This is a genomic window from Pseudoalteromonas sp. SR44-2, assembly GCF_014163745.1.
In the GTDB taxonomy this organism is placed as follows: domain Bacteria; phylum Pseudomonadota; class Gammaproteobacteria; order Enterobacterales; family Alteromonadaceae; genus Pseudoalteromonas; species Pseudoalteromonas distincta.
On the sequence record NZ_JACJDW010000009.1, the window covers coordinates 57,672 to 99,983 of the forward strand.

General features: G+C 38.9%; 41 protein-coding genes and 1 pseudogene (1 of these 42 cut by a window edge). 28 read left to right on the top strand and 14 right to left on the bottom strand.

The window, feature by feature from the left end; genetic code table 11:
• Window positions 1-402, top strand: the 3' end of a protein-coding gene (lpdA, locus tag H5115_RS07655; RefSeq protein WP_002957761.1) for a dihydrolipoyl dehydrogenase. Its footprint begins 1,023 nt before the window's first position; only the last 402 of its 1,425 coding nucleotides appear in the window; its start codon lies beyond the left edge, outside the window; it ends in the stop codon at window positions 400-402.
• A gap of 137 nt (window positions 403-539) precedes the next feature.
• Window positions 540-1,220, top strand: a complete 681-nt coding sequence (locus tag H5115_RS07660; RefSeq protein ID WP_024594643.1) for a tRNA-uridine aminocarboxypropyltransferase — start codon at window positions 540-542, stop codon at window positions 1,218-1,220.
• Between the two features lie 10 nt (window positions 1,221-1,230).
• Here H5115_RS07660 and H5115_RS07665 read toward each other — a convergent pair whose 3' ends face one another.
• A complete protein-coding gene (locus H5115_RS07665; RefSeq protein WP_182754576.1) occupies window positions 1,231-1,746 on the bottom strand; it encodes a hypothetical protein in 516 nt (171 codons plus the stop codon).
• 939 nt (window positions 1,747-2,685) lie between these two features.
• On the opposite strand from H5115_RS07665, the gene H5115_RS07670 reads away from it, so the two are divergent.
• From H5115_RS07670 to H5115_RS07685, 4 genes are read left to right on the top strand one after another with little or no spacing between them, the layout of a single operon-like run.
• Window positions 2,686-3,690, top strand: coding sequence for a Fe(3+) ABC transporter substrate-binding protein (locus H5115_RS07670; RefSeq protein WP_182754577.1), 1,005 nt, complete (start codon window positions 2,686-2,688; stop codon window positions 3,688-3,690).
• Entirely contained in the window at window positions 3,690-5,321 is a 1,632-nt protein-coding gene (locus H5115_RS07675; protein WP_182754595.1) for an iron ABC transporter permease, read from the top strand. Before H5115_RS07670 ends, H5115_RS07675 begins: the two co-directional genes overlap by 1 nt.
• Window positions 5,322-6,371 carry an ABC transporter ATP-binding protein gene (locus H5115_RS07680; RefSeq protein WP_024597753.1) on the top strand — a complete coding sequence of 350 codons (1,050 nt, stop codon included), beginning with the start codon at window positions 5,322-5,324 and terminating at the stop codon, window positions 6,369-6,371.
• A 48-nt stretch (window positions 6,372-6,419) separates the two neighbouring features.
• Entirely contained in the window at window positions 6,420-7,319 is a 900-nt protein-coding gene (locus tag H5115_RS07685) for a Dyp-type peroxidase (RefSeq protein ID WP_182754597.1), read from the top strand.
• Between the two features lie 7 nt (window positions 7,320-7,326).
• On the opposite strand, the gene argR is transcribed toward H5115_RS07685, so the two are convergent.
• Complete coding sequence (gene argR, locus H5115_RS07690; RefSeq protein WP_002957753.1) at window positions 7,327-7,794, bottom strand: transcriptional regulator ArgR; 468 nt, start codon at window positions 7,792-7,794, stop codon at window positions 7,327-7,329.
• A gap of 225 nt (window positions 7,795-8,019) precedes the next feature.
• Between argR and mdh the strand changes: the two genes are divergently transcribed.
• Complete coding sequence (mdh, locus tag H5115_RS07695; RefSeq protein ID WP_002957751.1) at window positions 8,020-8,952, top strand: malate dehydrogenase; 933 nt, start codon at window positions 8,020-8,022, stop codon at window positions 8,950-8,952.
• Window positions 8,953-9,199: 247 nt separating this feature from the next.
• Here the strand turns inward: mdh and ispB are convergent, their stop codons facing one another.
• A complete protein-coding gene (gene ispB, locus H5115_RS07700; RefSeq protein ID WP_024596483.1) occupies window positions 9,200-10,171 on the bottom strand; it encodes an octaprenyl diphosphate synthase in 972 nt (323 codons plus the stop codon).
• Between the two features lie 422 nt (window positions 10,172-10,593).
• Here ispB and rplU point away from each other — a divergent pair, with 422 nt between their 5' ends.
• The 7 genes from rplU to H5115_RS07735 all read left to right on the top strand — a co-directional run bounded on the left by rplU (window position 10,594) and on the right by H5115_RS07735 (window position 15,433).
• Entirely contained in the window at window positions 10,594-10,905 is a 312-nt protein-coding gene (gene rplU, locus H5115_RS07705; RefSeq protein WP_002957748.1) for a 50S ribosomal protein L21, read from the top strand.
• Between the two features lie 16 nt (window positions 10,906-10,921).
• Window positions 10,922-11,179 carry a 50S ribosomal protein L27 gene (rpmA, locus tag H5115_RS07710; RefSeq protein ID WP_002957747.1) on the top strand — a complete coding sequence of 86 codons (258 nt, stop codon included), beginning with the start codon at window positions 10,922-10,924 and terminating at the stop codon, window positions 11,177-11,179.
• 138 nt (window positions 11,180-11,317) lie between these two features.
• The gene (gene cgtA / locus H5115_RS07715; RefSeq protein ID WP_002957746.1) at window positions 11,318-12,475 is read left to right on the top strand and encodes an Obg family GTPase CgtA; all 1,158 of its coding nucleotides are present in this window, start codon (window positions 11,318-11,320) and stop codon (window positions 12,473-12,475) included.
• A gap of 73 nt (window positions 12,476-12,548) precedes the next feature.
• Window positions 12,549-13,040 (top strand): type 3 dihydrofolate reductase, encoded by a 492-nt coding sequence (gene folA, locus H5115_RS07720; RefSeq protein ID WP_138489689.1) that lies wholly within the window; start codon window positions 12,549-12,551, stop codon window positions 13,038-13,040.
• A gap of 78 nt (window positions 13,041-13,118) precedes the next feature.
• The gene (locus H5115_RS07725; RefSeq protein ID WP_024594810.1) at window positions 13,119-13,496 is read left to right on the top strand and encodes a DUF3718 domain-containing protein; all 378 of its coding nucleotides are present in this window, start codon (window positions 13,119-13,121) and stop codon (window positions 13,494-13,496) included.
• A gap of 448 nt (window positions 13,497-13,944) precedes the next feature.
• Window positions 13,945-14,829 carry a UTP--glucose-1-phosphate uridylyltransferase GalU gene (galU, locus tag H5115_RS07730; RefSeq protein ID WP_024594811.1) on the top strand — a complete coding sequence of 295 codons (885 nt, stop codon included), beginning with the start codon at window positions 13,945-13,947 and terminating at the stop codon, window positions 14,827-14,829.
• Between the two features lie 130 nt (window positions 14,830-14,959).
• On the top strand, window positions 14,960-15,433 hold the full coding sequence (locus H5115_RS07735; protein ID WP_024594812.1) for a peroxiredoxin: 474 nt from the start codon (window positions 14,960-14,962) through the stop codon (window positions 15,431-15,433).
• Window positions 15,434-15,539: 106 nt separating this feature from the next.
• On the opposite strand, the gene H5115_RS07740 is transcribed toward H5115_RS07735, so the two are convergent.
• Window positions 15,540-17,666 carry a S8 family peptidase gene (locus H5115_RS07740; protein ID WP_182754599.1) on the bottom strand — a complete coding sequence of 709 codons (2,127 nt, stop codon included), beginning with the start codon at window positions 17,664-17,666 and terminating at the stop codon, window positions 15,540-15,542.
• A gap of 328 nt (window positions 17,667-17,994) precedes the next feature.
• Here H5115_RS07740 and H5115_RS07745 point away from each other — a divergent pair, with 328 nt between their 5' ends.
• Window positions 17,995-19,179, top strand: coding sequence for an NAD(P)/FAD-dependent oxidoreductase (locus H5115_RS07745; protein WP_024595536.1), 1,185 nt, complete (start codon window positions 17,995-17,997; stop codon window positions 19,177-19,179).
• Window positions 19,180-19,181: 2 nt separating this feature from the next.
• On the opposite strand, the gene H5115_RS07750 is transcribed toward H5115_RS07745, so the two are convergent.
• The 4 genes from H5115_RS07750 to coaBC all read right to left on the bottom strand — a co-directional run bounded on the left by H5115_RS07750 (window position 19,182) and on the right by coaBC (window position 25,338).
• Window positions 19,182-20,285, bottom strand: a complete 1,104-nt coding sequence (locus H5115_RS07750) for a GGDEF domain-containing protein (RefSeq protein ID WP_182675577.1) — start codon at window positions 20,283-20,285, stop codon at window positions 19,182-19,184.
• Window positions 20,286-20,536: 251 nt separating this feature from the next.
• Window positions 20,537-23,305: a prolyl oligopeptidase family serine peptidase gene (locus H5115_RS07755; RefSeq protein ID WP_182754601.1), complete on the bottom strand. Its 2,769-nt coding sequence runs from the start codon at window positions 23,303-23,305 to the stop codon at window positions 20,537-20,539.
• 140 nt (window positions 23,306-23,445) lie between these two features.
• On the bottom strand, window positions 23,446-24,033 hold the full coding sequence (gene slmA, locus H5115_RS07760) for a nucleoid occlusion factor SlmA (protein ID WP_004335558.1): 588 nt from the start codon (window positions 24,031-24,033) through the stop codon (window positions 23,446-23,448).
• A gap of 111 nt (window positions 24,034-24,144) precedes the next feature.
• Complete coding sequence (gene coaBC, locus H5115_RS07765) at window positions 24,145-25,338, bottom strand: bifunctional phosphopantothenoylcysteine decarboxylase/phosphopantothenate--cysteine ligase CoaBC (RefSeq protein WP_182754603.1); 1,194 nt, start codon at window positions 25,336-25,338, stop codon at window positions 24,145-24,147.
• A 144-nt stretch (window positions 25,339-25,482) separates the two neighbouring features.
• Between coaBC and radC the strand changes: the two genes are divergently transcribed.
• The 3 genes from radC (at window position 25,483) to rpmG (ending at window position 26,835) form a co-directional block, all read left to right on the top strand.
• Entirely contained in the window at window positions 25,483-26,157 is a 675-nt protein-coding gene (radC, locus tag H5115_RS07770) for a DNA repair protein RadC (RefSeq protein ID WP_024590645.1), read from the top strand.
• Between the two features lie 274 nt (window positions 26,158-26,431).
• A complete protein-coding gene (rpmB, locus tag H5115_RS07775; RefSeq protein WP_016708423.1) occupies window positions 26,432-26,668 on the top strand; it encodes a 50S ribosomal protein L28 in 237 nt (78 codons plus the stop codon).
• A gap of 11 nt (window positions 26,669-26,679) precedes the next feature.
• Entirely contained in the window at window positions 26,680-26,835 is a 156-nt protein-coding gene (gene rpmG / locus H5115_RS07780) for a 50S ribosomal protein L33 (protein ID WP_004335545.1), read from the top strand.
• A gap of 448 nt (window positions 26,836-27,283) precedes the next feature.
• Here rpmG and H5115_RS07785 read toward each other — a convergent pair.
• Window positions 27,284-27,610: pseudogene (locus tag H5115_RS07785) on the bottom strand (DHHA2 domain-containing protein); the annotation flags it as partial.
• 257 nt (window positions 27,611-27,867) lie between these two features.
• On the opposite strand from H5115_RS07785, the gene H5115_RS07790 reads away from it, so the two are divergent.
• Window positions 27,868-28,338, top strand: a complete 471-nt coding sequence (locus H5115_RS07790) for a hypothetical protein (RefSeq protein WP_182754605.1) — start codon at window positions 27,868-27,870, stop codon at window positions 28,336-28,338.
• A 72-nt stretch (window positions 28,339-28,410) separates the two neighbouring features.
• Here the strand turns inward: H5115_RS07790 and H5115_RS07795 are convergent, their stop codons facing one another.
• The gene (locus H5115_RS07795; protein ID WP_182754607.1) at window positions 28,411-29,337 is read right to left on the bottom strand and encodes a manganese-dependent inorganic pyrophosphatase; all 927 of its coding nucleotides are present in this window, start codon (window positions 29,335-29,337) and stop codon (window positions 28,411-28,413) included.
• Window positions 29,338-29,455: 118 nt separating this feature from the next.
• On the opposite strand from H5115_RS07795, the gene H5115_RS07800 reads away from it, so the two are divergent.
• Both H5115_RS07800 and mutM read left to right on the top strand, forming a co-directional pair.
• Window positions 29,456-29,971, top strand: a complete 516-nt coding sequence (locus tag H5115_RS07800; RefSeq protein ID WP_004335529.1) for a hypothetical protein — start codon at window positions 29,456-29,458, stop codon at window positions 29,969-29,971.
• A complete protein-coding gene (gene mutM / locus H5115_RS07805) occupies window positions 29,971-30,780 on the top strand; it encodes a bifunctional DNA-formamidopyrimidine glycosylase/DNA-(apurinic or apyrimidinic site) lyase (protein ID WP_182754609.1) in 810 nt (269 codons plus the stop codon). Before H5115_RS07800 ends, mutM begins: the two co-directional genes overlap by 1 nt.
• Window positions 30,781-30,865: 85 nt before the next feature.
• Here mutM and H5115_RS07810 read toward each other — a convergent pair whose 3' ends face one another.
• Genes H5115_RS07810 through H5115_RS07825 form a run of 4 tightly spaced genes read right to left on the bottom strand, consistent with a single transcriptional unit; the run spans window position 30,866 to window position 34,407 of the window.
• A complete protein-coding gene (locus H5115_RS07810) occupies window positions 30,866-31,366 on the bottom strand; it encodes a DUF3299 domain-containing protein (RefSeq protein ID WP_004335523.1) in 501 nt (166 codons plus the stop codon).
• 14 nt (window positions 31,367-31,380) lie between these two features.
• A complete protein-coding gene (locus tag H5115_RS07815) occupies window positions 31,381-32,634 on the bottom strand; it encodes an ABC transporter permease (protein ID WP_182754611.1) in 1,254 nt (417 codons plus the stop codon).
• Window positions 32,631-33,329: an ABC transporter ATP-binding protein gene (locus tag H5115_RS07820; protein WP_182754613.1), complete on the bottom strand. Its 699-nt coding sequence runs from the start codon at window positions 33,327-33,329 to the stop codon at window positions 32,631-32,633. The genes H5115_RS07815 and H5115_RS07820 overlap by 4 nt, the downstream gene beginning before the upstream one ends.
• A gap of 7 nt (window positions 33,330-33,336) precedes the next feature.
• A complete protein-coding gene (locus tag H5115_RS07825; RefSeq protein WP_182754614.1) occupies window positions 33,337-34,407 on the bottom strand; it encodes a CDP-glycerol glycerophosphotransferase family protein in 1,071 nt (356 codons plus the stop codon).
• Between the two features lie 178 nt (window positions 34,408-34,585).
• Between H5115_RS07825 and H5115_RS07830 the strand changes: the two genes are divergently transcribed.
• From H5115_RS07830 to H5115_RS07860, 7 genes are all read left to right on the top strand, one after another.
• On the top strand, window positions 34,586-35,689 hold the full coding sequence (locus tag H5115_RS07830) for a phosphoribosylaminoimidazolesuccinocarboxamide synthase (protein ID WP_182754616.1): 1,104 nt from the start codon (window positions 34,586-34,588) through the stop codon (window positions 35,687-35,689).
• A 122-nt stretch (window positions 35,690-35,811) separates the two neighbouring features.
• Window positions 35,812-36,474, top strand: coding sequence for a methylamine utilization protein (locus H5115_RS07835; RefSeq protein ID WP_182754618.1), 663 nt, complete (start codon window positions 35,812-35,814; stop codon window positions 36,472-36,474).
• Window positions 36,467-38,782 carry an EAL domain-containing protein gene (locus H5115_RS07840; RefSeq protein WP_182754620.1) on the top strand — a complete coding sequence of 772 codons (2,316 nt, stop codon included), beginning with the start codon at window positions 36,467-36,469 and terminating at the stop codon, window positions 38,780-38,782. Before H5115_RS07835 ends, H5115_RS07840 begins: the two co-directional genes overlap by 8 nt.
• Entirely contained in the window at window positions 38,769-39,602 is an 834-nt protein-coding gene (locus H5115_RS07845) for a DUF3034 family protein (RefSeq protein WP_004335508.1), read from the top strand. The genes H5115_RS07840 and H5115_RS07845 overlap by 14 nt, the downstream gene beginning before the upstream one ends.
• Entirely contained in the window at window positions 39,602-40,021 is a 420-nt protein-coding gene (locus tag H5115_RS07850) for a group 1 truncated hemoglobin (RefSeq protein WP_182754622.1), read from the top strand. The genes H5115_RS07845 and H5115_RS07850 overlap by 1 nt, the downstream gene beginning before the upstream one ends.
• A gap of 105 nt (window positions 40,022-40,126) precedes the next feature.
• Window positions 40,127-41,293, top strand: a complete 1,167-nt coding sequence (locus H5115_RS07855) for a capsular biosynthesis protein (RefSeq protein ID WP_182754624.1) — start codon at window positions 40,127-40,129, stop codon at window positions 41,291-41,293.
• Window positions 41,293-42,126 carry a sulfurtransferase gene (locus tag H5115_RS07860; protein ID WP_182754626.1) on the top strand — a complete coding sequence of 278 codons (834 nt, stop codon included), beginning with the start codon at window positions 41,293-41,295 and terminating at the stop codon, window positions 42,124-42,126. The genes H5115_RS07855 and H5115_RS07860 overlap by 1 nt, the downstream gene beginning before the upstream one ends.
• Window positions 42,127-42,312 lie beyond the last annotated feature (186 nt).

A 42,312-nucleotide genomic window follows, 5' to 3' on the forward strand; every position in this document is an offset into this window, starting at 1 on the left:
GACCCTAAATGTATTCCTTCAATAGCGTACACAGACCCAGAAATCGCTTGGGTAGGTGTTACTGAGAAAGAAGCAAAAGAGCAAGGCTTAAAAGTTGAAACTGCGGTATTCCCGTGGGCAGCATCTGGTCGTGCAATTGCATCTGCTCGTACTGAAGGTTCTACTAAACTTATCTTTGATAAAGAAAGTGGCCGTATAATCGGTGGTGCTATGATCGGTATTAACGCGGGCGAAATGCTTGGCGAAATCGGTTTAGGTATTGAAATGGGTGCTGATGGTGAAGACTTAGCGCTTACAATTCATGCTCACCCAACATTGAATGAATCAATCGGCCTTGCAGCTGAAATTTTTGAAGGTTCAATCACTGATTTACCAAACAAAAAAGCAGCTAAAAAGAAGTAATTTAACTTTTTAGTATTTGCTTGAAAAACCCAACTTCGGTTGGGTTTTTTTATGTCTATTTTTAACCTTAGATAAATATAAGATTAAATAACAAGAAGTCGTTACAATGCGCGCTTAATTAATTGAAGGTAAATACAGTGAAAAACTCAGTTTTAGCATTACGCGCTCAACAAATAAGTGAATCTCGTCGAGAGTTTAATGCTCGAGGCGGTAAATTAGATCGCTGTGAACAGTGCCTGATTGCTAAGCACTACTGTATTTGTAAAGGTGTTGAGCATGCAGATTGTAAGGCCGCTGTATGCTTACTGATGTATCATAATGAAAGCTTTAAACCTTCTAATACAGGGCGTTTAATTGCTGAAATAGTGCCAGATAACCACGCATTTAGATGGGATAGAACAGATCCTAACCCTGCTCTTTTAGCTTTAATAAATGATTCGCAGTATCAGCCTATGGTCGTCTTTCCCGCTGAAGATGTAGAAGAGGGCAGAGCCATTACAGAAGTGAGTATTGAATCAGGTAAAAAGCCGCTATTTATATTCTTAGATGGTACGTGGCGCGAAGCTAAGAAAATGATTCGTAAAAGCCCTTATTTAGATAACTTGCCTGTACTTTCTGTTACTGCTGATAAACTATCTGATTACCGATTACGTGTAGCCCCTCATGCACATCAACTAGGCACTGCTGAAGTGGCTATTATGGTATTAGCACTTGCGGGCGAAATGGATGCATCGACTAAATTAGAGCAGCATTTTATTAAGTTTCGTGATGCGTATTTATTGGGTAAGCGCAATAAAGGCCGACCGCTAGAAGGTTAATTTTACGAAGTTAAGCAAATGCTTGCTGATTTTTTAAGTGAGCAAGTGCTTTATTTTGAATTGCTCTGAAGCCTTCTTCAGATGTTAATTGTAAAACAGTATTATACAATTGACTTATACTATTATGCACTTGAATAAACGAGATACAGTCTTCACCAATCATTTCTTTTGCTTCTTCAACTCGTTTCAAAAAGTAGCAGCTAATGTCTATTTTGCCATTAAATTGAGTCGTTGCAATTGCGTCTGCTATTCTATTAAGTTGATAGCTAAACTCATCAGGTCGAGCACCTTCACCCCACTTGCTAATACGAATGTCGCGTTCTAACTGAATAATTTCGTTAAGTATATTTTTAAACTCACTCATTGGCATATTTAAAAAGTTATAACCTTTGGGGTTAAATAAAGCTTTATACGGATTTTCGTTGGGGGTTTGGGCACTAAATACACCAATTGGTTTTGCTGTACTTGCGTCTGATACTTTACATAAAAAGGTATTACTTTGAGATGTGTTAAAATTCATATCCATTGAGTATTTATGATCCTTGCGTTATTTAGTTATCGGCGCAATTAGTAAAAAACTTAGCGAAATTTAAAATATAAGTAAAGTATTTTAAGGTCTTAGTATTGATTGGCAGGGATGCGATATATTACTCAGTAAAAATTAGTGATAGTTGCTCAGAGCTTTACTCAACCCAAATTTTAGACAAAGAAAAGCGCGCTCTATCTCTAGGCGCGCTTGCGGAATCTTCTAATTTTCTGCATCCTGCAATTGAACTTAATCAACTCCAATTTTCACTAATCCATGTTTATTACTATATTACTTTTTAGTTCTATGTAATGTAGACCATCCGGGCCTGTATCCTTTAATTCCTAAACATCCTGTAGGGTAAATACTATTACCAAATCCTTAATTACACTTCCTAGTGTATCCTTGTTTTAACCAATCCCTTGTGTTGCCTTAAAGGCCTGTCCATTTATTCCTTCAACATCCTGTTGAACAACTTAGCCTTGTTGTTATCCTTTTCGCATCTTCCTGACGCTGTCCTTTTTACAACATTGCGTTGTGATACTCATCCTGAGCCTGTCCTAAAATCCGTGTTGTCCTGATAACCTAATCATTGGTTGGTTGAGTAAGCAGTCCGTTTCCTTTTACTCAATAAGCGTCATTGCTTGGTTGATGCGTAAATTATAGTGCAATAGAGCAACTAAAATAGAGATAAAACTACATTCAATTAGTGTTTTTGCAATAGTAATAAAAATAAATTTCATATAATTCATGTGCTTAACTGTTTTTAGGTTGTTTTTTATCTTGTTTTTTACTCATTAGCTGTCACATCCGTAAGACATCTCTTACACCGTATTTCCTTTTTAGGCGTTATTTACATATTTACATTTATTTAAAGTGTGCACTTTTAGAATGAGCACGGTAGAATTCGTTGATAATAACAGTTATTTAGGTGGAATAATGAAGAAAGTATTTGCACTTGTTTTAGGGGTAGTTGCATCGGCACCAGTCTTTGCAAACGATGTTGTTAACATCTACTCTTTTCGTCAACCGTTTTTAATTCAGCCAATTTTAGAAGACTTTACAAAGCAAACAGGCATAAAAACCAATGTTGTTTTTGCTAAAAAAGGGCTAATTGAGCGTGTTAAACGCGAAGGCAAGCACAGTAAAGCTGATTTAGTATTAACCTCTAACTTTAGTGCGCTTATTCAATTAGAAGATTTAAAATTAACACAAACTATAAAAAGTGACAGTGTAAATAATAATGTTCCAGCCGCCTTTCGTGACGGTGATGGCCAATGGGTTGCGCTTACTAAGCGAGTGCGTAATGTGTATTCATCAAAAGAGCGAGTTGGTGAGTTACCTAAGCTCACTTATGAAGATTTAGCAGACCCTAAATACAAAGGACAAATCTGTACGCGCTCTGGCAAACATCCATATAATTTAGGTTTAGTGGCTTCTATGATTGCACACCATGGTGAAGCGCAAACTAAAGAGTGGCTTGAAGGTGTTAAGGCTAATTTAGCACGCAAGCCTCAAGGTAACGATCGTGCTCAAGTTAAAGCTGTTAAAGAAGGTTTATGTAACTTGGCATTAGGTAATAGTTACTACCTTGGCAAAATGCTAGAAGATAAAGAACAAAAAGGTTGGGCAGAGGCCGTAAATATTAACTTTCCGAATCAAGTTAATCGTGGCTCACATATAAATGTATCGGGTGCGGTTATTACCAAATACGCTAAAAACCCTGAAAATGCATTAAAGCTCATAGAGTATATGACCGACAGCAAAGCACAAAACATGTATGCCTCATTAAATATGGAGTATCCAGTTAAGTCGGGTGTTGAATTATCAGCTTTGGTTGCCTCTTGGGGTAGCTTTAAAGAAGACAGCTTGCCACTTGATGAGATTAGTAAATATCGTCCGTTAGCACTTAAGCTAATTGATGAGGTGAAGTTCGATCTTTAATGACTAATAAATTTAAGCTGTCTAAATGGCAGCTCTTTGCGTGGTCGACTGGCTTAATACTATCGGCCCCGTTGTTTTTTCTTCTTTTTGAATCTCTACAAGGTAGCTCTGAGGTGTTCTCTCACCTGTGGGATACCGTGCTTTGGGATTACATAACCAATACCGTATTGTTAGTTTTAGGTGTTTGCGTCCTTAGCTGCGCCATAGCCTTGCCACTTGGGTGGCTAACGGCTTACTGTAGTTTCCCGGGTAAAAAACAGTTTGAATGGGCACTTATGCTACCCCTTGCTATGCCCACCTATATTATTGCCTATGTATACACTGATTTATTAGATTATGCGGGCCCGGTGCAAATAGCGCTGAGAGAATGGTTTGGCTGGCAATCGCCTAGCGACTATTGGTTTTTTGATATACGTACATTACCCGGCGCCATCGTTATGATTGCCTTGGTGCTTTACCCGTATTTATTTTTAATTTTTAAAACGGCCCTTCGCGAGCAGTCATTCAAATTAGTACAAGCTAGCCAGTTAATGGGGCTATCTCCTTGGCAAAGCTTTTTTAAAGTCAGTTTAGTGCTCTCTCGTGGGGCAATTGTGGCGGCTCTTGCACTTATTAGTATGGAAACCATGGCCGACTTTGCAACAGTGAGTTATTTTGCCGTAAGTACATTAACAACCGCCGTATACGATACGTGGTTTGGTTATTACTCACTTACAGCGGCCGCTAAAATATCGGGTGTGATGTTACTTCTGTTATTTTTAGCATTAATGGCAGAGCGTTTTAGTCGCCGAAACCAAGCGGTATTTGAGCGACAATCAAGTGTAAATAGCGAATCTCTCTATGTATTAAAAGGAAAGTCTGCTTGGCTCGCAACGGCATTTTGTAGCTTTATTTTACTTATCGCTTTTGTAATTCCTATTGCAGTACTTATAAATTACGCCATTGCCTACTTTGATAAAGCATGGAATGTTGAGTTTTTTAGTTACGCTTGGCAAAGTTTAAAAGTGGCAGGAGTTGTAAGTGTTATAACCATTACGTTGAGTGTTTTTGTGGTTTTTTATCAGCGTGTTGCAAAGCAAGCGTATCCGCTTATTCCTGGGCGTTTAGCAAGCACGGGTTATGCATTGCCAGGAACTGTACTCGCTATTGCGGTTTTATTACCTCTTACATTGTTAGAGAACACTATTAACACAGCACTCGAGAAGTATAACTTAGACATTGGCTTACTGCTTACAGGTAGCATTCTTACTATTATTATTGCTTATATTGTTAGGTTTTACGCCATTGCACACGGAGCAATTGAGTCGAGTTTTTTACGTATTAGTCCATCACTTGATATGGCAAGCCAATCAATGGGTAAAAGCCAAGGGCAAACGCTGCGTTTAGTGCACCTACCTTTACTGCGAAGAGGATTGCTCACTGCTGCCTTATTGGTATTTATTGAGTGTATGAAAGAGTTACCAGCTGCGCTATTGCTCAGACCGTTTAATTTTGAAAGCTTAGCTACTCATGTATTTCAGTATGTGAGTGATGAGCAATTAGAGCTTGCTTCAATATCTGCATTATTTATTGTTATTGTTGGGTTTATTCCTTTGTATTTTATTAATCGTTCTATGGAGCAGCGTAGTTAAATGAGTAGTTTAATTTTACAAGGCGTGAGCTACCACTATAACGGCACAAAGGTTATTCACGATTTAGATTTAACAGTGGGTAAAGACGAAATTGTTTGCCTACTCGGGGCGAGTGGATGCGGCAAAACAACCACATTAAAAGCGATTGCAGGTTTAATTGAAGCCAAGCAAGGGTCTATTTTTATAGACGGTAAATTAGTGAGTGATGAGCAATCGTTTGTCTCACCTGAGCATCGTAACATCGGCATGATGTTTCAAGATTATGCGTTGTTTCCGCATTTAACGGTGGCAAATAATATCGCATTTGGGCTTGGTAATATGAGCAAAGCTCAAAAGCAGCAACGCGTTGATGAAATGCTTAAGCTTGTGCATTTAATTGGCTGTGCTGACAGGTTTCCACATCAGTTATCGGGTGGCCAACAGCAACGCGTCGCTATCGCTCGTGCATTAGCTTATAAACCTAGTTTATTACTCCTTGATGAGCCTTTTTCAAACATCGACACACAAGTACGCTTTGAATTAATTGCCGATATACGTCGAATTATTAAGGCAACTCAAGTATCTGCTGTGTTTGTTACACACTCAAAAGAAGAGGCGTTTGCGTTTTCAGATACACTTGCCATTATGCATCGCGGTAAAATTGAGCAACAAGGCACGCCTGAGCAGCTTTTTGCATCTCCGTGTTCAAAGGAGGTTGCAGAGTTTCTGGGTCAGGGCATATACTTAAGCGCAGAAGTGTTAACCGCAACTGAATATAAAACACCATTTGGTTTAGTCGAATCTTATGTTGAGAGTAAGCATAATGTAAGTGCAGGGCTTATATATGTGCGCCCTCATCAAATAGAATTAGTGGCAGATAACCAAAGTGACAAATTCAGCAAGCGAGCTACAATCATAAGTCGTCGCTTTATTGGTTCGGCGTATGTTTATTCGCTTGTTATTGATGAACAAGAAATTGAAGTTGCTGCACAATATGGCCAGTCATTTGAAAATAATGATCAGGTTATAATAAAAATAAAACCTCACACGGTGAATTTTTTCGAATCGTAATTAATTTGTTATTCGCTGTGTTTTTATCTGTAAAACTAAGGAATAACAATGGCGCAAGCGCAATCAGGGATTTGTGCTGAAGCAAACTTACACGGTTTGCACTTATTTTTTAATGTGTTTGATGGTCAAGACGAATCACTTCGCGCAAAGTTAAAACAAGTAAGCGCTATAGAAGAAGAGTTTAGCGATCAATTTTCAGAATCAATGCTCTCTTGTATGGTTGCTATTGGTGCGCAATACTGGCCGCATATCCTCCCTGAATACATTCCAAGCGAATTACAGAGCTTTCCCAATATAACCCATAGCGATCACCAAATGAGCGTACAACCGTGCGATTTATTTGTGCAAATTCGCTCTGACCGTGAAGACGTTAACCATTTATTTGCGCTGCAAATTTTAAAATTATTTGCCCCCGATGTAGAGCTGGTGGAGCAAATTCGGAATTTTCGCTTTTTAGATGGTCGTGATTTTAACGGTTTTATTTATGGTGGCGACACCGCACATGGAAGAAAAAAGCGCGCTACGGCTTTAATCAGCAACCCTGATAGCTTTGAAGATCAGGGGAGTTATATTCATGTTCAGCGTTATAAACATGATTTAACTATGTGGCAGCATTTATCATTGAGTGAGCAAGAGCAAATAATGGGACGTACGCGTCTTGATAACACGCTAATTACCCCAGCGATCGAAACCAGCCATGCTTCGCGAAGTGAGCTAAAAGACGAAGACGGACAACCGCTACTATTAAATCAAAGCATGCCTTATGGCGACGTGTATGAGCAGGGAATGTTATCAATTACATGCGCTTGTACGGGCACCGCATTTGAAAAAGTACTTAATAGTCGTTTAGGGGAAGGGGATTGCTACGACCACTGGCTTGATTTTACTCAAGCCGATATGGGCTCTGCTTTCTTTGCACCTTCAATAGGGTTTTTAAAACAAATTTAATTTGCTATTAAACCGTATCAAATAAAATGCGAACGCGTTCAAGTGTTACATCTATTTCAGATATTTTAGCAGGAGCGATAAAAATAGTATCGTCGCCTGCAATTGTTCCTAGTACGCCATCTGCTTTACCTAATGAATCTAATAAACGTGCAATAAGCTGAGCAGCACCTGGGCTGGTACGAATGATGATCATCATTTCGTTGTGCATAATGTCGATTACTAATTGGCGTAATGGGCTTTTAGCCGTAGGTACACCCATTTCAGCAGGTAAGCAGTAAACCATTTCTTGTTTGGCATTACGTGTGCGTACAGCGCCAAACTTACTTAACATGCGTGATACTTTACTTTGGCTTATATTGTCAAAACCTTGATCTTTTAACGCATCAACTATTTCGCCTTGAGAGCCAAAATTTTCTTCTTTTAATAGTGATTTAAATGCTTTTACCAGTGCTTCTTGTTTATCTTGTGGTTGCATAGTCTTTATTCGTTTTTGTTATTTATGCCGCAAATTCTACACAAAAATGAATAATTATGCAGCAGTTGTTTAGTTAACTTGCCAGTTTGATGCGTTAAATCACATAAGTTTACGACTATGGTCGAAAATATACTTGAAATAGACAGGATAAATTTGTTTTTAGTCGCTAATTTCATTATCTTAAGAGCCACAAATGTTTCCTACCTCAAATTACGGAGAATTCCAATGAAAGTTGCTGTATTAGGTGCTGCAGGCGGTATCGGCCAAGCGTTGTCTTTATTATTAAAAACAGGCTTACCAGCTGGCTCTGAATTATCACTTTATGATGTTGCACCAGTAGTACCAGGTGTTGCGGTTGACCTTTCTCACATCCCAACAGATGTTAAAGTTGCAGGCTTTGGCGCAGACGATTTAAATAAAGCGCTTGAAGGCTCTGACATCGTTCTTATCCCAGCGGGTATGCCGCGTAAACCAGGTATGGATCGTGCTGATTTATTCAATGTAAATGCTGGCATCATCAAAACGTTAGCAGAAGGCATTGTTGCCAGCTGTCCTAAAGCGTTAGTAGGTATTATTACTAACCCAGTAAATGGCACAGTTCCAATTGTTGCTGAAGTATTCAAAAAAGCAGGTACTTACGACGCTAAACGCGTATTCGGTATTACTACGCTTGACGTTATTCGTTCAGAAGCATTTGTTGCTGAACTTAAAGGCGTAGACGTAGCAACTGTAAAAGTACCAGTAATTGGTGGTCACTCAGGCACAACTATTCTGCCTCTACTTTCTCAAGTTGAAGGTGTTTCTTTCACTGATGAAGAAGTTGCTGCACTTACTCCACGTATCCAAAATGCGGGTACTGAAGTTGTAAATGCTAAAGCAGGCGGTGGTTCAGCTACGCTATCTATGGGTGCTGCTGCAGCTCGTTTTTGTATGTCTTTAGTTAAAGGCCTACAAGGTGAAGAAGTTGTAGATTACGCTTACGTTGCTGTTGAAAATGGCGATGCAGAGTACTTTGCACATCCAGTACGTTTAGGTAAAAACGGAGTAGAAGAAATTCTTTCTTACGGCGAACTAAGCGCATTTGAAACAAAAGCAAAAAATGACATGCTTGAAACTCTGAAAAAAGACATCAAAGAAGGTGTTGATTTCATGGCGTAATAGCCGGTTTGAGCGATACCAATAGCATTAAATAAATGAGCAGTTATTACGATGGATAAATAGCTCGTTAGCAAGGCAAATACTACGATGTATAGTTGTTCTATATAAATAATATTTAACGCAGCTAATGAGTTATTTAGCCCGAAAGAATGCTTAATGTTTTGATAAAATTGGTATATAAAAAAGCCTGCATTTGCAGGCTTTTTTATTGCTCAGAATTAATGTCACACTGTGTAACTAGTTAAAACTAGTGGTCGCGGTCAACCGCAATACGGGCAAGGCTTATAAGTGCTTGCTTATAGTCAGACTCAGCTAAAAAGTCTAAACAGGCAATGGCTTTTTCGGCCTCAAGCTCTGCTTTTTGCATTGTAAACTCAAGCGCATTAGTTTGTTTTAGTGCAGTTAAAATTTCCTCTAAATGCTCCATACCATTACTGTGCTCTATTGCATCACGAATAAGCTGTGTTTGCTGCTCGCTACCATGTTGCATAGCATAAATAAGCGGAAGGGTTGGTTTGCCTTCAGCTAAATCATCGCCAATGTTTTTACCTAGCTGCTCAGCATCTGCATTGTAATCGAGTACGTCATCTACTAGTTGAAACGCAGTACCTAAATGCATACCGTATAGGTTTAGTGCATCAAGTGTCGCTTGGTCTTGCTCTGTGATAATGGCAGCAAGGCCTGTAGCTGCTTCAAATAATTTAGCCGTTTTAGAGTAAATAACCTGCATATAGCTGGCTTCAGTCGTATCTGGGTCATTGCAGTTCATCAGCTGCAATACTTCACCTTCAGCAATAATGTTTGTTGCATCGGCAAGTACTTGCATAATCTGCATTTTTCCAAGGCCAACCATAAGCTGAAATGAGCGAGTGTAAATAAAGTCACCAACCAATACGCTAGCAGCATTACCAAATTCAGCATTTGCTGTAGGCGTGCCACGTCGTAAGTTTGATTCATCTACAACATCATCATGCAATAGCGTTGCTGTATGGATAAACTCAACAATTGTTGCAAGTGTTATGTGATCTTTACCCTGATAACCGAGCGCTTTGGCTGCTAAAATAGCCAGCATTGGACGAACGCGTTTGCCGCCACTGCTAACTATATATAAACCAAGCTGATTAACTAACGCCACATCTGAGCGCATTTGCGCATGTATAAGTTGATTGACGTCATTCATATCGCTTTCGATTAACGCCTGGATAGCTTTTATATCCATTGATCTCCGAGCCAATTTTTATGTGTGAACGGCGCAGATTGTACAACAAAAAATGCACTAGCTCGATATTTTGTGACGATTGATTGAAAAAACACTATTAAAGTACTTAATTTAGACTGAATTAGCCAAGATAACTGATTAATTGATAATCAATATACAGTTTATGGTGTGCTTAGATATTGAGCTGTGAGGGTCATATTTGAGTACATTAATTTATTTCGGCTAAGAGTTAAAAAGCGCTTGGCAAAAGGGCCAATTAATATAAAATGGGGTAAATATTGAATTGCTCTCAAAGCAGCTACTTTTTATTCATTTTAATTACAAAATAGGCTTGCTAGTTATTTCGCGTTAGCGTAAACTTCGCGCCCTATCGAAGAATATTTTAGTTGCGCCGATTTGAGGGTGCACAGACGGAGTTAATTATGTACGCGGTTTTCCAAAGTGGTGGTAAACAGCATCGTGTGACTGAAGGTCAAACGATTCGTCTTGAAAAATTAGACGTTGAAACTGGTGCGGCAGTAGAATTTGATTCAGTACTTTTAGTTGCTGATGGTGAGAAAATCGAGATCGGTGTACCGTTCGTAAACGGTGGCAAGATAACAGCTGAGGTTGTTTCACATGGTCGCGGTGAGAAGATTAAGGTTGTTAAATTTAGACGCCGTAAGCATTCTCGTAAGCAAATGGGCCATCGTCAATGGTTCACTGAAGTTAAAATCACTAGCATTAGCGCTTAATTAGAGGTACTTAGAAATGGCACATAAAAAAGCAGCTGGTAGTACTCGTAACGGTCGCGATTCAGAAAGCAAACGCCTAGGTGTTAAGCGTTTTGGTGGCGAATCAGTTCTAGCGGGTAGCATCATTGTTCGTCAGCGTGGAACTCGTTTCCACCCTGGTACTAACGTAGGTATCGGTAAAGACCACACTATCTTCGCAAAAGCAGATGGTAAAGTTCAGTTTGAACAAAAAGGTCCTTTAAACCGTAAATACGTAACTATCGTAACTGAGTAATCAGTAAGGTAGTTAAAAACCCCGCCTTTGCGGGGTTTTTTGTTTTGTAGTCAGCCAATATATACCCAAGCCTGCATTTGTGCTGGCTTGGGTATATAATAGAGTTATTAAACAAGCCAATCCCTAAAGTGAGTAATCATGAAGTTTGTAGATGAAGTAGAAATTCGCGCAGAAGCTGGAGACGGTGGCAGCGGCATCGTGTCTTTCCGTCGTGAAAAATATGTTCCAGATGGTGGACCAGACGGCGGTGACGGTGGAGACGGTGGTAGTGTTTATCTACAAGCTGATGAAAACTTAAATACCTTAATTGATTATCAGTTTGAGCGCTTCCATAGAGCTGAACGTGGTACTAACGGTCGTAGCCGTAACTGTACAGGCCGAAAAGCTGATGACTTATTTGTTATGGTGCCTGTAGGCACGCGCATCATGGATGTTGATACCCAAGAGGGACTTGGCGATTTAACGCAACATGGTCAACGAATTTTGGTTGCAAAAGGTGGTTTCCACGGCTTGGGGAATGCGCGTTTTAAATCAAGTACTAACCGAGCACCTCGTCAAAAAACATTAGGCACACCAGGTGAAGTACGTAACTTAAAATTAGAGTTACTATTATTAGCTGATGTTGGTTTACTTGGATTACCAAATGCCGGTAAATCTACGTTTATCCGCAGTGTATCTGCAGCAAGACCAAAAGTAGCTGATTACCCATTCACGACGCTTATTCCTAATTTAGGTGTAGTACGTCCTGAAGCAAATAAATCATTTGTTATAGCCGATATTCCGGGTCTAATTGAAGGTGCATCTGATGGCGCAGGCCTAGGTATTCGCTTTTTGAAACATTTAGAGCGTTGTCGTGTGTTATTACACATTATTGATGTAATGCCGGTAGATGGTTCAAACCCTGTTGATAATGCGTTTTCGATTATTAACGAACTGCACCAATACAGCCCTAAATTAGCTGAGAAGCCACGCTGGTTAGTATTTAACAAAATAGATTTATTACCAGAGGATGAAGCAAAAGCGTTATGCGAATCGATTGCAGAAGAGCTGGGCGAAACTGAAAATATCTATCACATTTCAGCAATTAATAAACTTAACACTCAACCATTAATCCACAACATAATGACACTACTTGATAGCATGCCTAAAGAGAAGTTTGTACAAGTGGAAGATGAAGAAGTTGAATTTAAGTGGGATACCTATCATGAAAAAGCCACTAAAGGTAAGGGCAATGATGATGATTGGGATGACTGGGATGAAGATGATTACGACGTAGAAGTTGTCTACGAGCGTTAATTAAATAGAATTTACTAAAAAGGAGCTTATGCTCCTTTTTCTTTGTTTAAGAATAAAGTACTAGGTGTTTATTATGATAATTTCAATGATAGCAGCAATGGCAAATAACCGTGTAATTGGTCTAGATAATAAAATGCCATGGCATTTACCTGCAGATCTTCAGCATTTTAAAAAGGTCACTACGGGTAAGCCTGTGATCATGGGTCGTAAAACTTTTGAGTCTATAGGCCGTCCATTACCTGGGCGCCGTAATATTATTATTACTCGAAACAGCGAATATACTGCACAGGGTATTGAAGTAGTAACTACGCCAGATGCCGCATTAGAACTCGTTGCTACTGCTGAAGAAGTAATGATTATTGGTGGTGGTAATATCTATGAGCAATTTTTACCAAAAGCAGAGCGCCTGTATCTAACTTTTATTGATTTAGATGTTAAAGGCGATACACAGTTTCCTGATTACAATAAAGTTGCTAATTGGTACGTGAAAGAAGAGCAAGAAAACCATCCGGATGACAAGAATTTATCTAGTTATAAATTCGTAACTTTATATAAAGAACGTTAACATTATTGCGTAAATTTTGATAGATTGATATAATATTCGATAGTCTATATAAGAACAAAGTATTATAAAGGGTTTGTCATGTTTAAATTACCAAAGCTAGTTGCACTTACTGCCGTTGTAGCTGTTAGTTCGTTTTCGTATACAGCACCTGTAAATGCTGAAGATCAATTAGCAGTATCTATTTGTGAATATATTGCGGCAGACGATAAAAACCGATTACGCAGCAAGCTTAAAAGCTCTCGTGTAAAAATTCGTAATATTTATGATGCAGTACAATGTAATGGTAATAACTTATTACGTCATGCTGTTGCTAGTAATGCAGTAGATACTGGTGAGTATATAGTTAAAAACTTATCAAAAAGTGCGTTAACAGATGGTGCTGATATTGCTTGGGCTGAAGGGAATTTTGCCAGCTCACCGCTTATTGCAGTAATTAAAGAGCGTGCAGGTCTTTAATTATAAAAAGGTTTTGTAACGCGACCTTTAGTTAGAAATTTATTGGTCTGGGTTTGTTATTTATAGCAAACCCAGGCTTTTTTCGTTTAGCTAATGTAATCTCACCCCACAACAAAATCATTAATAAACTTCATAACTTACCTGCTCATTTTAAATAACCAAAAATGTAGAGTCTCTGTTTAATAAACAGCTTCAAATTTACTTCTTCAAAAGAGGTAACTTTATTCAGCTGGTATCTATTTTGTATCTGCTAGTTTGTACCAATACGCAATAATACTTAATTATTTTGCGGGGCTAAATGTGTCGCACCTGTGTTAAAAAATTCTCATTTAGAACAACTAAGTAGCGAATTTTTTGCCTAGCTATCAAGACGTTTTTCCATCCTAAAAATAGATCACTTAATTAAGTGAATTGATATTATTTACAAACTTAATCACTAAGGACAGATATGAAAGCTGTAATTCCAGTAGCTGGCTTAGGGACGAGAATGCTCCCTATGACAAAAGCTATCCCAAAAGAAATGCTCCCAATAGTCGATAAGCCTCTAATTCAATATATTGTCAGCGAATGTGTGTCCGCTGGTATTAAAGATATTGTGTTAGTTACGCATAGCTCTAAAAATGCAATCGAAAACCACTTTGATACAAGTTATGAACTAGAAGCGACTCTTGAGAAGCGTGTTAAACGAGCTTTATTAGATGAAATTCGCTCTATTTGTCCAAATGATGTAACTATTATGAGTGTACGCCAAGGTGAAGCTAAAGGGCTTGGACATGCTATTTTATGCGCTAAACCAATAGTTGGTGATAACAACTTTGTTGTGCTCCTGCCAGATGTGATACTTGATGCCTATACTGCGGATCAAGAAACTGAAAACTTAGCGGCCATGATTAAACGCTTTAAAGAAACTCAAGCAAGCCAAATAATGCTTGAGCCGGTAGCTAAAGAAGACGTTAGTAAATATGGTATTGCTGATATAAACGGTGTTGAGTTAATGCCAGGTAAAAGTGCTGCAATTAAAGCAATGGTTGAAAAACCTGATGCAGATTTAGCGCCTTCTAATCTAGCTGTTGTAGGGCGATATGTACTGAGTAAGAATATTTGGCCTCTACTTGCAAAAACGTCTGTAGGTGCTGGCGGTGAAATACAACTTACAGATTCTATTGACGCATTAATGGCACAAGAAACCGTTGAAGCATTTCATATGAGTGGTCGCTCTCACGATTGTGGAGATAAGTTAGGTTACTTAAAAGCAATTGTTGAGTACAGTCTGCGAGATGAAAAGCTAGGTAATGATTTTTCAAGTTTTATAAATGATTTGAATTTACCTTAATACAGCGCGTATTCTTCGTTCTATGGTAGGCTATTTTGAGCTACTAAGTTAGCCGTACTTTTTATACCTAGTAGTAGGCTACGTAGTACGATTGTTACTTATTCTGTATTAATCTTTTCAAGGAATTACCATGATTGAGCAAGGCCAAGAATTACCAGCAGTGACGTTAACGCAATTAACTGACGACGGTATGCAATCTCTTACAAATAAAGAATTGTTTGAAGGTAAAAAAGTCGTGTTATTTGCAGTACCTGGTGCGTTTACTCCAACGTGTTCAAATGCCCATTTACCTGAGTTTATTACCCTTGCTGATAAAATTAAAGCAAAAGGTGTTGATGCTATTTACTGTGTATCTGTTAATGATGCATTTGTTATGAAAGCATGGGGTGACTCACAAAACGCGCAAGAAATTACAATGCTTGGGGATGGCGATGGAAGTTTCACTAAATCGTTAGGGCTTGATAAAGATACTGCTAGTTTTGGTGGTATACGTTCAACGCGTTACGCTATGATTATTGAAAATGCGCTAGTAACAGGTTTATTTGTAGAACAAGACAAAGAGTTTGTTGTAAGCCGCGCAGAATCAGTACTAGAGAAGCTATAACAGTAATAAAGTGTAGATTTTAGCTTTAACTAATCAGCTAGTTATTATTGAAAAACCGATGTTGGCAACAACATCGGTTTTTTTTATTAAAGGCTCAAACTTTAAATTACGGTTGGTATTGCCCGCTAAGCGTTAAACCAGAGAAAGTGCTATAAGCGTTAACGCTTAAGTGCCAAGTACCTGCTTGTGGATTAGTAAATGTACATGTTTCTGCATTGCCATTTTTATAAGGGCGGCAATCGTATGAGCTTGCTGTTGGTTGGCTACCGTATTTTACAAATAAATCAGCATCGCCACTGCCACCCGATGTTGTTACTGTAAACGTACTCATTCCAGTTGGTACATCTAACGTGTAATGTTTCCACTGCCCAGTATTGGCTGACACATCGCTAATCGTGCCGCCGCCTGCTTGTGGAGTACCTGAACCGCCACCCGATGATGAACCACCAGTAATATTACCTACCAAGCTAACAGCTGAATACGCAGAGTAGCCGTTAAGCATTACGTGGTAAGTTCCCGCAGTAGGGTTATCAATAGAACACTCTTCACTATTACCGCCTTTATATGGACGACAATCATAGGTAGTAGTTGTAGGTTTACTGCCTGCACGTACGTATAAATCAGCATCGCCAGTGCCACCACTCATAGTGAATGTTACGTTAGTTGCACCGCTTGGAACTGTCATCGTGTAAAATGCTTGTGCATTTGCAGCCCCACTTAAACCTGTTTTAGCTTCACCATTAATAAGCTCGCTATCGCCACCTGTAGGTGGAGTAGTGCCGCCACTTGCTGCTGCAACAGCTGCGGCAGCATCAACAATACCCGTACCACAGCTAGTACATGTCGCAGGGAACGAACGGGTAGTTGATTTTAAAATACTTTCTATTTCGTCAGGCGTTGCATCTGGCTTTGCTTGCTTAATAAGTGCCGCAACACCTGCTACGTGGGGCGCAGCCATTGATGTACCTTGTGAAAAGCCATAGCTGTCGCTTGAAGGTGTAGACGAACCTGAATTGTAAGTTGATAGAACGCCTTCAGAGTCGTTTGCAAAGCTTTGTGCGCCACCTGGTGCTGCAACATCAATATTGCTACCGTAGTTTGAGTAATAAGCTCTGCCGCCATTACGGCCCACTGAGGCTACGTTTACAACACCGTTACAGTTACCTGGGTTGTAGTTTGCTGAGTTATCGTTATCGTTACCTGCAGCAATAACTACCACAGTGCCGTTACTACGTGCTGTGTTAATTGCATTTTGAGTTGTAGAGCTACATGAACCGCTGCCACCTAAACTCATATTAATTACATCAGCAGGGTTTGAGTTAGCAGGAATACCTGAAACACTTCCACCAGATGCCCAAATAATACCATCTGCAATATCTGAGGTTAAACCACCACACTTACCTAGTACACGAACAGGCACTACTTTTGCGTTATAAGCTACGCCTGCAACACCTTCACCGTTATTGGTTACCGCAGCAACTGTGCCGGCTACGTGCGTGCCATGCCAGCTAGAGTTTTGTGCACCGTTAGTGCCACATTCATTCGCAGCAACTGCATCACCTGGATCACGTGCATCGCTATCGCGACCACCACCGTCATTAGCTACCGAAAGGTTAGAGATCATATCGTAACCCGGTAAAATATTAGCGTTTAAATCAGCATGAGGGCGGTAGCCCGTATCTAGTACAGCTACAACTACACCGCTACCCGTTGCGGTATCCCATGCGGTCGGTAAGTTTAAACCACCGGCTTGCTCGTAGTAGTGCCATTGGTCATCAAAACGTGGATCGTTAGGAGTTGAAAACGGCTTTAGCATTTGATCCACTTCAATGTATTCCACATTGCCAGAATCAACCATTTCTTGCATAAACTCTTGAGCTTCTGCCGCACTTAATTTTTTATCAGCACGCATTACGTGATGATTATTAAGTGCCATTGCACGAACGTATTTTGCTTTTACTTTGCCTTTTTTAGAAGCGAAGTTTTTAACAAAGCTTTGTGCGTGCTTTTTCATGCTAGCTGGGCTTGCGTCTGCAGTTGAGAGGCTCGCCATTTCGTTATTATTTTTATATTTAATAATGAACTGAGTTTTGAAACCGCCTTGGCTTTGTAGTTTAGCCGATGTTTCAGCCATTGAACTTGAAACTGATTGAGCCATGCCAGATGTTGCAGCAAAAAGCGTACTAACTGTAATTGCAATTGCACATCTTTTAAAAGTTTTACTTGTTGTCATAATTATCCCTAGATTTTTATTTATTATTTCGTGATGTAGGATCACGATGCGGGAACAAAAGTAAACGATCTGTTAACTAGGTTAAAATATCAATTTATTATGTACCTCTTTCATTTAGTTATAACTCAGGTTTTTAGCGGTTTACTCGTTGTTTAGTATTTGTCATATAAATTAAAAATAAGTATAAAGGGTTGGTTTGTTGTGCGAGTAATTATTCCCGACTTATTACTGATGCGTTTTTGTTGTGTAATTGCTAATAATTTAAATGCTACGTTGTTAGCTATCAAACTTTGCTATAATCGGAAAAATTTTTTAGTAGGGTAAAATAATGAGTCAAGTAGATGTAATTGTAATAGGTGCGGGAGCAGCAGGATTAATGTGTGCAGCGCAAGCTGGATACCGTGGCCGAAGCGTTACAGTACTTGATATGGGAAAAAAACCAGGTCGTAAAATTTTAATAAGTGGTGGTGGGCGTTGTAATTTTACAAATGAAAACGCAACCCCTGATAACTACTTATGCGCAAATGCTCATTTTGTTAAATCATGTTTAAGTCGCTATACACAGCATGACTTTATTGAGCTGGTAGACAGACATGGCTTGGCGTATCACCATAAAACATTAGGTCAGCTTTTTTGCGATAACAATGCACAAGACATTGTTGATATTTTACTGACCGAATGTGAGTGGGCCGGGGTAAATATAAAACTACGCAGTGAAGTGATCAGCGTATCAAAAACCGAAACCGGCTATAGCGTTACCACAGAGCAAGAAACCTTAAGCTGTGAGTCGTTAGTTATAGCATCAGGTGGCTTAACTATGCCAAAACTAGGGGCTACACCAATAGGTTATAAAATTGCAGAGCAGTTTGGCTTAAGCGTGTTACCAACTATGGCTGCACTTGTGCCGTTTACTTTGCATCAGCATGATAAAGAGCGTTTTGAAGGGCTCTCGGGAATTAGCATTCCTTGTGAAGTTTCAAGCGAAGACGGCACCGTATTTAAAGAAAACATCCTCTTTACTCACCGAGGGTTATCGGGCCCAGCAATATTGCAAATAAGCTCATTTTGGCGAGCAGGGCAGGCTGTAACTATAAACCTATTACCTGAAATTGATTTAAGGCAGCAACTTGCTGATTGGCGAGAAACGCAAGCACAAAAGTCGTTAAAAAATAGCCTTGCGACTATTTTACCTAAACGCTTTATAGAAATACTGCACGAAAGCAAAGCGATACCAGATTGTAATATTAATCAGCTTACCCATGCTCAAATAAATGAGTTAGTAAATTATATTCATGCGTGGCAAATTAAACCCAATGGCACAGAAGGTTATAGAACAGCAGAAGTAACATTGGGCGGTGTAGATACTGACGAGTTGAGCTCAAAAACCTTTGAAGCTAAAAAAGCTAAAGGCCTATACTTTATAGGCGAAGTAACTGACGTAACAGGTTGGCTTGGAGGCTACAACTTCCAATATGCGTGGAGCTGTGGATTTGCTTGTGGGCAGCACGCTTAAGTTTAGGCTATAAACCTATTTAAGTAAGTTGATTGAGCGATAACGGTTGAATCGTTATCGCTAACACATACTTTATTGCGTCCATTATTTTTAGCCTTATATAGCGCTGTATCAGCCCGCTCCAGTAGTTTTAGCACTGTATCGTCTTTTTGTATCGTTGCTAATCCAATACTTATAGTAAATGCTACATTTGTAACTGTGTTTTCGGCAATATACTTTCTCAGGTCATCGGCTTTTTTAGCGCTATCATTTAAAGAGGTGTTGGATAAAATAATAGTGAATTCTTCTCCACCCCATCGCGCAATAAGTGCGTCATTTCCCATACGGCTTTTTAATATTTTTGCAAATTCAGTTAGCACGTTATCACCAACCAAATGCCCGTAGGTATCGTTTATATTTTTGAAGTGGTCTATATCGCAAATAAGTAAGCAATGTGGGGTTTTAAAAACGTCATTTTTAGCAATTAACTGTGATAATTCAAAATCAAATTTTTGCCTGTTATAAAGCCCCGTTAACTTATCGGTTTCTGCTAAGTGTTGAATTTCTAAGTTACGGATAGATAATCGAGTGTATGCCGAAAACCGTGTTTTTTCGTAAAACCTAAAAATTAAAATATGAGCAAGGCTTACTTCTATAAGATTAAATAAAGAGCCTAAGCCAATTGTTACAGTTTGCTGTTGTTGTAAATACACAAGATACGCACAAATAGCAAAAGCGACTGCACTAAATAGGCTTCCCCAGTTTCTTCCAACTAAAAAAAAGCTAAAAGGCGGGATTAACGTCGCCCAAAATAAAGAATGCGCATGCCCACCTACAGAAACCACAAACATCATTATTAAGCTAACGACCATAAGGGTAACAGCCCACGCTGCTGCATTTACGTTGGCTGTTTTATTAAACCAAGTATAAATACCTAACGATATCGTAAGTCCTAAGGCATCAATTAAAGCAATGTCATAGCTTTTAAAATAAAAAAGATTGAGGAGTGTTAAAACTAAAAAGTAACATGTAGTTATTAGTAAAGAGTGGGCTATTAAGCGAGTACGCCAAAAATCCTTATGGTCTTTTGGGTATTGTGGAAACTCTTTGTACCAAAAACCTAGCATAATGAACGACTCTTTAGCCTCTGAATTTAGTGATTATTACTTATATTAGGCTTTTATTATAGTTTTTTACTTTGATTAAAACGCTTATATACGGTGGTGTTTATAAAAGTTTAAAGATCATTACAGCATTTTTCAAAGGTATGAAGGACTAGGTAGTGACTGATTACTTAAATGTAATATGCCTCGCCTTGATTTAATTGACGCAGAGCTCGCCGTTATCGCTTACGTAGAGCTCTGAATAAATGCTATATCTATTTCTCTATAAATGCTTCGCCTTGTGTCATCCACTTTGCAGCTGGTTTGCCTTTTAAGTAATGATCAAAGTACTGCATCATACGTACTGAAAAATCGACCTGATTAGGAAACTTTTTCAAGTGGTGTGGTTCACCTTCGTATTGTAAAAAGGTTGCATCTTTACCAGCGCGGCGAAGTGCTAAGTAGTACTGCACGCCTTCGTGCCAAGGCACTGCATCGTCTTTATCGCCAAACATAATTAAAATAGGGGTATTTACTTTATCTGCAAAAAACACCGGTGAGTTTTCTATGTACAGTTCTGGTGCTTCAAATAAGTTTTTACCTATACGGCTTTGCCCTGTTTCGTATTGAAACTGACGAGCAAGACCTGATTTTAAACGTATGCCACTATAAGCACTGGTCATGTTTGATACTGGCGCGCCAGATACAACCGCTTTAAACATATCTGTTTGGGTTATCATAAACGCACTTTGATAGCCCGCCCAAGAGTGGCCTTGTAAACCTATTTTATCAGGGTCGGCTATGCCTAAATCTATTAATTTTTGGGTGGCGTTTATCATGGTTTGCGTTGACGATTTACCCGGGTGACCTATTTCAAAACGAATATCAGGTAAAAATACCGCATAACCGTTTGAGGTAAACATAGGGAAATTAGGGCGATGGTTTAATTCCATTTTTGGAAAATCAAACATACGCTGGCTCATGTAACGGTAAAAATACACAACCACAGGCACTTTATCGCCTTTTTTATATCCCGCAGGTTTTATTAGTACGCCTTGTAAGTCTTCGCCATCAAAACCTTTATAGCTTATCAGCTCTGGCTTTTCGCCCCAGGCAAAATTACTAATTTGTGGGTTTAGCGTGGTCACTTGTTTTGGTGAACTAAAGCTAAAATCTGTTTGGTAGTAATCAGGAAATTGGCTATAAGTTTGCGAGGTAAATAAGTACTTGTCAGCCTTTTTGGCTTTTTTAACCATATCAAAGCGTTTATCACCGCTAAGCACCTTAGTTAGTGTGTTAGTGGTTAAGTCGAGCTTTGCAACTTCGCTTTGTTTAGTTTGTAAGTTAATAGCAGAGACAAGTAATGTATCGCCTTTTTTAAAGCCCACTCTGGTTTTATCAAGCTTAATAACACGGTACTGCGTATTGCTTTGCTTACCATTAGTTAGGCGTTTAGCTTGCTTAGTTTTTACATCAAACGCCCAAATATCGTATTTACTATAAGCAAGCACTTGGCTGCTATCGGTCATCCAACCTGCAAAACCATAACCAGGTTGAGTAGATGGGTAGTCGTGTTTATCATCAGCAAAGGTTGCCTGAATCGCTTTTGTAAGCGGTGTTACTTTATTATTTTTTAAATCTTTTAACTGTATTTGGCTATCGCTAAAATAAGCTGCAAACTCACCATTAGGGGCAAGGCTCGGTCTAAACGGGTAGTTACTTATAATTGGAGTTTGTTTACCGGTATTTATATTTACTGCAAAGTAATCAGCAAAAAAACCGCCGTACATTATTTTTTCTAGGTAGGGGATGTTAGATGAGCCAAGTAAAGACACATCTCGCTGAGGGTTTAGTGCAACCTCGGGCATGTTTGGTGTACTAAGTTGCGCAACTTTTTGCGAGTTAACGTGATACACCGCACTGTAATGGCGATTTTTATTAACTTCGTTCCATTGCTGCTCTTCACGTGGTTTTATTTGCGCATCGTTGTTGTGCCATACATTAAGACCTTTATGCTCACGTATGGTATCAAAGTCGTATAGTGAGGCTTCGTCGGTATACTCTTTAGCTTTTACTTTAGCTGCTAATTTTGGATGGTTTTCAAAATATAAGCGCTCGCCATTTTCTGACCATTCAAGGGTGGCTGTTTTACCTAGAGTCCATGTTTTATTAGGTGAATCTATAGTTGAGAGCTTCTCGTTTTTATATAGCTGTAAAGTGTAGCTTCGGCGGCGCGTGTCATCATTTACATAGTTACCCAATGCAAACGCTGCAATATTGTCAGTGGGGTGCCACGCTATTTTATTTGCGATTACGCCCGGTTCTTCAATTAATACGCTGCTATTAAAGTCACTGAGCTCAATTAACGCTATTTGGTTGTTATTACCATCGCTGTAACTTTGACTCACTAATAGCTGGCTGTTAGCTGAGTTAATAGCGTAGCTAAATACGTTTTCTATTGTATGAGTGCGTTTATCAGATAAATTTACGATAACAAGCGCATAGCTCTTATCTTTTTTATCGGGCGTGATAGCGTTGTCTTCTTCGTTTTTAGTGCTATCGGTTTTATCTTCTACTTTTGCGTCATCGTCTTTTTTATTTAAACGATAAGCAAGCCACATACCGTCATCAGATAACGTGTAATCTTTTACATCAGCAAAGCTTTGTTGGGCATCTGATTGTGTGTTTACGAGTACCAGATTGTTTTTAAGTGTGTCTTTTTTTTTGGTTGTTTCTATTTCAAGTAATGTAGGTACTTGTGTAAAAGCGACCCAGTTAGCGGCTTTATTAATATGAGGCTTAGTGCCGCGTTCTACTTCTGCGATGAGTGTATTGCTTTGTAGTGAGTAAACTTGACCAGTTGCATTTCCACGATACGGCGTTGCACTAAAAGTGAGTACTTGACCATTGTCAGATAGTTGTGTGCTTTTAGCTGATTTAAAACTGAATACGTCTTTAAATTGTAGCGATTCTTTGGCGTGTATGCCGGTGCTAGTTAAGCTGGCAAAGAGTGCCGTGCTTAATAAGGTGAGTTTTGTTTTCATTATTGATTCTCGTATTATGACATTGTTTCATTGTAACGAGTTTGGTTCATAATTCGAGCGGATCAGATAAATGGCAGCTACATACGACAAAACGACCCGCAGGTCGTTTTTTAGTATTTAATTTATTAATTTAGCAAACATTACAGCCAAATTTTTTGTAGCTCAAGCCATTGTTTTTCAAATTGAACACTTGGTTTTGCTTTAAAGTCGCTACGTACAAACTGATTCATTTTTCCTTCAACGTAGGCAAGTAAAAAGTTTGCAAGAGTAAGCTCATCACTTTGAAAGTTTTTACCTTCACGTAATTTACGCTCACGAAGTACTTGTTTAAACTGAGTTTCTAGTTTTTCAAACAAGGTTTGTACACGTTCGCGTAAACGTTCCTGCTCACCTTGCAATGCGTCGCCGGTTAAAATACGGGTAATGCCTGGGTTTTTTTCAGCAAAGGTTAGAAGTAATAATAAAATGTTGTAAATGCGCGTTTGGCTTTCTTTTTCGTTTTCAATAATAATATTTATACGAGATAAAAGGGTATCTTCAATAAATTCAATTAAGCCCTCAAACATACGTGCTTTGCTCGGAAAATGACGATATAGCGCAGCTTCAGACACACCCACCTCAGCAGCTAGTTTTGCTGTGGTGATGCGTTGTCCTAAATTAGTTTCTAACATTTGTGCGAGTGCTTGCAGTATTTGCTCTTTGCGATTACTTCTTTTTGTCGCAGGCATGAACATTCCTTTTTATTAGTTATTCTTAGTGGCGCAGTTAAGAACCCTAGTCATTTTTTGTTCAAATGAATGGCGTATGTTAATGTTTTATTCAGTTTGTTTCCAGCCTTTTTATAGATGTTTAGCCAGCTGTTCGATCACCTTGCGAGCTATTTCTATTTTACTTGTTGTTGGTAATTCTAGTTGTTCATTGTGCCAGTACAGTGTTAAAGCATTATGATCGGAATTAAACCCTAAGCCACTTTTTGATACGTCATTAGCGCAAATCATATCTAGATTTTTATTTTGTAGTTTACCTTTAGCATAGCTTTCTACATTTTGAGTTTCGGCGGCAAATCCAACCGTATAGGGGCGGTTTTGTGTAAGGTTTGCAATAGCTGCAATTACGTCAGGGTTTTTAGTTAAAGTAAGGGTGAGTTCGTCGCCTTGCTTTTTCATTTTTTGAGTCGCAATGTTTGCAGCTCGATAATCCGCAACAGCAGCGCAACCTATAAAAGCATCTGATTGTGGTGCATAGGTAAGTGACTCAGTTAATAGCTCCTCAGCGCTTTCTATATTGATAAGGTTTACACCAGTAGGGACTTTTATAGTGACAGGACCCGAAATTAAATTAACCTTAGCACCGAATTGCAAAGCGGCTTCTGCTAGTGCATAACCCATTTTTCCAGAACTGTGATTTGATATAAAACGTACCGGATCGAGAGGCTCACGCGTTGGGCCTGCCGTTATTGTAATTGTTTTTCCTGCAAGTAATTGCGGTTGCTCTTTTGCTGTACATAGTGCAACTAGCTCATGTGGCTCTAACATGCGCCCAGCGCCGATATCGCCACAGGCTTGTTCACCTTTACCTGGGCCCCAAATAAGTACGTTACGTGCTTTTAATGTGGTCAAATTTGCTTGCGTAGCTGCGTGTGCATACATTTGCTGGTTCATGGCTGGTGCTATGGCTACTTTTGCAGGCGTTGCTAGCAATAGCGTTGTTAGTAGGTCGTCAGCAATGCCTGCTGCCATTTTAGCAATAATATTGCAGGTAGCTGGAGCAACTAAAATTAAGTCAGCCCATTTTGCAAATTCAATATGCCCCATTGAAGCTTCAGCAGAAGGGTCAAGTAACGAGTCAGAGACTGTTTCTCCACTAACAGCTTGCATGGTCAGTGGTGTAATAAAGTGTTTAGCTGATTCAGTCATAACTACTTTTACTTCACAACCAGCGTCTTTTAATCGCCTAACGAGTTCTGCGCATTTATAAGCTGCAATACCGCCGGTAATACCTAGTACAATTTTTTTGTTTGTTAAGTTAGTCATGAATGTTCATCAGTTTTTATTAAATATTGGGCTTAAAATAACAAATCTTTACCCGTACAGCGAAGTTTTTTAATTCGAAATAACAGGCTAAATTTTAAATTTGCATTACATTTATAAGACACTTTCGCCTCTCAAGGATGAACAATGCAACTTACTTCACTTCCAAACTCACTTCGACCTCGTGAAAAACTCATCTCCAAAGGAGCTAAAGCGCTTACTGATGCTGAGCTCCTTGCCATATTTTTACGAACAGGGTTACCAGGAATGAATGTAATTGAGTTGGCTCAGCATTTATTAAACGAGAATAAAACACTTCATAATTTGTTTAATGCCAGTATTGAGGAGTTTTGCTCTCAAAAGGGGTTAGGGACCGCTAAGTATGTGCAGCTACAAGCTGTATTAGAGCTAAGCCAACGTTATATGCAGGAGCGTTGCCAACGAGATGCAGTGTTTAATTCGCCAAATTCAGTTTATGACTATCTAACAATTCAAATGCGAGGCTTGCAACAAGAAGTATTTATGGTGTTATACCTAGATAGCCAAAATAGATTAGTAAAAGATGAAATACTTTTTTACGGCACAATTAATTCTGCCAGTGTGTATCCGCGTGAAGTGGTAAAGGCTGCTCTTAAAAATAATGCAGCCGCTGTTATTTTTGCACATAATCACCCAAGTGGTATTGCAGAACCGAGCCAAGCAGACAAACTTATTACGAATAAATTGCAGCAAGCACTGCAATTGGTTGACATAAGTGTGCTTGATCACATCATTGTTGGTGGGGAAACGTGTGTTTCGTTTGCAGAGAGAGGCCTTATTTAGCTTTGTTAGATACAGAAGTGTGTTAAAAATGAGCTGTTTAACGTATTTTGGCAAATTAGTTTAATTTAAATGCAGTTTTTACTTTCCCTAAGGGCATTCGATCTTTATAATTAGCCGCTATCAAATTTACATATATGAGCTGATTGGATAGATCAGTGTTTGATCTTTGCCTGTAAAAGCTGTATAAAGAGCGCCCTTCGATTTATCTCTAGGGCGGAAATACACGGCCTTAGATTAAATTAAGCTCGAGCGAAGTTATTGGAGATATATAGACATGTCTAAAGTATGTCAAGTTACAGGTAAGCGTCCTGCGGTTGGTAATCACCGTTCACACGCGAGAAACGCGACTAGACGTCGTTTCCTACCTAACCTACAAACACACCGTTTCTGGGTTGAAAGTGAAAAACGTTTTGTAACATTACGCACTACTACTAAAGGTATGCGTATTATCGATAAAAAAGGCATCGACACGGTTCTTACAGAAATCCGTGCTCGCGGCGAAAAAGTTTAAGGATCTGAATCATGCGCGATAAAATCCGTTTAGTTTCAACTGCCGGTACTGGTTTTTTCTACACTACTGACAAAAACAAACGTAACATGCCTGAGAAGATGGAAATCAAAAAGTTTGATCCAAAGATTCGTAAACATGTTCTTTTTAAAGAAGCTAAAATTAAGTAATTTTATCTCTTTTAGAATTTAAAAACCCAGCTTAGGCTGGGTTTTTTGTTTTTTAAAATATGATTAGGGCGTGTTAATCGTTGTGGATTGAAATTTGTTCAACCTAGGGGCACAATTAAATCGCGGCGCGAGGTTTGTAACCTAGTGGGCTAAGTAAAAATCGAGCAAAGCTTCCGCGTCCTGCTTACGCCCCTTACCTACGTTCATGTAGGCAACAAGGAGTTAATCGTCCCTAGGAAGAACCCTCCGGGCAGCGCATGTTTGACATTTATGCTCCGTTATCGCCTATTTATGGGGAACAACCACACACGATAGGCTCTGCCTTGCCTCAATACCAAACATGCTGCTGTAAATTCAGCCACCAAAGAACAACACGCTCTAATAAATTAACATAAAAAACCTCGTTGGCATAACCAACAAGGCTTTTAAATTAATTAGCGAAAACACATTAGATTTTTGTGTATGCATCTTGTAGTGGTGGTACTACTTGCTTTTTACGGCTCAGTACACCATTTAACCATACTTTATCTACACCGTAAGCCTGCTCAACTAGGTTTGCATCGTCAGATACAATTAGCATTTCTGAGCCTTCTTTCATTATATCGTTAAGCAGTAAAAATACAGAGTGGCGGTTACCCTCAACTTTTAGCTTAGCAATATCGGCTGCAAGGTCTGCTTTAATATCGTCAAAAACAGCAAGATCGATTACTTCTAGTTAGCCAATGCCAACTAGGTTACCGCTCATGTTGAAATCTTTAAAGTCACGCATTACTAAAAATATATTGGTTTGACTCTAATATTTGAATGAAAAATAGTATTCTCGGAATGAAAGGAAACAATTGATGGGTAAAATGCTTATAAAATGTATATAAGTTGTTTGTAAAATGATTATAAATTGTTTTTAAAGCTTGTTTTTTAGCATTACATTGTACGAATATTGAGTTTTTCTGTGCCCATTATGTTGACAGGGGTTGTTTTATTTATAATAATTAATTTGAAAATTAATTTGAAAATATTCATTAAGGGAAAATAATGAAATTATTACTACAAACTGTTTTGGCAACCACATTACTATCAACTTCTGTTTCATCTATGGCCGCATATGACATAAAAGTCGGTTCAAATTATGACTCTAATTATGCATTTAATAGTGATTTTAGTCGTTATGTAACAGGTATTCATGATGGTATATGTATTGGTGGCGAATTATGTGGTGCAGCTAGCTATATACGTCTACTACAATCAGATGCATGGTCTGGGAATGTAGAAAGGGGATATTTTGGCACACTTGAGATAACAGCACACGACCAAGTCGGGGATAAAACAAGAGCTAAATTATTGGTTTTAAGAAGTGATGGTACTAAAATAGCGGAAAGAGATGTTAAAAGGGCCGGCTCTGTTATTAAAATTGATATTGACGAGTTCGATTATTACATACAGCTAAAGTCTATCGGTAAAGATGGAACTGACGAGACTGTAATACAAAAAATTCGCCTTTATTAAGCTTGTCTATTAATAGCAATTAACACAAAACCAACAGAGCATTCACTTTGTTGGTTTTGTATTGATGGGTGGTTATTTTTTAGCGAGCGCATCTTGTAGTGGTGGTACTACTTGCTTTTTACGGCTCAGTACACCATCTAGCCATACTTTATCATTCTCAGGTTTTACACCGTAAGCCTGCTCAACTAAGTTTGCATCGTCAGACACAATTAGCATTTCTGACCCTTCTTTCATTATATCGGTAAGCAGTAAAAATACAGAGTGGCGGTTGCCCTCAACTTTTAGCTTAGCAATATCGGCTGCAAGGTCTGCTTTAATATCGTCAAAAACAGCAAGGTCGATTACTTCTAGTTGGCCAATGCCTACTAGGTTTCCGTTCATGTTGAAATCTTTAAAGTCACGCATTACTAAATCACGTGCTGGTGTGTCTTCTACCGCAGATTTAACGCGGAACATATCCATACCAAGCTCTTTAAAGTCTTCGATGCCTGCAATTTCAGCTAGCGCTTCAACACATTTAATATCGGCTGTGGTACATGTTGGCGATTTAAATATAACTGTGTCGCTTAAAATTGCACACATCATGATACCAGCGATGTCTTTAGGGATTTCTACGTTGTAGAAGTCATACATCATTTTAATAATGGTGTTTGAACAACCAACAGGACGAATCCAACATTCAAGCGGAGTCGATGATGTTAAGTCACCTAATTTATGGTGATCTACCACACCAACAACGCGAGCTTGGTCGATATCATCAGGTGCTTGTGTTTTTTCTGTGTGATCTACAATATACACATCTTCACCAGCGTAGCTTAGCTTAAGCTCTGGTGCTTCAAAACCAAATCTATCAAGAATAAATTGAGTTTCAGGTGAAACTTCACCAAGACGAGTTGGAATTGCTGGCTCATCAATTTGGTTTTTTAAATAAGCCAGTGCAATTGCACCACAAATAGAATCTGAATCTGGGATTTTATGGCCCACTACATACATAGACATTGACGGAACTCCTTTAAATTTGCCGATATTCTAACAAAGTCTGCGGCCTTTAACATATAGACAGCGCAATTAAGTTTTAGTTACACTTTAAAATCTTGAATTTACTAGGTGTATTTATATGCGACTGGGCCGTAAAGGTTGGAACAACGTTATAATATTTTCGATGTTGATTATGATCTTCTTTTTAAATGGCTGGCATAAGCAATTTTTAGGAGGTGAGGATAAACCAGCGTTACAAGCTGTACTCCCTCAGCAAAGTTTTGTACTGACACTGCAATTTGTTGATCAAAAAATTGAGCGCATAGGAACAAGTTGGCGTACAACACCACTACAAAAAGATATACCGCTCGTTTGGAAAGCGTCTGAGCAGCAGCTTAGTGATTTAGTTAACCAATGGCAAAGCGCAGCGCTAATGGGGGTTAATGAGTCTGTTGTTTTTAATCCTAATGCGCCTTTATACGTTGCTACATTTGAGTTAGCTGGCGAAAGTATGCCGTGGGTTTATTTGCTCTACAAAGGCGATGGACAATATTATTTACTCGAAAAGAGAAGCCAGCGAATACTCGCACTCGATTTAAAAACTGCTCAGCAGTTATTTCCTAGTTTTGATTTTTCACAAAGTGAGTCTAATTAATGCCTGAATTACCAGAGGTAGAAGTGAGCCGAATGGGCATCACTCCCCACGTACAAAACCAAGTTGTTAAAAAGGTAAATATTTACAATGCCAGTATGCGCTGGCCAGTGCCCGATGATGTGTATCAACTTGAAGGGTTAACTGTTACTAGTATTGAGCGACGAGCTAAATATTTACTTTTACACTGTGAGCTTGGGAGTACTATTTTACATTTAGGTATGTCGGGCAATTTGCGGGTTGTAGATAAAAGTGAGCCTTTAAAAAAGCACGACCATGTAGAATTTGTATTTGGAAATAATAAGGTGCTGCGCTTGAACGATCCTCGTCGTTTTGGTTGTTGCTTATGGCAAGAGCCCGGTGAGGTGCATAAGCTACTCTCTAAGCTTGGTCCTGAGCCGCTTACCGATGATTTTTTTGCTAAACGCGTGTACGAACAATCGCGCAATAAAAAAGTACCGGTAAAGCAGTTTATTATGGATAACGCAGTGGTTGTTGGTGTTGGTAATATTTACGCGAATGAATCATTATTTAAAGCGGGTATACATCCAAAGCGAGAAGCGGGAAAAGTATCGCTCAAACGTTATCAAGCACTTATCCCTATTATAAAAGACACGCTTGCAGCGGCTATTACACAAGGTGGTACAACGCTTAAAGACTTTGCACAAAGTGATGGTAAGCCTGGGTATTTTGCTCAAGAGTTATTAGTATATGGGCGCAAAGGCAAGCCATGTATGACGTGCGAAAACGAATTAGAAGAAATTAGATTAGGGCAACGCAGTACTATTTTTTGCTCAAATTGCCAAAAGTAGTTATTTAAATATTTAGTTATTTAAATTTTATCGATTCTAAATTTAATGAGATTTAAGGGCCAGCTTTAAAAGCGGGCCCTTCATTTTAAAGCTCAAACGGTGCTACACCGACTGCTTTCATTTTATATCCTACCTGTGCGATTTCGCCTGACCATGTTTCTGTGCTTATTATTCCGGTTACAACGATTGCGTCGTACAGACTATCTATAGGCACACCACCTTTAATCGTTACATGGACTATTTGATTTGGCGGTGGTGGTGGTACGTGTATACAGGCGCCAAAATAAGGCACGAGTAAAAACTCAGTAATGACTTCGCTATCGCCCTCAAGTGGCACAACAAAACCTGGCAAACTTACCGATTGACCATCAAGCGCTTTTACCACTGGAGCATCTAAATCGGGTTGCACCCAGTTTTGATCGCTGCCTTCGTGATTAGCTTGTGCTTGAGTGTCTATTTGCATATGACCTTTGGGAATTAAGTCTTCCCAAAAAATTTCTTTTGGTGGATTGGCATAGCTCGCTACGCTTATAAATAATAAGCTAATAGCAGCAATGTATTGAAAAGCTGTTTTAAAAAATGTCATAAAATACCTAAAAATTATGCTTTTATACTCATGCCATCGCTGAGTGAATAAAAATAAGCGCGAGTAGCGGGTATTAAGCCAATAACAAAACCTGCGGCCATAATAACCCCGATTAAGCCCAGTTCATAGTAAGAGAGCATTGTGATATTTACGCTTATACCGGCATGGCTTTGTAAGTAACCGCCGGCTGAAAAAATAACTAAATAGTAAAGCGCACTACCCACTAGGCAACCAAGTAAAGTTGTCAGTAATGATTCAATACTTATAAGTGTAAATAAATGCCAAGGGCGAGCGCCTACTGAGCGCAATATAGCAAGTTCGCGACGTCGCTGACTCAGGTTCGCAAGCAATGTTGTTAACATGCCAAGTAAGCTAACTAACACGACAACAGCTGAGAATAGTAATAGTATTTTTTCTACTATGGCGAGCATTTCCCATAACTCTTTAAGTGTTACGGTTGGCATAATGCCAAGCAGGGCTTCTGGCTTATATTGATTTATATTGCGCCTAATTTGTAATGTGTACAAAGGCGAATTAAATCCCATTAAAAATGCTGTAATTTGCTTAGGGTGACCAACTAGGTTGTTATGTTCGTCATGTTCATGTTCATGTTCATGCTCAAGGCTCGCTTTACCGCCGTGAATTAAATCGATTGCAGCCAAAGGAATATGCAGCGTTTTATCAACTGGCGTGCCTGTTGGGTTTAAAATGCCGACGACTTTAAATGGGTTATCGTCATGATGATGAAAACTGGTGTTCCCCATGCCGTGCGATATAACAATAGAGTCGTTAAGTTTGTAGCCTAGTTTATTTGCAACTTCGCTACCGAGCACCACTTCGTTAATTGCGGCAAAAGGGTGGCCTTTGTTAAAGGTTAAGTTTTGTTTTTTTGCAAAGCGATAATGGCTAAAGTAATCAAGTGTTGTGCCTAGTACCGCTTGGCCTTTATGGCTGTCGCCTAGGCTTATAGGTATGCTCCATTTTACGCCTCGCTGATTTGTTATGTATTCATAACTTTTCCAACTTACGCCGTTATTAGTATGGCCAATTCTAAATACTGACGAAAGCAGCAACTGTATGTCGCCGGTACGCGCACCAACAATTAAATCAGTGCCCGAAATAGTATTACTAAAACTACTTTTAGCATCAATTCGTACGCGTTCAATACTCAAAAGTAGCATTACACTAATTGCGATAGTAAATAATGTAAGCAGTACACTTGCGCGGCGATTTAATAAGCTTTTGTAAGCAAGTTTAGCGATGATCATACCTGCTCCTGCAAATTTATAAGGTCAATGGAGCGGTTAAATAAAGGCTTTAGTGCTTCATCGTGGCTCACAAATACCAACGTACTATTAGATAACTTTGCTTGTTCAAACAGTAGCTTTATAAAGCTTTCACGGTTATTTGTATCGAGTGCTGATGTGGGCTCATCAGCAATTATTAATTCAGGGCTGCCTATAAATGCGCGAGCGGCAGCAACGCGCTGTTGCTGTCCAATACTCAATGTCGCTACATCTTTATGGTGATACTGGGCAGTAAGGCCTAAAGCATTTAATAACCGTATCGCTTCTTTTTGTAAGGCAGAGTTTTTATTTGATGATTGCTTTAATATTTTTTGTTTTCGGCTTTTTGAAAACTCACACCCAAGCGTTATATTTTCAATAGGAGTTAAATAAGGAAGCAGGTTAAAATTTTGAAAAATGTAACCAATGTGATCCGCTCTAAAAACATCACGGGTGGTATTGCTTAATTTAGTTAGGTTTTGGTTTAAAATTGATACCTCACCGCTAGTGGCTGTATTAATGCCAGCAAGAATCGCTAATAAGGTCGATTTACCTGAGCCACTAGGACCGTGTAAAAAAATATGCTCACCTTTTTCTATAACTAACTCTTTTATGTTGAGCGTGGGTGAGCTATCGCTTTTATGCCACTTAAAAGTTACGTTTTTCAGGTTTATCATTATCCGATTACCAACCCCAGTAGTTTAGATCTTTACGCATTTTTAGCTGTCTTATTATATTTAATGGCTTGGGTTTTAGTTTTTCGTTACTTTGTAAAAATTCATTAGCTGCATTTAATACGCGTTGGCTAGATTGGCCATCAGTATACGGATGAAGTTCCTGGCAATAGCTTTCAATATTTTGCATTAAATCACTAGGTTTAGTAAGCGCGTGTTCAATAGCTGCTTCTACTTCATCTGCGTCGCTAATATCAAGTAAATGAGGAAGTGGTTTTTGATTACAAAACGTGACTACCGGTTTACGTAGTAGTAAAAACATTAAAAGAACTGACGATGTATCGCACAGCATAACATCAGCAGCTTGCAGTAACGGCAAAACGTTATCGGTTTCAATAAATGTTAGATTTTCGTTACTCAGCGCTTTATATTTATTAATCCATTCGGTAGGCATTTTAGGATGAAACTGCATCAAAATACGCCACTTACCTTGTTCACTAAAATGTTTTATTTGCTCATATAATTTAGGAGCAAGTGATAGCTTTCGTGAGAAAGTAGAGCATATAAGTAAAGTAGGGCGAGGGTCGTCGCTTACATAAGGATTATTTGAAGTATTACTAAAAAGTGGATCGAGTGTTGGCCAGCCAGTTTCAGTTACTTTAAAGAAACCATGCTGCTTAGCTAGCTCTTTAAATCGGGTTGTTGTATTTGGGCCTTGCGTACAATATAAATCGTAACAACCACGAACGTTAAAGTGATCCTCTTTCCCTTTTCGATTTAATTTTCCTGAATTGAACCCGTGAAATACAGCCACTTTTTTACCAGGAATAAAATTAGGAATTATATTACCCGGTATAAATGTAATGTTTGGAGCCCAGCTTTTTACATCTTTTATGGTATGTAAACGTGGCTCGTCTGTGGTTAAAAAATCAGGGTTTACTTCGCTACCCGCTAAAAACCAGCGTACTTCACCACCATGTGCCAATATTTGCGCCTGCAAAGGTCTCAAGATAGCGTATGAATAATTCTGAGAAATATACATTAAGTATTTTTTATTTTTAGTGGCAGTTAAGTAGTTCAAGCTATCTCCTCAGGCTGGTTAGCACATTAAGTTTACCCCATTGCGACTCGCTTATAAATATATGCCTTTATTTGTTTTAAGCATCCGATTGAGCTTTGAGGTTGGCTAGATTATTATACAGCCCATATAACCCCATACCATACTTTGCTCAAAGAGCATCCCTAACCCCGGAGATAGCATGACTAGCTATAAAGTTTTAGACGTAAACGATGATTTACCCATTCGTACCAAAGGTGAAGTACACAGCGGTAAAGTTCGTTCAGTTTATTGGTTAACTGATGAAGACAGCGCTCGATTAATTAAAGATAAAGGCTATCAAGTACCGACTGGTACTGAGCTTGCTATTATGGTTATTTCAGACCGAATTTCTGCATTTGATTGCATTTGGCAAGGCGAAAACGGTTTAAATGGCGTACCAGGTAAAGGTATAGCGCTAAACTCAGTGGCAGCCCATTGGTTTAAGTTATTTGATAAAGCGGGTCTTGCGGGCAATCATATTGTAGATATTCCGCATCCGTATGTGTGGATTGTACGTAAAGCCAGTACAGTAAAGGTAGAGGCAATTGCTCGCCAATATATTACGGGTAGCATGTGGCGCGATTACGCTAAAGGCATACGTAACTTTTGTGGTATTGAATTACCAGAGGGTTTAAAAGCGAACCAAAAGCTTGATAACGTTTTAATTACGCCATCAACAAAAGGTATTATTGAAGGCGTTGCTGATATTCCGCCAGTTGATGATGTAAATATTACTCGCGCTAACATTACTAATAACTTAGATGTATTTAACTTTAAATCGGCAGATGATGTAACCAAATACGAAAAACTGTTAGTTGAAGGTTTTAAATTAATTAGTGATGAACTAGCGAAGCTTGACCAAATTTTTGTAGATACTAAATTTGAGTTTGGTTATGTAGAGGATTTAAATGGCGCGCAACAGCTTATATATATTGATGAAGTAGGCACGCCTGATTCGTCACGTATTTGGGGTGAAGCTGCTTACAAAGACGGTAAAATTGTTGAAAATTCTAAAGAAGGCTTTCGTCAATTACTGATTAATAACGTGCCAGAGAGCGACGTATTATTAAATAAAGATCGCATGAGTGAGCGTGAGCAGTTAGCTAAAGATTATATTTTACCAGAATCAGTAATGCTTGAAGTGTCAAATACCTATGTTGGCATAGCGAGTAAAATTGTTGGCAGAGATATAGTGATCCCTGAAGATCCTCGCCAAGAAGTTATTACTATTTTAGATAACGATTACGGATTAATTGTAAAATAACAGCACTTAAGTGCTAATAAAGCCAGTAACTAAATCTTTATTTTTAGTTACTGGGCTATAATTCTTGCAATTAGTGCTCGTCTCTAATTAACTTAACCTAACATTAATGTTTAGGTATTGTTATGTTTGATCGGGCATTGCAAAAGTTTGCTAAAAGTCATTACTTTTTAGCTATAGGTTTGTTTTTTAGTCAGTTTGCTTTAAGTGCAAATATTGAATTAGTAATAGAAGATCAACACGGCCAAAAGTTATCAGGTGCTGTGGTTGAGCTAAATATTGCTGGTAAACAAGCCACACCATCAAATTTGCCCATTGCTATAATGGATCAAGTCCATAAGCAGTTTTTACCCGAATTATTAGTTGTACAACAGGGTCAAAAAGTTAACTTTCCGAACAGCGATAATATTCGCCATCATGTTTATTCTTTTTCACAAGCTAAGCCTTTTCAACTAAGATTATATTCAGGCCAACCAAAAGAGCCCATTACGTTTGAGCAACAAGGGGTTGTTGTTTTGGGGTGTAATATACATGACTCTATGGTTGGCTATATTTATGTTGCTAACAGCGAATTCGTATATAAAACAGATAAAAAAGGCTATGTAAATTTGCCTATTAATACAATGCCTGCACAAGTGAGTGTATGGCATCCATTACAAACAGCACCATTGGAGAATAAAAAAATGATAACAATTAATTCTCAAAAACAGTTACAGATAACAGTAAACACATCGACCCCAGCACCTAGAAATACCTTTGGTAGTAAGTTTAAGGCTGGTAATGACTAATAGTTTACGAAATCGCATAACCATTTTATGTGTTGGCTTAGTGTTATTAACCACTATGGTCAGTTTGTTTAGTTTTTGGTGGTCTACGAGTAAGTTTCAGGAAGAAAAAGTAAATCAAGATATTACCGTAGCGCAAAATGTTTATAAGCAATATTTAAAGTCAAAAGAAAGCCTACTGTTAACCGCTGCAAAAGTACTCACCTCCGATTTTGGTTTTAAGCAAGCTGTAGCAACGCGAGATGCAGGTACAATCAGCAGCGTGTTGTTTAATCACAGTCAGCGTATTGATGCCGAATTAATGTTGTTACTTGATTTATCGGGTAAGCTAATTTCCGCTAATACTGATGAAGACGTTTTTGCACACAACTTAAAGCCCTTGATGGAAGAGCTTTTAAGTGCGCCAGAAGAGTCTAGCTTTGTGGTGCTTAATAACGAACTGTATCAAATTATTTTATTACCTGTAAAAGCGCCACGTACAGTAGCCTATAGTTTGGTGGGCTTTAAAATTGACGACAATGTAGCCCATGAACTAAAAAGCTTAACAGGCATGGATGTAAGTTTTATAGGCAGTGCTGACGATATTGTTATTAGCTCATTAGCTAATCGCCCTGAGCAATTTGAACCTGTTAGCTATTTTAGTACCGTAACCACATCGCGGTTTTTTGGTGAGTATTTAGTGTATCGTAACCGAGAAATAGATTTACCATCGTTGTTGACCCATCCCATAATTATTTTACTGAGCGCCGATTTAACACAAAGTTATAGTGACTTCGAAAAACTGCTTTTTACACTTATTATTTTAGCTATTTTAACTATGCTAGTGGGTGTTATTACAAGCAGCATATTTGCAAATAATTTAACTACGCCACTTACCCAACTAGCTGTAATAGCAAGGCAATTTGCACAAGGTAATTATACCTTTGAATTTAAAGGCCAAAGGCAAAGTACCGAAATAGACACGCTAGTCGCAGCGTTTGATAGCATGGGTAATGATATTAATCAGCGCGAGCAACAAATTAGCTTTCAAGCTAGACACGACTCCCTAACAGGCTTTTATAACCGCTCAGCCATGCTTGAGGTGCTTGATGATGAGTTAGATTCATCAGCCGAGTACACGCTCGTTGCAATAGACATAAAAGGTCTTCGCCACATAAACGATAAGCTCGGTCCGCGCATTGGTGATGACTGCCTAAAGGCCGTTGCTTGCAGAATAAGTGAGTTTTCGGATGAGTTAGGGGGCTTTCATGCTCGTATTGGCGGCGATGAGTTTTTAACTGTGTTTCCAACTGCGGCAGCACGTGAACACAAAAGCGGTATTGTTGGCTTGATGGCACAATTACAAGCGTGCTACACCATTCAAAAACTAAAAATTAATTTACGCTTTAGTGCAGGCATTGTGCAGTATCCTACACAAGGTATTGCAAGTGATGACTTAATGCGCCGTGTGCTAATTGCAGTTGAAAGTGCTGCAAACAAACAAGAGAGCATACATTACTATCAAAATGGCGAAGACGAAGCGCACTTAGATCGCTTAATAATGCTTGATGAATTAAAGCAGGCTATTAGTGATGACGATGGTCAATTGTTTATGACTTATCAGCCAAAATTACATTTGAAATCGCAAAAAATAGATAAAGTTGAGTCGCTTATTCGCTGGCAGCGAAAAGATGGTAGCTGGGTCAATCCTGAACTGTTTATTGACTTAGCTGAGCAGTCGGGGCTTATTGTTGAGCTTACTGGGTGGGTTGTTAATACGGTTGTAGCACAAGTAGCTGATTGGCAGTCTAAAAATATAAACTTACAGGCTGCAATAAATGTATCTGCGCAAGATATAGCATTTCCAGGCTTTCATGCTGCATTAGTTCGCACGCTTAAAAAGTACAAAGTAGATTCTAAGCTGATCACTATTGAGCTTACTGAGCGCGATATGATCGAAAACGAAGAAAAAGGTATTAAAGCGCTCGAAAACCTAAAGGCAATTGGCGTTAAAATATCATTAGATGATTATGGTGTAGGGCAAACATCACTTGGTAGATTAAAAATGCTGCCTATTGATGAGCTTAAGCTAGATAAGTGCTTTATCCTAAAACTTGATGAATCGCAAAAAGATCAATTTATAGTGCAATCATCAATTACGTTGGGACATCAGCTAGGTTTCTCGGTTGTAGCTGAAGGGGTTGAAACGCTTGGCTCATTAAATTTACTTAGAGGCATGCAGTGCGACCATGCACAAGGCTATTACTTAAGTAGGCCTTTAAAAGCAGAGCGATTAGAAGAATGGCTGGAGGAATACTATGCAAAAAATTAAATACTTATTAGCAAGTTTGTTTTTAATAGTTAGTGTGCCGAGCATTGCAAGCAATGGAAAACTGCTAGCTACGCCGGGAGTTTCTCAAATTGAAGGCAGTGGCGGCGGGGGGATTGTACCGTGGGCACAACTTGCTGGGTACGCAAGTGATGATGAATTCTCGGTAAATGGCTTTTGTAGCCGCGCAGATGTAACCGACTACACACTTGACGTATGTGGTGCACAACTTAATTTATTTAATCGTGTTGAGCTTAGTTATGCCCAACAGCGCTTTGATGTACCAGCACTTGATGCTGAAATAGAGCAATCAATTACAGGTGCTAAAATACGTTTGTATGGCGATATTGTTTACAGTGATTGGCCACAACTTAGCTTAGGGATTCAGCATAAATCATTGGATGATGGCAGTATTGCAACACTTGTAGGCGCAGAAGAGACTAGCGGTACTGACTACTACCTCGCTGCTAGTAAATTACATTTAGGGGCTATTGCTGGCTATAACTGGTTTTGGAACGTAACTACACGATACAGTGAAGCTAATCAACTTGGTTTACTTGGTTACGGTGGAGAAAATACTAGCGGAAAAGTATTATTTGAAGGCAGCACAGCACTATTTTTTAGTCGCGAAATAGCCGTAGGTGTTGAGTATCGTCAAAAATCAAATAACTTAAACTTAGGCGAACAAGATTGGAAAGACTTATTTGTAGCGTGGATGCCTAACAAGCATGTGAGTGTGACAGCGGCTTACCTTGATTTAGGAAGCATTGCAGGGGCTGACGATCAAACAGGTTGGTATTTATCGGTTACAGGGTATTGGTAATGAAAAGCGTTGGTATTTTTTTGATTTGTTTAGGGTTGCTTAGTGGGTGTGCAAATTCTACTAAGCTCTCACTTTATCAAAAGCTGGATGGTAAAGCGGGGATAGGCAGAATTGTTGATAGCTTTATCTATCAAATAGGCAATGACGAGCAGATAATTCATTACTTTGAACACAGTAATATAGCGCATTTCCGCCAAGGATTTATTAATCATGTGTGCATGTTAGTAGAGGGCCCGTGTACATACGATGGCGACTCTATGGTGGCAATTCATACTGGTATGCATATTACAGAGAAAGATTTTAATCATGTTGTTGATTTGCTTATAAATGCAATGAACGAGCAAGATGTTAGCCATAGCTTACAAAACGATATTCTTTCTAGAATGGCGCCACTTCGTGATGAAATCATAAAAATGTAACTATAAAGCTTTCAAAGTAATTATTAAGTAAAGGGAACCTTGCTTTGATTGCATTGTCCACATAGAATTATTTCATAAAAACAACAATTGGCAAATATAGCTTGTATGGCTTATCTATTTATTTCTCGCAAAAATGTACACGCAAAATACTATCAAAAAATAATCAAAAAATTGTCGATGAATTGCCAATTACACATCATGGGAGCGCCTAAGCTTTCTGCTGTGAAATATTTAAAAGATGCGTTTCAAGTTAATTTTACTGATGTAGTTAACTCTCAGCTAAAACGCAAAAGAGCACGTAATGCTATCTGGAATAGTCCTATTATTACTGCTGTTTACAGTGCTGGGTTAGTTTTATTTGAACGATTACGATACGCTAAGTATTTAGCCTTATTAACCGAGACTAATCCTGACTGCATTGTTATTTGGAACGGCAATAAACTTCCAAATACGACCGTTGCTATGGCTGCAAAAGCATTAGGTGTTAAGCAGTTTTATTATGAAAATGGTTTACTACCCGGTACAAGCAGTTTAGACCCTAATGGTATTAACTATAATGCGTCGTTAAGCCGTGACCCTTCTTTTTACCTAAATTTTGACCCACAAAATAAGCTAAACTTTTCTGCGCCGGATTTAATTCCAAGAGCTGATCATAAAAAGCGCTGTGAATTTGAATGCGCCGATGTGCCAGAACGCTATATATTTGCGCCTTTTCAAGTACCTCACGATACTCAATTAGCTAGCTTTTCTCCGTGGATAAACTCTATGGACATGTTTTACGACGAGGTGATTAAAGCGGTCAAAAGCTTAAACGATCCAAGTTTAAAAGTGGTTTTTAAAGAGCATCCGTCGTGGCATAAACATTACGCTCATCTTTATGAAAAAGATCCGATTGCAATTTTTGCTAATGGAAATCAAACAAGTGATTTGATTAAGTGCGCTGAAGCCGTATTAACGATTAATTCAACGGTCGGCTTAGAAGCATTGCTGCTCAATAAACGAGTTTTAACTCTTGGACAAGCCTGTTACAACATTGAGGGTTTGGTAAAGCATGCAAGCACTGCGGAGCAGCTAGCAGAGAATATGAACGAAGTAGTGCAGGGCTGGCAACCAAATACATTATTAAAGGATAAGTTTTTTAGCTTTATTGAACATGTATATTGTATTCCTGGCGTTTGGAAACACACTGAAGATAAACACATTAAAGCGATTGAAGCGCGTTTTACGGGTAATGACGAGTTTGCTAAGTATCATGGTGATAAGGAATCGTAGTGAAAAACCTAATTAGCTGTCAGCAATTACACGAGCAACTCCACAACCCTGCATTAGTGATATTTGATGCAGGTATGCTGCGCCCAGGTGTTTTGGGTACTTATTCGCCGCAAGCAATGCTGCCTAACGCTAAACGTTTTGACATAAAAAACGAATTGGCCGATAGATCTAACCCCTTACCAAGTACGGTATGCAGCGAGCAGCAGTTTACCCACGTGATGCAAAATGTAGGTGTAAATAACGATTCGTTTATAGTTGTATACGAAGATGGCGGTTTATTTAGCGCAGCAAGGGCGTGGTGGATGTTTAAAGCTATGGGGCATCACAACGTAAAAGTACTCAGTGGTGGCCTTAAAAAGTGGTTAGAGAGCGGTTACGCCACACAGCAAGGTTATAGCAAATCGTTAGGTAAAGGTGATTTTACGGCAAGCTATAATTCTGCGTGTTTTATCAATAGCCAACAAGTGATTGACGCAATTGATGAGCCCAGCACTGTATTGCTAGATGCACGTGCTTATAAACGTTTTACAGGCGAAGAAAGTGAACCCCGAAAAGGCATGCGAAGTGGGCATATCCCAAATAGTCGCTCGTTACCTTTTATGGATTTACTTAATAAAGGTGAAGCTAAACCACTTGCCGAAATTAAAGCGATATTTAGTGACGTGGTTGATGATGCGCGGCAGTTACAGTTTAGCTGTGGGTCAGGTATTACAGCCTGTGTTTTAGCGTTATTTGCTACTGAATGTGGTTACAGTAATTTAAGCGTTTATGATGGTTCGTGGAGTGAGTGGGGTGCAAGTGATTCATTACCCATCGCCACAGGAGAAAAGTAGATGTGTTGTGGGTTTAGAGCTTGCTCACGTTAAAGCCGCAGCGCCTCTAAACCTCTTTGTAAATAACAGTACTTAAAAATATTATTCACAAGGAGAAGTGAAAGAGAAGAAAATGAGAAGGTAAAAACCAGTGCTTACTCGTATTTGAATACTATTTTTATACAATCGCTTACTCTAAAAGCGCAG

What these genes read in the sequence shown, in the direction of transcription:
- H5115_RS07815 (WP_182754611.1), bottom strand. Translation starts at nt 32,634, where the DNA reads ATGATCATCGCTAAACTTGCTTACAAAAGCTTATTAAATCGCCGCGCA.
- H5115_RS07810 (WP_004335523.1), bottom strand. Translation starts at nt 31,366, where the DNA reads ATGACATTTTTTAAAACAGCTTTTCAATACATTGCTGCTATTAGCTTA.
- argR (WP_002957753.1), bottom strand. Translation starts at nt 7,794, where the DNA reads ATGCAACCACAAGATAAACAAGAAGCACTGGTAAAAGCATTTAAATCA.
- H5115_RS07840 (WP_182754620.1), top strand. Translation starts at nt 36,467, where the DNA reads ATGACTAATAGTTTACGAAATCGCATAACCATTTTATGTGTTGGCTTA.
- H5115_RS07745 (WP_024595536.1), top strand. Translation starts at nt 17,995, where the DNA reads ATGAGTCAAGTAGATGTAATTGTAATAGGTGCGGGAGCAGCAGGATTA.
- cgtA (WP_002957746.1), top strand. Translation starts at nt 11,318, where the DNA reads ATGAAGTTTGTAGATGAAGTAGAAATTCGCGCAGAAGCTGGAGACGGT.
- rpmA (WP_002957747.1), top strand. Translation starts at nt 10,922, where the DNA reads ATGGCACATAAAAAAGCAGCTGGTAGTACTCGTAACGGTCGCGATTCA.
- H5115_RS07850 (WP_182754622.1), top strand. Translation starts at nt 39,602, where the DNA reads ATGAAAAGCGTTGGTATTTTTTTGATTTGTTTAGGGTTGCTTAGTGGG.
- H5115_RS07795 (WP_182754607.1), bottom strand. Translation starts at nt 29,337, where the DNA reads ATGTCTATGTATGTAGTGGGCCATAAAATCCCAGATTCAGATTCTATT.
- rpmG (WP_004335545.1), top strand. Translation starts at nt 26,680, where the DNA reads ATGCGCGATAAAATCCGTTTAGTTTCAACTGCCGGTACTGGTTTTTTC.
- H5115_RS07845 (WP_004335508.1), top strand. Translation starts at nt 38,769, where the DNA reads ATGCAAAAAATTAAATACTTATTAGCAAGTTTGTTTTTAATAGTTAGT.
- coaBC (WP_182754603.1), bottom strand. Translation starts at nt 25,338, where the DNA reads ATGACTAACTTAACAAACAAAAAAATTGTACTAGGTATTACCGGCGGT.
- H5115_RS07835 (WP_182754618.1), top strand. Translation starts at nt 35,812, where the DNA reads ATGTTTGATCGGGCATTGCAAAAGTTTGCTAAAAGTCATTACTTTTTA.
- H5115_RS07800 (WP_004335529.1), top strand. Translation starts at nt 29,456, where the DNA reads ATGCGACTGGGCCGTAAAGGTTGGAACAACGTTATAATATTTTCGATG.
- H5115_RS07755 (WP_182754601.1), bottom strand. Translation starts at nt 23,305, where the DNA reads ATGAAAACAAAACTCACCTTATTAAGCACGGCACTCTTTGCCAGCTTA.
- radC (WP_024590645.1), top strand. Translation starts at nt 25,483, where the DNA reads ATGCAACTTACTTCACTTCCAAACTCACTTCGACCTCGTGAAAAACTC.
- mdh (WP_002957751.1), top strand. Translation starts at nt 8,020, where the DNA reads ATGAAAGTTGCTGTATTAGGTGCTGCAGGCGGTATCGGCCAAGCGTTG.
- folA (WP_138489689.1), top strand. Translation starts at nt 12,549, where the DNA reads ATGATAATTTCAATGATAGCAGCAATGGCAAATAACCGTGTAATTGGT.
- H5115_RS07820 (WP_182754613.1), bottom strand. Translation starts at nt 33,329, where the DNA reads ATGATAAACCTGAAAAACGTAACTTTTAAGTGGCATAAAAGCGATAGC.
- H5115_RS07665 (WP_182754576.1), bottom strand. Translation starts at nt 1,746, where the DNA reads ATGGATATGAATTTTAACACATCTCAAAGTAATACCTTTTTATGTAAA.
- H5115_RS07725 (WP_024594810.1), top strand. Translation starts at nt 13,119, where the DNA reads ATGTTTAAATTACCAAAGCTAGTTGCACTTACTGCCGTTGTAGCTGTT.
- H5115_RS07740 (WP_182754599.1), bottom strand. Translation starts at nt 17,666, where the DNA reads ATGACAACAAGTAAAACTTTTAAAAGATGTGCAATTGCAATTACAGTT.
- rpmB (WP_016708423.1), top strand. Translation starts at nt 26,432, where the DNA reads ATGTCTAAAGTATGTCAAGTTACAGGTAAGCGTCCTGCGGTTGGTAAT.
- H5115_RS07830 (WP_182754616.1), top strand. Translation starts at nt 34,586, where the DNA reads ATGACTAGCTATAAAGTTTTAGACGTAAACGATGATTTACCCATTCGT.
- H5115_RS07735 (WP_024594812.1), top strand. Translation starts at nt 14,960, where the DNA reads ATGATTGAGCAAGGCCAAGAATTACCAGCAGTGACGTTAACGCAATTA.
- H5115_RS07675 (WP_182754595.1), top strand. Translation starts at nt 3,690, where the DNA reads ATGACTAATAAATTTAAGCTGTCTAAATGGCAGCTCTTTGCGTGGTCG.
- ispB (WP_024596483.1), bottom strand. Translation starts at nt 10,171, where the DNA reads ATGGATATAAAAGCTATCCAGGCGTTAATCGAAAGCGATATGAATGAC.
- rplU (WP_002957748.1), top strand. Translation starts at nt 10,594, where the DNA reads ATGTACGCGGTTTTCCAAAGTGGTGGTAAACAGCATCGTGTGACTGAA.
- galU (WP_024594811.1), top strand. Translation starts at nt 13,945, where the DNA reads ATGAAAGCTGTAATTCCAGTAGCTGGCTTAGGGACGAGAATGCTCCCT.
- H5115_RS07855 (WP_182754624.1), top strand. Translation starts at nt 40,127, where the DNA reads ATGGCTTATCTATTTATTTCTCGCAAAAATGTACACGCAAAATACTAT.
- H5115_RS07670 (WP_182754577.1), top strand. Translation starts at nt 2,686, where the DNA reads ATGAAGAAAGTATTTGCACTTGTTTTAGGGGTAGTTGCATCGGCACCA.
- H5115_RS07750 (WP_182675577.1), bottom strand. Translation starts at nt 20,285, where the DNA reads ATGCTAGGTTTTTGGTACAAAGAGTTTCCACAATACCCAAAAGACCAT.
- mutM (WP_182754609.1), top strand. Translation starts at nt 29,971, where the DNA reads ATGCCTGAATTACCAGAGGTAGAAGTGAGCCGAATGGGCATCACTCCC.
- H5115_RS07685 (WP_182754597.1), top strand. Translation starts at nt 6,420, where the DNA reads ATGGCGCAAGCGCAATCAGGGATTTGTGCTGAAGCAAACTTACACGGT.
- H5115_RS07790 (WP_182754605.1), top strand. Translation starts at nt 27,868, where the DNA reads ATGAAATTATTACTACAAACTGTTTTGGCAACCACATTACTATCAACT.
- slmA (WP_004335558.1), bottom strand. Translation starts at nt 24,033, where the DNA reads ATGCCTGCGACAAAAAGAAGTAATCGCAAAGAGCAAATACTGCAAGCA.
- H5115_RS07680 (WP_024597753.1), top strand. Translation starts at nt 5,322, where the DNA reads ATGAGTAGTTTAATTTTACAAGGCGTGAGCTACCACTATAACGGCACA.